This is a genomic window from Gottfriedia acidiceleris (genome assembly GCF_050457485.1).
Classification (GTDB): Bacteria; Bacillota; Bacilli; order Bacillales; family Bacillaceae_G; genus Gottfriedia; species Gottfriedia acidiceleris_D.
This window is the reverse complement of sequence record NZ_JBCMJM010000009.1, coordinates 57672-115342: the sequence shown is the minus strand read 5'-3', so window position 1 is coordinate 115342 and position 57671 is coordinate 57672. Positions and strand designations below refer to the sequence as shown.

The window sequence follows — 57671 nt, the reverse complement described above, 5'->3', positions numbered from 1 at the left end:
AAAGCGTTAAAAGCTTCACTTTGCAGTGCTAATCCTCAACATGTAATCATTTATGGACCGCCTGGTGTTGGAAAAACAGCAGCGGCTAGACTAGTATTAGAAGAAGCGAAAAAGAGCCCGAATACACCTTTTAAACAAGATGCAGTATTTATAGAATTAGACGCTACAACTGCTCGATTTGATGAAAGAGGAATTGCGGATCCTTTAATCGGTTCTGTTCACGATCCAATCTATCAAGGTGCAGGTGCGATGGGGCAAGCAGGTGTTCCTCAACCTAAAAAAGGGGCAGTAACTGATGCGCATGGAGGGATTTTATTTATTGATGAAATTGGCGAGCTTCATCCAATTCAAATGAATAAAATGCTAAAGGTACTTGAAGACCGTAAAGTTAAATTTGAGAGTGCTTATTACCAAGAAGAAAATCCTTCTATACCAGCACATATTCATGAAATTTTTAAACACGGTTTACCTGCAGATTTCAGATTAGTTGGTGCAACAACAAGATCACCAGAAGATATCCCACCGGCAATTCGTTCACGTTGTTTAGAAATATTTTTTAGAGAATTAGAACAGGATGAAATTCAAGCAGTAGCTAAACGATCTGCTGAAAAAATTGAATTAAGCCTGTCAGAAAAAGCCTTAGAATTAGTAGGTACATATGCAAAAAATGGTCGTGAAGCGATTAACTTAATTCAGTTAGCTGGCGGAATGGTTTTAACTTCTGGGCGAAAAGAATTAATTGAAGATGATATTGGGTGGGTTGTTTCTGTAAGTCGTTTATCACCAAGACTTGTTAACAAAATTCCAGAAGCTCCAACAGTAGGATTGGTGAACGGTTTAGCTGTTTATGGAGCAAATATTGGTGCGTTACTACCGATTGAAGTAAGTGCAATGAAGGCAAAAGAAATCGGTAAAGGTTCAATTACAATTACTGGAATTGTTGAGGAAGAAAGCTTAGGTAATCAAGCTAAATCCATTCGTAGAAAAAGTATGGCAAAAGGCTCTTTAGAAAATGTTACGACAATCTTACGGAAAATTGGTGTACCAATCGATGACTTTACGATTCACATTAATTTTCCAAGTGGCGCATTAATTGATGGCCCATCTGCAGGGATTGCAATGGTAGTTGGTATTTTTTCAGCTGTTAATAATGTTCCAGTATTAAATACAATCGCTTTGACTGGTGAAATGAGCATTCAAGGTGATGTAAAACCAGTTGGCGGTGTTCCAGAAAAAGTAAAGGCAGCCGTTAAAGCAGGAGCAACTAAAATTATTGTTCCAAAAGAGAACGATCAAGCTACATTACATCAATATAAAGATGTAGAAATATTAGCAGTAGATCGCATAGAAAAAGTTCTCCATGAAGTCTTTAAAGATAATTGGAAATTTGAACTACCAGCTGAAACAAAAACTGATTTCCAGCAATTAACTTTGTTTGAAGAGAATCAATCGCAATCTATGTAGATAAAAATAAGTGTTCGAATCATTTCATTTTGAATAAATAAAGAATACAAACTATTTTTGCATTCTATTTTTCAAAGAAGTGATCGAACACTTTTTATTTTGTAGAAATTCATTCTATATGATTTAATTTTATTACGAGTCTTACTTCGTATTTCTAGTTAAAACAAGATTATCGCTTAAAACATATATTTATGGTATGTTCAAGTCAGTTTTTGATTGATTGTGCTGCTTCTTTATTTCTTTTAATGCATATCATTGTAAATGATATATATGTTAAGGTAAAATAACTAAATAGAATGAAAAACATGGAGGTGTAACGTAATGAATGTTACAAAAGAAAAAGTTGTACCCCTCCTACCTTTAAGAGGAATTAGTGTATTTCCTGCCACTATTGCACATCTAGATGTAGGAAGAACGAAATCGATAAAAGCTATACAAGAAGCTGATGAATTAGATCATTTAATTTTTGTTGTTACTCAAATAGATGCAGATACTGAAAATCCAAAGATAGACGAATTGTACCAATTTGGAACTTTAGCTAAATTAACACAAAAAATTACACTTCCAAACGGCACTGTTCGTATTACTGTTGAAGGATTACACAGAGGAAAAATCAAATCAATTATTGATCAAAATGATTTCTTAACTGCAAAGGTAGAAGAATATCCAGATGTAGAAGACGAATCTAAAGAGCTTCGTGCTTTAATGAGAACTTTATTGCAGCATTTTAAACAATACAGTAAATTATCAAAGCGAATTTTGCCAGAGACAATTGCTTCAATTGTTAAGCAAGACCGCCCAGGTAAACTTGCAGATGCAATGATCGATTCAATTCCATTAAGGGAAGAAGAAAAACAAAAAATTTTAGCAACAATTGATGTTACTGATCGAATACATATTATCTTAAATTTCCTTCAAGATGAAAAAGAATTACTAAAGCTTGAGGAAAAGATTGGCCTACAAGTTAAGAAAAATATTGATAAAACTCAAAAAGAATATTTCTTAAGAGAGCAATTAAAAGTTATTCAACGCGAACTAGGTGATCGTGAAGGTAAAACAGAAGAAGTTGATAAGTTTTTAACAAAAATCGAAGAGGCAAATATGCCTGAAGAAACAAAGGAAGTAGTACTAAAAGAGTTAGCTAGATATGAGAAACTACCTCCTAATGCTGCAGAAGCAGGTGTAGTTCGTACATATTTAGATTGGATGGTAGCTCTACCATGGTCTAAGCAAACTGAAGACACATTGGATATTCATCGTTCCGAAAAGATACTGAATAATGAACATGAAGGTCTTGAAAAAGTAAAAGAAAGAATATTAGAATATCTAGCTGTTCAACAACTTACGAATTCATTACGTGGTCCAATTTTATGTTTAGCTGGCCCTCCTGGAGTTGGTAAAACATCTTTAGCGAAATCAATCGCAAACGCTTTGTCTAGAAACTTTGTACGCGTTTCTTTAGGTGGCGTAAGAGATGAATCAGAAATAAGAGGACATAGAAGAACATACATCGGAGCTATGCCAGGTCGAATTATCCAAGGTATGAAAAAAGCAGGAACAAATAACCCAGTATTCTTACTTGATGAAATTGATAAAATGTCGAGCGATTTTAGAGGGGATCCAGCATCAGCAATGTTAGAAGTTTTGGACCCAGAACAAAATCATACATTTAGTGATCATTACATTGAAGAGCCATTTGATTTATCACAAGTTTTATTTGTAGCAACTGCAAATGATTTATCAACTATTCCAGGTCCATTACGTGATCGAATGGAGATTATTACTTTATCTGGATATACTGAACTTGAAAAAGTTAATATAGCTAAAAAACATTTATTCCCTAAAAAATTAGCAGAGCATGGCTTAAATAAATCTACTGTGCAAATTCGTGAAAGTGCCTTGAGTGCAATTATTCGTCATTATACACGTGAAGCAGGAGTAAGATCATTAGAGCGAGTTCTAGCGACTCTATGTAGAAAAGCTGCTAAGTTGATCGTTTCAAACGAAAAACAAAAAATAATATTTACAGATAAAAATATTGAAGAATTTTTAGGTAAGAAAACATTCTCTTATGGTCAAATGGAAAGTGAAGACCAAATAGGTGTAGCTACAGGTTTAGCGTATACTGCATTTGGTGGAGACACACTTTCTATTGAAGTATCACTATATCCTGGAAAGGGTAAGCTAACTTTAACTGGTAAGCTAGGGGATGTAATGAAGGAGTCAGCACAGGCTGCGTTTAGTTATATTCGCTCAAAAGCAGAAGAGCTAAATATTGACCAAAATTTCCACGAGAAATATGATATTCATATTCATGTTCCAGAAGGTGCAGTTCCAAAAGATGGCCCTTCAGCAGGTATAACGATGGCAACAGCATTGATTTCGGCATTAACAAATAAACCAATCCGTAAAGAGGTTGGAATGACTGGTGAAATCACATTACGTGGTCGCGTATTACCAATTGGTGGATTAAAAGAAAAAATGCTTAGTGCGCATCGTGCAGGTTTAACGACTGTTATCATACCAAAAGAAAACGAAAAAGATTTAGAAGATGTACCACCAATGGTGAAAGAAGGTTTAACTGTTATACCTGTTTCCCATTTAGATGAAGTGCTTGCGCATGCAATAGTAGGAGTGAAAAAATGAAAGTAACAACAGCGGATATTGTCATTAGTGCAGTCCGACCAAATCAATATCCAGATACACAATTCCCTGAAATCGCTTTGGCAGGTCGTTCAAATGTTGGGAAATCTTCATTTATAAATAAAATGTTAAATCGTAAAGCATTAGCCCGAACATCATCAAAACCTGGAAAAACGCAAACATTAAATTTCTTTCTAATTAATGAACAGCTTTTCTATGTTGACGTGCCAGGTTATGGTTATGCTAAAGTTTCTAAAAAGGAACGAGAAGCTTGGGGTAAAATGATTGAAACATATATTACAACTCGTGAGCAATTAAGAGCTGTTATTTTATTAGTTGATCTACGTCATTCACCAACAGAAGATGATGTAATGATGTATGATTTCTTAAAGCATTACCAAATCCCAGTCATTATAGTAGCAACAAAAGCAGATAAAATCCCTAAAGGAAAATGGGATAAACATGCAAAAGTAGTTCGTGAAAAGTTACAGATTGAAGAAGGGGATGAATTAATTTTATTCTCATCTGAAACTGGTATGGGTAAAGAAAAAGCATGGTCAGTAATTGATCGTATGTGTAAATAAAAAATGCTGGTGGCTAAAAGGGCCACCAGCATTTTTTTGTTCAGGTCTCACCACAACTATTTATAAAGCTTTTTTAGTTATCTTTTTTAATAAATTCTCTTCGCAATAAATATACAAACGATCAGTAGAATTCAATTTACACTCTCTTAGTTTTGGAATATTTAACTGTTCATTTATCGCTAACAAAGTTGCTCCTTTTTCAAATAATTGTAGAAAGGCATCTTCATAAGTTTTCCATTCTTTATTAGGCTCGATTACATGTATATTGCTTCCATCAAACTTTGTATTTAAAAAATGCCTAAAAATTGTTGAAGTTCCAGGATGTAAAGTTGTTTTAGCGATTAGACGTGAAACAGATTCATATGATAAGACAAAATCATCTACATTTACGTGCTTAAAATTGACGATATGGCTTTCTTTTGATATTTCGACAATTGTATGAATAGGCATTTTTTTTGTAGATGATAGTGATTCGACGGCAGAAGCGATTAATAGCGTTTTTCCATCTTTTAAAACACTGTCTTCTATTGTAGAATCTGCAAATATACATACCCGTTTTGCCCCGAATATATTTGCATTTAGTAACGTGTTTTCGATTGAAGGGTCTCCTTGAATAAAATGAACTCGAGGATGCTCATAAGGTGATGTTTCTAGATTATCAATTAATACAATTTTTGCATTCGGTGAAGAATCGAAAAGTTCTTCAATCGCATCTCTTGTTTTTTTAGACCAACCAATATAAATAAAGTGATCATGATCCTTATACACAATTCTTCCCTCCAGCTTTAAACGATGATATTTAGAAAAGGAATCAACAGTTTTAGATACTAGTAAGCCTATAATACCGACCCCAAAAATAAATAAAAACATTCCTAAACATTTTCCTGCAACTGTTTTTGGAAAGAAATCTCCATAGCCTACTGTCGTCAAAGTAGTCATTGTCCACCACAAACCATCAAATAAAGTTGGAAAGGTTTGTGGTTCTAAAATATGTATAGTTATTGAACCAAAAGAAACAATTAGAAATGATAGAATTAAAATTGATACATAATTAAAAGAGACAAATTTTTTCCATAGTGCAAGGAAGTATAACAAAGATGTTCCTCCTTTTAAAAACTGCTAGTTATGTATAAAAAAGTATGTTTATTTTTTAGAAAATAGAAGATACAAACCGATAACAGCAATCAATATTGGCCAATAGTTCTGGAAAAACGAGACTTGTGATTGGAGCGAACTAAGCATTGTTGCAAGCTTTTCATTAAAAAGGAAAAATAAAGACATAATAAATAATAATAAACCAGGTAATAGCTCACCTTTTCCTTTTCGAGATTGTAGTAACATTCCGATTGAAATGATGAGAGTAAGAACGGACCAATGATTTGGCCAATTTTGAAAATGTTCGATGGCATAAAAATGAATTCCAAATCCAAGAACGACAAGTCCTGGGAATACATAATGAGTTTCTCTTCCTTTAATAGCTTGAACGAGAAGTGCAATACCAGTTATCAAGATCGGAGTCGTCCAAAATGTGAAAATATGTAAAGCTGGGACTTGCCATTTTGAAATAAGATAATAAATGCCAAAGCCAATTAATAGGATTCCAATAAATAATCGATTTTTTTTCATAGCAACTCCTGTTTAACATTATTTGTAATCACTTTTATTTTAAAATTATTGTATAATAAAATTTGTGTACATTTAATAGTATAAATCGGATTAATAATTCTACAAAATATTACATTTATGATAGCATATTGATGTAGAACATAGATATGAAATTTTGCTAAGCAAAGATAGATATAAAACAAAAGTTTGTACAAAGTTTTTTAGGGGGGCTTTAGGGCATGCACATCATTACAATAGGGATTAATTATAAAACTGCCCCAGTTGAAGTGCGAGAAAGGGTAGCGTTTGCTCCAAATGAACTACAGGACGCAATGAACTCATTAAAAAAAGAAAAAAGCATTTTAGAAAACATTATTGTTTCTACTTGTAATCGTACGGAGATTTATGCAGTTGTCGATCAAGTTCATACTGGTCAATATTATATGAAACGCTTTTTATTACAACGTTTTGACTTAAAAGATGAGGAATTATCACCATATTTAATCATTAAAACTGGAAATGATGCAATTAACCATTTATTCACTGTAGCAAGTGGTTTAGATTCAATGGTAATTGGTGAGACTCAAATTCTTGGACAAGTAAAAGATAGTTATTTACTTGCTCAAGAGAATCATGTAATTGGTACGATTTTTAATCAATTATTTAAGCAAGCAATTACATTTGCAAAAAAAGTTCACTCAGAAACTGGAATCGGTGAAAATGCTGTATCTGTAAGTTATGCTGCTGTAGAGCTATCAAAAAAGATTTTTAGCAATTTAAAAGGCTGCAATGTATTGATTGTTGGAGCAGGGAAAATGAGTAACTTAGCTTTACAAAACTTGTATTCTCAAGGAGTAGGAAAAGTTACAGTTATTAACCGAACTGTTGAAAATGCAGTTAGACTTGCAGACCAATTCAATGGGATCGGAAAAGGGCTAGAATCACTTGAAAATGCTTTGAAAGAAGCGGATATCGTTATTAGTTCAACTGGATCAAAAGAATACGTGATTACGGAAAAAATGATTCGTCGAATTGAAAAATCAAGAAAAGGTAACCCATTATTCTTAGTTGATATCGCTGTTCCTAGAGATATTGAACCATCAATTCATCATATTGATAGTGCATTCTTGTATGATATTGATGATCTTCAAGGAATTGTTGCAGAGAATTTAGCAGAACGTGAACGTGAGGCAGTAAAAATTAAGAAGGCAATAACTGAAGAAATTGATATTTTTCAATCTTGGTTATCAATGCTAGGTGTTGTTCCGGTAATCTCTGCATTACGTGATAAGGCGTTAGATATTCAAGCAGATACAATGAGTAGTCTAGAGAGAAAACTTCCTCATTTATCTGAAAGAGATTTAAAAATTATCCAAAAGCACACAAAAAGTATCGTAAATCAACTTTTACGAGACCCAATTATGAAAGCAAAAGAAATGGGTACATCAAAACACTCAGAAGCACAAATTGCCCTTTTTAAAGAAATATTTAGTCTAGATGAAATTTTACAAGAATCTAAAGATGAAAAACACATGCAAACTAATCAAGAAAAAGAGACTATTTCTTTAAAACAAAACTTAGGTTTTTTATGAGGTATAGTTAGTGGCGCTTTTGGAAAGTAGTTTTATCTATCACTTATTAATCTTATTGTTTGCATGGAGTATCGTTTTTTCTTTTATAGATTTTATAGATACAAATAGGATGGCAAGTCGGGTAGCATTTTATTTGCTAGCAATTGTTTGGGTGTTTTCTTCTGTTTTAATGATTTACACCATTAGCCAATACAGTTTATATTCCTTTATTACTTCCAGGGAAGGGCTATATATTTATGTATGGATTATCATATCACTATCACTGTTTATTAATTGGGTAGTAAAACTAGAGTACTTAGTTTTCTTTACAAATGTTGTTTCATTTTTAGTATTTTCATTATCAATTTTAATTCCGAAGGCGGGTAAAACAGCTACATTAGTCGATCAGTTAAAATCGGAGTTATTATATATCCATATTGGACTTGCTTTCTTAGCATACGGTGCATTTACCCTGTCCTTTATTTTTTCGGTTATGTACATTTTTCAATATGTTTTATTAAAAAAGAAGAAATGGTCTACACATTTAAAGAAGTTGGGGAGTTTAGGTAAGTTGGAAAAAATGTTTATTACATTTAACTTATTTGGAGTTCCGCTAATGCTAACTTCCCTTATTTTAGGTGTTATTTGGGCAAGTATTCGATTACACACATTTGTTTGGTATGACATGAAAGTAATAGGCTCATTTTTCGTTTTAATCATGTATAGTACATTTATGTATTTAAAGGTAAGCAACCGTTTCTATGGCAAATCTCTTTGCATATTTAACATCTGTTGCTTCTTAGTTTTGTTCGGAAATTATGTTGTTTCAAATCTATATTCAAAGTTTCATTTATGGAGTACGTAAGGAGATGTAACAATGCGTAAAATTATAGTTGGTACAAGAAGAAGTAAACTAGCATTAACACAAACGAAATGGTTTGTAGAGAAACTAAAAGAGGTAGCACCCGATTATGAATTTGAGTTAAAAGAAATCGTTACAAAAGGTGATGTAATACTTGATGTAACCCTTTCAAAGGTTGGAGGAAAAGGTTTATTCGTTAAAGAAATTGAACATGCAATGTTAACGAGTGAAATAGATTTAGCTGTACATAGTATGAAGGATATGCCAGCTATTTTACCTGAAGGTTTAATGATTGGATGTACTCCTAAACGCGTTGATCCTAGAGATGCCCTACTATCAAATAGTGGAAAAGGATTAATGGAACTTGAAGAAGGATCAGTTGTCGGTACAAGTAGTTTAAGAAGAAGTGCTCAAATTAAAGCAGTTCGTCCTGATCTACAAATCAAATGGATTCGTGGAAATATCGATACACGTATTCAAAAGCTAAAGGATAATGAATACGATGCGATTATTCTTGCAGCAGCTGGTTTAACAAGAATGGGTTGGGCTGAAGAAAGTATAACTGAATACATTGACGAAACAATCTGTGTACCAGCGGTAGGCCAAGGTTCACTTGCTATCGAATGTCGTGAAAATGATACAGAAATCCGTGAATTACTAAATAGACTCAATGATGAATTAACATATACAACAGTAGAAGCTGAACGTGTATTTCTTCATAAAATGGAAGGTGGTTGCCAAGTTCCTATTGCTGGATTTGCAACGATCGATGACAAAGATGAAATCTCGTTAACTGCACTAGTAGCTAAACCAGATGGAACAATCATCTTAAAAGAAACTGTTAAAGGTACTGATCCAACTGAAATTGGAGAAAAAGCTGCAAATCTATTAATTGAACGTGGAGCAAAGGATATTATTGATTCTGTAAAAGAGGCTGCGGATGAATAATTCCTTAAATGGAATGAAAATATTAGTGACAAGGGCAGAGCAACAAGCTGATGAATTCAATCAATTAATTCATCAGTTTGGTGGATGTCCTATTAATCTTCCACTTCAAAAAATAGTTAAAAGTGATATTACAATTAATGAATTGGAAAAATTAGTTCTTGATACAGAATGGATTTTATTCACAAGTGTTAATTCAGTAAATTACTTTGTGCAAAATATTACAAAGGAGCTTAAACAAAAAATTCTTCAAAAAAAAATTGGTGCTGTCGGAGAAAAAACAAAGAACCGATTAGTTGAAGAAGGATTTGAAGTAGCTTTCCTTCCAAGTCAATTTACTGGTAAAACATTTGCTTCTGAGTTAAGTTACATAGTAGAAAAAGGAACAAAATTTTTATTTTTACGTGGCTCTTTAGCGAGTGATAACGTACCAAAAATACTAGGAGAAAATGGTCATATAGTTAATTTATTAACTGTTTATGAGACCATTGCAAATCTAGGAATTAAAAATGAACTGTTAAATTTATTAATAAATAAAAAACTGGATGTGATTACATTTTTGAATCCATTTAGTGTAGAACAGTTTTGTTTTTTGATTGGAAATAAAATTAGTATGGAAGATTTAAAAAACATTCAAATTGCTTGTATCGGTGAAGTAACCGCACAAAAAGCTAGAGAAAAAGGTTTGAATAATATTATTGTTCCTAGTAAATTTACAACAGAGGCTTTAATTAAAAAAATAGTAGATGATATTGATTAATCAGATCGTCTTTAAAAAAGAAGGAGAAAAAAATGACTTATTCTATTCCGTTTGATCGTCACCGTCGTTTAAGAAGTACACAAGCATTACGCTCTATGGTTAGAGAGACTCATTTACATAAAGAAGATTTTATTTATCCTCTTTTTGTTGTTGAAGGACAAGGGGTTAAAAACCCTATTAGTTCAATGCCAGGTGTATTTCAATTTTCGTTAGATGAATTAAAAAAAGAAATGGATGAAATTGTATCATTAGGTATAAAATCTGTCATATTCTTTGGTATTCCTGATGTAAAAGACGCAGTAGGTTCTGAAGCGTACTGTGCAACTGGAATCGTTCAACGTGCGATTTCACAAACGAAAGAACAATATCCTGAAATGATTGTTATTGCAGATACATGTTTATGTGAGTATACAGATCATGGCCATTGTGGAGTTTTAGAAGATGGGTATGTTAATAATGATGAATCGTTAATACTATTAGCAAAAACAGCAGTTAGTCAAGCACAGGCTGGCGCAGATATTATTGCTCCTTCAAATATGATGGATGGATTCGTAGCAACAATTCGCCATGCTTTAGATGAGGCTGGATTTGATAATATTCCAATTATGTCATATGCAGTAAAATATGCTTCAGCATTTTATGGACCATTCCGTGAGGCAGCTCAAAGCGCTCCAGGACAAGGTGATCGTAAGGCATATCAAATGGACCCTGCAAATCGTTTAGAAGCGTTCCGTGAAGCAGAATCAGATACAGTTGAAGGTGCGGATTTCTTAATCATTAAACCAGCTCTTTCATATTTAGATATCATTCGTGATATCAGAAATAACTATCACCAACCAATCGTTGCTTATAATGTTAGTGGAGAATATGCAATGGTTAAAGCTGCTGCATTGAATGGTTGGATTGAAGAAGAGAAAGTTGTAATGGAAAAATTAATTAGTATGAAACGTGCTGGTGCAGATATGATTATGACTTATCATGCTAAAGATGCTTGCAGATGGTTATCAGAAGGGAAGTAATAATAAATGAGATCATATAACAAGTCAATTGAAGCTTTTGAAGAGGCAAAACAAGTACTTCCTGGAGGAGTAAATAGTCCGGTACGTGCATTTAAAAGTGTTAATATGTCACCAATTTTTATGAGTCATGGAAAAGGTTCTAAAATATATGATATAGACGGAAATGAGTATATTGATTATGTATTATCATGGGGACCTCTGATTTTAGGTCACTCAAATGAGCGTGTAGTTGAAGGCTTAAAGCGAACAGCAGAAACTGGTACTAGCTTTGGGGCACCAACATTAAAGGAAACAGAATTAGCTAAACTTGTTATCGAAAGAGTGCCTTCGATTGAAGTTGTGCGAATGGTTAACTCAGGAACAGAAGCGACAATGAGTGCTTTACGTCTTGCTCGCGGATTTACTGGTCGAAACAAAATCTTAAAATTTGAAGGATGCTACCACGGACATGGTGATTCTTTATTAATTAAAGCAGGTTCTGGTGTAGCTACACTTGGATTACCAGATAGTCCTGGTGTACCTGAAGGTGTTGCATCAAATACAATCACTGTTCCTTATAATGATTTAGAAAGTATACGATATGCTTTTGAACAATATGGAGATGACCTAGCAGCGGTTATTGTTGAGCCAGTTGCAGGTAATATGGGGGTTGTTCCACCAGTTGAAGGTTTCTTAGAAGGCTTAAGAGAAATTACGACTCAATATGGTACATTATTGATTTTTGATGAAGTTATGACTGGCTTCCGTGTAGGATATAATTGTGCTCAAGGTCATTTTGGTGTAACACCTGATATCACTTGCTTAGGAAAAGTTATCGGTGGAGGTTTACCAGTAGGTGCATATGGTGGAAAAGCTGAAATCATGAATCAAATTGCTCCAAGTGGCCCAATTTATCAAGCTGGAACTCTTTCAGGAAATCCTTTAGCGATGACTGCTGGTTACGAAACATTAAGTCAGCTATCAAAAGAAGATTATGTAGAATTTAACCGTAAAGCTGATTTGCTAGAAGCAGGTTATAAAGCTGCAGCTGAAAAATACAATATTCCACATTGTATTAATCGAGCAGGTTCAATGGTTGGATTCTTCTTCACAAACGAAAAAGTTGAAAATTACGAAACAGCAAAAACTTCTAATTTAGAAATGTTTGCTAAATACTATCAACTAATGGCTGAACAAGGAGTTTTCTTACCACCATCACAATTTGAAGGTCTATTCCTATCAACTTCACATACAGACGAAGATATTCAAAAAACGATTGCAGCTGCTGAATACGCATTTTCGCAATTAGTTTAATTTAAGGTGGTGTCCTATTTTTAGGGCACCATTTTTTGTTAAAGAAAATAGAGTTGGTAAAGCTTCAGTAGAACGACTGTAGAGAAAAATAGAGAAGTTCAAGCTGCAAATAGATATATAGGAGAATTACAAATAAGATGCCGATCTATGTAAAAATAGATGAGGAGAAACTAAAAAAGCAAACTGCAGTTAAAATCCCAAGAATAGCAATTAACATGTAAAATTACCCATACCATTATAAATATGATCGAGTAAATGAAAAACACCCTTTATTTACCCATCTACTAATTGGTAAATAATTTCAATAACATTGTTGCCCATTTCTTTCTTCAGTTTTTACTGATACTATTCGTCCAGTGCTTCGTAAATGCCGCTTTTAATTTTTCTTTTTCCTATTATCTTTTCACTGTTTTTCTTTAATCCTGCGATTTTTAAACCTTTCTTAATATAAAATAACAATCTTTTCTTCATAAATTTTTCGTTTCTTTCATAAAAATGTAATGTCATAGACCAAATTGGACGATGAGAGGAGGACATTAAGGTGTCTTCAGAAAATCAAACAAATATTCGCTTTTCATTGAAAGAAACTGTCTGGTTCCAAAAAGGACAGGAAGTTAAAGAGGTAAGGTCACTCTCGTTAAATCCAGACATTACTATACAGCAATTTGAAGAATATGTTCAAGTGAAGGGTGTCTTAACCTTAGAAGGTAATTACACACCTGATTTATCAAATCAAGGTGATTATTACTCATTAAGAGAATTAGCACCTTCAAGAATGATTGAAAATGTAATCGCTCTTGAAGATGGAAGTTGTGAAATGATTCATCAGTTCCCTGTAGATATTTCAATACCATTAACTAGGATTACTGATCTAGAAAATCTATGTGTTTCAGTAGAGACATTTGATTATCAAATAGCTGAAAAAGGTAGTATTCAAATTGCTGCTGATTTATGTATTTCTGGTCTACATGACCATAATAGAGCAGTAGAAACTTATCAAGAACAAAGAGGGTATGAGCAATATAATAACTACGCATACGAAAACGAATATCGCTCAAGTAATGAAGGAAATGAAGGATATGAGTATCAGGAAGAAAGAGAACAAGAGGAACAATTCCAATTCTTCCATCAACCAACTTCAGAACAGGAATCAAGTGAACAAGATAATCTTTACGGCAGTGATTGGATTCAATCCCTTGAAGAGAATGATGAGCAAGAAGAACAAGACACATATCCTGGGCAACCTACTTACTTAGAGGTTTTTCAGCCTGAAGAAGTAGTTGAAGATCGAGTCGAAGCAGTTGAAAATGAAGTGGAACATTATTATGAGTTAGAAGAAAGCGAAGAACAAAGTTATGAAGAGGAACAACAAGTAGAAGAACAATCTAATATTGAAATTATGGTCCAGTCAGAGCAGTCAGAGGAATTAGTGCAGTCAGAGCAGTTAGAAGAGCAATCAGAAGCTCAAGAGGAAGAATACGAAGAAGTATTTAGAGGCTTTAATATATCAGCAGAAGCAATGGAACCACAAGCAATGGAACCACAAGCAATGGAACCACAAGCAATGGAACCACAAGCAATGGAACCACAAGCAATGGAATCACAAGCAATGGAACCACAAGCAGTGGATACAACCCCGAGCTTCTTAATGAATAATAATGATGTAGAAGCTAGTCAAAGTGAAAATACAGCACAGGCAACTAACAATCCGTATAATGAGCGACCTAGTTTCTTGAATAATGATTTTAATGTACACAGTTATTTAAACAATTCATTAAATAGTAGACCTAGCTTCTTAGATAATGATTTCAGCACTTTGCAAAATGTTAATAATGAAAACAATGCTCAAAAAGAAATAGAAAAATATGAAGAGCTATATAATCGAACTTTAGAGCAAAACTATCAACCATATGTTAACCAACAATTTCAGCAAGCTCCATTTGCATATAATCAAAATCAGGAACAATTCTATCAAAATCAGGAGCAATTCTATCAAAATCCATTCCCTCAAGTAAATCAAGAAAATAATTTCGCGAATCCAAATGATGTTCGTCAAACACCACCATATTATGCAGATTATTATCAAGCTCAAGTGGAGCAACAAGAAGCACCACCACCTGAATTACCAAAAGTAGAAATAAAAGCTGATCCAGTTGGTAAAAAGGAAGTAAAAGAAGAAGTAAGCGAAGCAAGAAGCATTAAAAGTGACAATCTACTATCAAGTTTGTTTACTGGCGAAGGAAGAGAAGATTCTTATACTAAATTAAAACTATATTTAGCTCAAAATGGAGATACAATTGAATCTGTCGCTAAAAAATATAACTTACAAACTCAGCAGTTGAATCGGGTTAATAACTTGAATGATGAATTTTTATCAGAAGGGCAAATCATTTATATTCCTGTAACTGCTATAAAACAATAACAATATGGTAAGAGCTTTGTATTAGTTAAGACACTTGTCTACTAATACAAGGCTTTTACGCATTTAGAAAGTGAGAGTGACGCATCTTGTATAGAAAACCTAAAGATGAAATAAGCGTCATTTTAGCACAGTATCATATTGTACCAAATTATTTTGAAACTGTTGGTAAGGTAGTTAAGATCTATACGAATCAAGGTGTATTTGCGCTAAAAGAGGCAAATGTGAATCGAGTTTATAGAAATAATTTGATTGAAAATGTTCGTTCTTTACAAGATAAAGGCTTTCGAAATGTTGTACCAATATATCATACCCAGAGTGGAGATTATATTGTTGAATTTAATACGAAGCATTACTATTTAATGCCGTGGATTGAAAGTGTTGATGAAAAGTCAGATGAGAATTTGCATTTTCAACGAATGTTTACATCACTAGGTAAGATGCACAACAGTACACAAAAAGAGAAAAAGGTAGATAAAGATCAATTACAAATCCACTATGATACGTTAACAAAAAGGTGGAGTAAAGATAAAGAAGTATTGGAAAATTTCATTGAAGTTGCAGAAGGTAATTGGTATATGTCACCTTATGAACTAAGCTATTGTACGTATTTTCATAAAATATTAAGTGCACATCAATTTGCTAAGGGACAGTTAGATGAATGGTTTAAAAAAATGAAAGAAACTGAAAATACGAGAGTTGTCATGAACCATGGAAATTTATCTATTTCCCATTTTCTTGTAAATAAAAGAGGTGAAGGTGTCTTTATCAATCTAGAAAATGCACAAGAAACTACACCAATTCAAGATTTATCGAACTATTATAAGAATTCTTTTAAAACATATCCTATTCAGCAACCTGATCGTAATAATTGGCTTAAAATGTATGAAAAGAATTTTTCATTAAGAGAAGAGGAAAGAATGTTATTTTTAAGCTATATGGCATATCCAACTCAGTTTTCTTCCAAAATTTCTAATTATTTAAAGCGATCCGGGGTTAATAATGAAAAAGACAATGTAAGAGATTTATTAAATGCATACTGGCATATGATTAATATTGAATTTTTTGTTTCTAAAATACAAGAGGATATTGAAGCAGAGAAATCTATAGATGGTTTATGAGTTCAAACTGCATAATTAAGAGAGAAAATAAAAACATCTATCCAATCACCGCATTAATGTTAGCAACATGGATAGATGTTTTTTATGTTTATTATTTTACATGACGTTTAATAGCGTTTACTACACTTTTACGTACAAAATCCTTGTCCGTAATATGATCCTTTGAAAAAGAGATTCGAACATTATTTTCATCTGTACCAAAGAATTTAGAAAACTTACCTGTTGTTTCTTTTTGTTTTTGATTAAGTTGAAGGATTAAGTCGACTGTTTTGTCAAAGCTTAAATAGTTAACTTCAACCTCCTCTAATTTTCCACGGAATTCGCCATTCATTGGGTAAAATTCAAATTCTTGAATAATTTTTCCATATTTCTTTTTGTTTTCACTATCTCTTAATACAAATCCTTCTTCTTGAAGTGCCTGGATTACCGTTTTTAAGCCTACTGAAGGAACTACTTGTACGCCATCAGCATCATATTGGTCAACAGCTTTTTCTATTTCTAAATGAGTTTTAATCCAAATATGGGATTTGTGAAGTGATACTGGTGTATTTTCAGATAAGGTGAAAAAGAAAGGAATAACAACTTCTTCATTTGCATTTATTATACGATCAACTGATACGATAAATTTTTGTAAAGTACCATTCTTATTAACAATCTTATCATTTGATTCAACTTGATATTCAGTCATTACATGTAAAAAGACGGAATCTAGTTCTTGTTTAACTCGACCACCTTTTATATATAATTCACCTTTTACTCGTTCACCAGCTTGATATTCTGTTTTTTCAAGCTTTGTATCGATTCTCGTTCCACCGATTCCGAGAACACGAGCTAATGTATTTTTAAATAAACCCATGAATATCCCCCTAAAAATTATATCTACATACTATATAATTATCGCATAATTAAATAAGTACTAGTATACCAGAATGTTAAATAATCATTACAATTATTTGTCGTATTTTTTTTATGTATTAAAAAATGTGGTACTATATTGACACATATTGAATAATCTAGAAAGAAATTAGAAATAATGTTGACTAAGCTTAAGTAAATTTTGTAGACTATTACATATATTCATAATGAAATGCAATGATAGGGAAGAGTACAACGAACTAGTTCTTCAGAGAGGAAACCATTTGGTGGGAGGTTTCTAGAAAATAGAGTTGGAATGTCGCCCTTGAGCAGTGACTTCGAAAGCTTTTAGTGATTAGAAGTTACCGGATGATCCGTTATCTTTTTTAAGTGTGTCAGTTAAACAAAAGTTTTTTCTGACAAAAAAAGGTGGTACCGCGAATTCAACTCCATTCGTCCTTTTCAAGGATGAGTGGAGTTTTTTTATTTTTCAATAATTATTAGAGGAGATGAATCCGAATGGAAACTACAAAAAAATCATTACCAACAAAATATGATCCGAATTTAGTTGAAAAAGATCGTTACCAATTTTGGTTAGATGGGAAATTCTTTGAAGCACAAGTGGAATCAGAAAAGCCGAAATATACAATCGTAATTCCTCCACCTAACGTAACTGGAAAATTACACTTAGGTCATGCTTGGGATACAACATTACAAGATATCTTAACTCGTACTAAACGAATGCAAGGTTATGACGTACTTTATTTACCTGGTATGGACCATGCTGGTATTGCTACACAAGCAAAAGTTGAAGCGAAATTACGAGAAGAAGGCTTATCAAGATATGATTTAGGACGTGAAAAATTCCTAGAAAAAGCTTGGGAGTGGAAAGAAGAATATGCTTCACACATTCGTTCTCAATGGGAAAAAATCGGTTTAGGTTTAGATTACTCTCGTGAACGTTTCACATTAGATGAGGGGCTATCTGATGCAGTAAAAGAAGTATTCGTTAAGCTATACAAAAAAGGTTTAATCTATCGTGGTGAATATATCATCAACTGGGATCCAGCAACAAAAACAGCTTTATCAGATATCGAAGTTATTTATAAGGATGTTCAAGGTGCATTCTACCATATGCAATATCCATTAACAGACGGAACTGGAAAAATTCAAATTGCAACTACTCGTCCTGAAACAATGCTTGGCGATACTGCTATTGCGGTTCATCCAGAAGACGAAAGATATAAATCAATGGTTGGTAAAACAGTTACACTTCCAATCGTTAATCGTGAAATTCCAATTATTGCTGACGATTATGTTGATATGGAATTTGGTACTGGAGTTGTAAAAATTACTCCTGCCCATGACCCTAATGATTTTGAAGTTGGAAACCGTCATGACTTACCTCGCATTCTTGTAATGAATGAAGATGGTACGATGAATGAAAAAGCAGGAAAGTACAATGGTATGGATCGCTTTGAATGCCGTAAACAAATCGTTAAAGATTTACAAGAGATGGGTGTTCTTGTTGAAATCGAAGAACATATGCATTCTGTAGGTCATAGTGAACGTAGCGGAGCGGTTGTTGAGCCATATTTATCAACTCAATGGTTTGTTAAAATGCAACCACTAGCTAATGCTGCAGTAGCATTACAAAATTCTGATGATAGCGTAAAATTTGTACCGGATCGTTTTGAAAAAACGTATCTACGTTGGATGGAAAATATACGTGACTGGTGTATTTCACGCCAATTATGGTGGGGACATCGTATTCCGGCTTGGTACCATAAAGAAACTGGTGAGATTTATGTAAATCAAGAGCCACCAGCTGATATTGAAAATTGGAATCAAGATAACGATGTTTTAGATACTTGGTTCAGTTCAGCATTATGGCCATTCTCAACTTTAGGTTGGCCAAATGAAGAAAGTAAGGATTTCCAAGCTTACTTCCCAACAAATGTATTAGTAACTGGTTATGATATTATTTTCTTCTGGGTATCACGAATGATTTTCCAAGGAATTGAATTTACTGGTAAACGTCCATTTAACGATGTTTTAATTCATGGCTTAGTACGTGACGAGCAAGGACGTAAAATGAGTAAATCGCTTGGTAATGGTGTTGACCCAATGGATGTTATTGAGAAATATGGAGCAGATTCATTACGTTACTTCTTAACAACAGGAAGTTCACCAGGCCAAGATTTACGTTTCAGTATTGAGAAAGTTGAAGCTACTTGGAACTTTGTAAACAAAATTTGGAATGCTTCTCGTTTTGCTTTAATGAATATGGAAGGCTTCACATATGAAAATATCGATTTAACGAAAGAAAAATCTGTTGCTGATGAATGGATATTAACTCGTTTAAATGAAACAATTGAAAGTGTAACAACTTTAATCGATCGTTATGAATTTGGTGAAGTTGGCCGTGTACTTTATAACTTCATTTGGGACGATGTTTGTGACTGGTATATTGAAATGGCAAAGATTCCTTTATACGGTGACAATGAAGATGCAAAAAACATGACTCGTTCAGTTCTTGCACACGTATTAGAAAGTACAATGAAGCTTTTACATCCATTTATGCCTTTCGTTACTGAAGAAATTTGGCAATCTCTACCACACCAAGGGGAGTCTATTACAGTTTCTGCTTGGCCGACAGTTAGAGAGGAATTAACAAATAAAGAAGCTTCTGAAACGATGAAAATATTAGTTGAGTTAATTCGTTCAGTTCGTAATATTCGTGCAGAAGTAAACACGCCAATGAGCAAAAAAGTTCAACTAATGATCTCTGCAAAGGATGAAACGATTGCAGCTGCATTAGAAGAAAATCGTTCATATATTGAACGCTTTTGTAATCCAGAAGAATTAACAATTTCTACTAACTTAACTGCACCAGAAAAATCGATGTCAGCAGTAATTAGTGGGGCTGAGCTTTATCTTCCGCTAGAAGGATTAATTAATCTTGAAGAAGAGAAAAAACGTTTAGAGAAAGAATTAGAAAAATGGACTAGTGAAGTTGAACGAGTTCAAAAGAAATTAAGTAACCAAGGTTTTGTAGCGAAAGCTCCTGCAGCAGTTATTGAAGAAGAGCGTCGTAAAGAAAAAGATTATCTTGAAAAACAAGAATCTGTAAGAGCTCGAATTGCAGAACTAAGTAAATAAGTAGTTTAAGCAGGCAATCTAATTGACTGCAATAAAAGTTAGTCAAATAAAAACGACGAATTGAGTTAATGATTCGTCGTTTTTACTATAAAGGTAGGGTTAAGATGGTTAATACATATGAGGAAGCATTGAAATGGATGTATAACAGAACAAAATTTGGCATTGTACCTGGACTAAAAAGAATGGAAGAAATGCTAGTTAGACTAGGAAATCCTCAGCTAAATGTCAAAGCAATTCATGTCGCAGGAACGAATGGAAAAGGCTCTACAATTACTTTCCTTCAAAGTATTTTATTAGATGCAGGGTATACTGTCGGAACTTTTACATCACCATATATATTAGATTATCGTGAACAAATCATGTTCTGCGGTGAAATGATTAGTGAACAAGAATTTATTCAACTAGTAAACTGTATGATTCCAGTTGTTGAAGAAGTTGAACAGTTACCTTGTGGTGCTCCAACTGAATTTGAAATCATTACAACAATGGCTTTTTACTTTTTCGGTAAAATAAAAGAACATGACATATTTTTAGTAGAAGCTGGTTTAGGTGGGTTAGAGGATTGCACAAATGTAATGACACCTTTAATTAGTATTATTACGAGTATTGGCCATGATCATCAACAAATTCTTGGTGAAACAATAGAAGAAATCACTAAGCATAAGGCAGGAATTATTAAAAAGCGAATTCCAATTGTTACAGCAGAATTGAAAGAAAACGCTTTAACGATTATTCAAAATGCTGCAATCAAAAATGAAGCTGATTATTTTGAATATGGAAAGCATTTTTTTGCTTCTCCTTTGAAAGATTCACTTTATGAAAAGTTTAATTACAAAGGTAATGACAGGCTAATTGATCATATTGAGTTATCAATGCTTGGAAACCATCAAATTAGGAATGCTTCTTGCGCAATCTGTGTTGTTCAATTATTACAAAATAAATATGGAATGAAGTTTAGTGAAGATAATATCAAAAGAGGATTAAAAATAGCTCAAAAAGCAGGTAGATTAGAACGAATAGCTTCTAATCCTGTCATTTATATTGATGGTGCACATAATGTTGAAGGAATTAAAAGTTTAGTGGAGACGATGAATAACCGTTTTCTTGATAAGGAAATAAGGATTGTGTTCTCTGCCTTGAAAGATAAAAATGCCCGAGAGATGTTAAAAGAATTACGAGAAATAACAAATAATATTGTAATGACAACTTTTGATTTTCCTAGAGCGATGAATAAAGACGAATTAATTTCGAATGCTAATACACTTAATATAAAATATGAAAGTGATTTATCTATTGCAATCGATAAGAATATAAAGGATATACAGGAAAACGAGATATTGTTAATAACCGGTTCTTTATATTTTATCTCAGTAGTGAGAAGATATTTGCTAAAAAAATTCGCTTAGAATTGTAAAGGAGGGCCCATAGTCTTGATTAGTAAGCATAGTAATAGGTTGATTTGGATTGCATGGATTGTACTAATGCCTATCATATTTTATTATGCTAATATGGTTAGCCCTCTTAGACATATAGATCGTTCAAATTTTTTAATTATAATCGCATTATTTCTAATTGTAGCCAATATGCCGATTAAAATTAATGATGCTACATTTTCTTTTATTTTTGGAATATCAATTTTGGTTTTTTTATCTTATGGTTTAGTTGCAGAACTTTTAATAAGTCAATTAGCCTATTCGATTCTGTATATAAGATTGAGTATTACGAAAAAAACCCTCTACCGAATGCCGCTTAATTCGTTAATGTTTGCATTATGTTCTATTGGAAGTGCACTTCTTTATTATTTAGTTGGGGGAAAGATTGAACCTACTGGGACTAAAGAAATATTGAACAGCTTAATTCCAATCCTCATTTACACACTTGCATCTTTTTGGATTAATCAAATCGTTATTTATTTTATTACGATTCACTTGTATAAAAGAGAAATGAAATTAATTAATAGAGAATTTAAGTGGGATTTGTTTATCTATCTATTAATGTATCCAATCGGAATAAGTCTATATTTAATGTTAGAGACAAAAGGATATATTACGATAATTTACATAACTATTTACTATATTATCTTAATGATTATTTTAAACTCTTTATCCTCTGCTTTAAATATGAACAAATATTTAAAGCAAACGATGAAAATAAGTCAAAAACTGTCTCAAAGAATGGAAGAAGAGGAAGTAATCGATGAGTTTTTTGAACAATTAACTACTTTAATTCCAGTTTCATATGGAAATTTATGTATAGTTGAAGATAAATCGCTTAAATTAAAAAGATATTTTCAAAATAAATGTGATGAAAAAATATTTAGTTGTCCTTACTTTGATACGCTTGATGGCTCAATATCTAAAAAAGTATTTTTTGAAAAAAGAAGATATAATTTTAACAGACGATCACAATGGTACACAAATGATCATTTGAAATTTTTAGAAGCAGAAAGTTTATTATCAATCCCTGTTATAAAAAATCAAGAAGTAGTTGGTGTACTCACAATTGCATCAGAACAAAAAAATGCTTTTAAAAAATACCAAGTAGTTCTAATCGAAATACTTGCATTATATCTCGCAATTGCGGTTGAAAATGCAAGGTTTTACTTACAAACAAAAATCAGAAGTGAAACCGATTCTTTAACCGGCTTATATAATTTTGAATATCTCGAATCTAAAATTAAAGATGAATTTGACCGGTTGAAAGCATTCAAGATAAAGTCAATTTCATTACTTCTAATTGATTTAGATTATTTTAAAAGAGTGAATGACCGATACGGTCATCAAGCAGGTAATGAAGTATTATTTGAAGTTGCAAGACGGATTAAACTGGTAGTGAATCAATGTGGTTTAGTTGCTCGTTTTGGTGGAGAAGAATTTTCAGTACTGCTCGTAAATCATAGTGAAAAAGAAACATATGATTTAGCAGAAGAAATTAGAAAATCTCTTGAAATTATTCCATTTTACATTACAAATCATATGACTAACGAAGATCAACAAATTAAATTAACAGTAACAGCAAGTATAGGTGCAGCTGTTGCACCATTTGTGGCGACAGAACCGTCAGACTTAATTCGATGTGCAGACAGAGCTATGTATTCAAAAGCAAAAAATGCTGGAAGAAATAAAGTGGCAATGTATAGCAAATAACCACCGGGAAATCCTACGGTGGTTATTTATTTATGTAGATAAAAAATGAGCAAGTTTTTGTAATTTTTTGTTGCACGATACCTGTTTGCCCTCGACAAATGTCGGCGTGTTTTTCTGGAATTATATGTTAGTATTTTTTTACGTTTTAAAATAAAGTAGTAGGAGGATTCATATGGACAAGTCCTCAAAGATATCAATTAAAATTAATGGCGAGGAAAAAGCGTTTGAAGAAGGTGCCGTGACTTCCCAGGATCAGGTAGAGGAGAAGAACGGGGAATTTGGATGGGTTTTACCAACTCCTGATGGGTTAGGGAAAAAAGTAATCGTTTTAGATGATGTTAAAAAGAAGAAAAAGATTAAGCCAGAGCAAAAGGTGAAGGAGAAAAAGAAGATTTCTTTTTTCACAAAGAAGTCACCTTCGAAAAGTATTATTATTTCTATTATAGGTGCAAGTTTAATAGGACTATGTTTTGGGTTTGTATTTTTAGGTATATTTAAACAATCAAAGCCAGATGCACTTACCCCAACTAAAAATAGTGTATCGGTTTCTGGTACTGCAACGAATCAAGTACAAATGAAGATTCCAGCAGTGAAGTTTGATCTGGCACAAGTTGGAATGTATAAAAGTATGGAATCAGCGAAGAAAAATGAAAAAGAAGTATCTACAAATGGCTTTACCCCTGTCATTTATGAAAAAAATAATAATTTTTTCGTCGTTATTGCTTTGAGCGGGAAAGATAGCACGTTTTTAGCAGATGAAGTGAAGAGAAAGTTAAAAAGTACTTATTTAAAAGAAGAAACAGTTGGTGGGCAAGTATATAAAGGCCCAAAACAATCAGTAGATATGTATAAAGCTGAAGTGGAAACATTTAATTTTATGTTATCGTACTTAACAGATCAAAACTTTAATAATGAAAAACAACTTGAACAAATAAGCTCAACGATGTTAATTTTGAGTAAGCAAAAAGATTATATTAAAAATAAGCAATTACTAAGCGGACTTAAGCATTTACAAAACATTGAAAAAGTAATGTCCTCAAACAGTAAGCAAAATCTAAATAAAGTAACCCAATCAGTCCAATATGACATGTTATCCTTATTTAAAATATTAAAAGAACAAAAAAATACACTGACAAATTAAATTTTGTTAGTGTATTTTTAGTTTGTTGAAATATAAAACGGTCAATATAGTAAACGTACTCTATGTGAACATTTATTCATGATTAAATTATCATTTTTTGATGATTTATTCTTGATTTTAAATTTTAATATGTTTGAGCAATTTATTTATTTCAACAACACTAGTAATTTTTTTTTTGAAGTTAAAAATATTATGAGCTAATTAAAAAAACAAATTCGATTTATTAGATTATAAATTAATGTTAGTTATTATTTGACTACAAACAGTTTATTAAACAACTGTTATGTTACTCTAATTAAAGGCTATTTGATTAGGTTTTATTGCAGACTTATTTTGATGAATAAGTTGATTGNNCTACTCCTTTACGAAAATTTGATAATAAATTTGAAGATTATTTTTTAGCAGCGTGAATGCACTGACAAATAATTTTTGTTATTGTATTTTTTATTACAAATAAAATGAAAGAAATTAATATTTATCATTAAAAACTTCTTATTGTAATTTATATCTATTCAAATTTTAAGCAAATTTTATTCCGAAAAGACTGGGTTTGGACATAAAATATTTAAAAATGAAATTTTATTATTAGAGTATTTTAATACTTAACAAAACTTTCATTTTTATTACATTTTAATAACGAATAGGCAACGAAAAGTGTTTTTTACTAATTTGTGTTATAGTGATTATCTGGGTAGGATAGTCATGTATCCTTCCTTTTAAAAAAAATAATAGGTGAATAAAATGAAAAAACTTATATTAGCCTCTGCATCTCCTCGAAGAAAAGAACTTCTTAGCATGTTAAATATCCCTTTTATCATTGAAACTAGTGATGTTGAAGAAGTAATGGAGCAGAACTTACAGTCTTCTGAGATAGTAATGAAATTGGCGGAAGAAAAAGCTATAGATGTATCCAATAAATTTCCAAATGCAGTAGTAATCGGTGCTGATACGATCGTTACTTATAATGATAAAAAACTAGGTAAGCCAACCTCAAAAGAAGATGCATTTGCCATGTTAAAAATGCTATCTGGAAAAACACACGAGGTTTTTACTGGAGTTTCAATTATTAATGAAGGTAAAAGTAGTAGCTTTTATCAATGTACAAAAATTACCTTTAGTGAACTAAGTGATCAAGAAATAATTGATTATATCGATACTAATGAACCGATGGATAAAGCTGGTTCTTACGGCATACAAGGATATGGCGGAACATTTGTAGAGAAAATTGACGGCGACTATTATTCTGTTGTTGGACTTCCGATCAATAAAGTTAAGAAAAAACTAAGAGAACTAAATTTCTAACTTTTGATTTGAGGTGATACTTTGTCAAATTCGCTTCTCATTAAAGATTTTCCGAAAGATGAAAGGCCAAGAGAGCGATTGTTAAAATTTGGTCCTGGTAGTTTGTCTAACCAGGATTTACTTGCGATTTTATTAAGGACTGGGACAAAAAATGAATCGGTTTTAAAAGTTTCAAACGAACTTTTATTGAAATTTGATGGACTAAGATTATTAATGAATGCGTCTGTTGAAGAAATATCAAATATTAAAGGGATCGGTGAAGCGAAAGCTATACAGTTAATTGCTGCCTTTGAATTAGGAAAAAGGATTAACCGTCTTCAATATGACGAAAGATTTATGATTAAAAGTCCAGATGATTGTGCTAAATTTATGATGGATGAAATGCGATTTCTTGAACAAGAGCATTTTGTATGTTTATACTTAAATACGAAAAATCAAGTTATTGCCCGTGAAACTATTTTTAAAGGTAGTTTAAATGCTTCAATCGTCCATCCTCGTGAAGTTTTTAAAGAAGCTTTTCGTAGATCTGCAAGCTCGATTATTTGTTTACACAATCATCCAAGTGGGGATCCAACTCCAAGTCGAGAAGATATCGAAGTAACAAAACGATTAGTTGAATGTGGAAAAATAATTGGAATTGAATTACTAGACCATATCATAATTGGTGAACATAAGTATGTCAGTTTAAAAGAAAAAGGTTACGTTTAAGGGTGTTCATTAGTAGCTAATTGTTTTATAATGTAAGTTATGGATAAAAACCTGTTATTTACTAACGATAAGAGAATATAGTATAGATACTTTAAATATGAATTTAAGTTGTACGTTTTAGAAAGGAAGATACATATGTTTGGATTAGGTGGATTTACTCGTGATTTAGGAATAGACTTAGGTACTGCGAATACTTTAGTCTTTGTAAAAGGAAAAGGAATAGTAGTTAGAGAACCTTCTGTTGTTGCTTTAAGGACGGATACGAAACAAATTGTTGCTGTAGGTAATTCAGCAAAACTAATGATTGGTCGTACTCCAGGAAATGTTGTTGCAACTAGACCAATGAAAGATGGTGTAATTGCTGATTTTGAAACAACAGCAACAATGATGAAACACTATATTGATCAAGCTCAAAAAAGTAACGGATTTTTCTCACGTAAACCTTACGTAATGGTATGTGTACCATCAGGTATTACTGCTGTTGAAAAAAGAGCCGTTATCGATGCAACAAGACAAGCGGGTGCACGTGATGCATTCTTAATTGAAGAACCTTTTGCAGCAGCAATTGGTGCTAATTTACCGGTTATGGAACCAACTGGAAGTATGGTTGTTGATATTGGTGGAGGAACAACTGAAGTTGCAATTATCTCATTAGGTGGTATCGTTACAAGTCAATCGATTCGTACTGCCGGTGATGATATGGACGAAGCGATCATTCAATATATTAAAAAGAACTATAACTTATCAATTGGTGAACGAACTGCCGAACAGTTAAAGCTTGAAATTGGTTCAGCTATCAAAACTGAATCAGATGAACAAATGGATATTCGTGGTCGTGATTTAATTTCAGGTTTACCTAAAACTATTACAATCCATGGTGAAGAAATTGCAACAGCATTAAGTGATACAGTTGCGGCAATTGTTGAATCTGTAAAAAACACCTTAGAGAAAACGCCACCTGAATTAGCAGCAGACATTATTGATCGTGGAATCGTACTTACAGGCGGTGGAGCACTTCTTCGTAATATTGATAAAGTAATTGCTCAAGAAACAAATATGCCTGTAATAGTTGCAGAAGACCCTCTTGACTGTGTTGCAATGGGTACAGGTAAAGCGTTAGATAATATCGATATTTTCAAAAAGAATTTTGGTGCAAATTCAAATCAATATCGATAAAATTGAATGGAAAATGTTTTAAAAAATAAGCTAGTTTTCTAAAAAAGTGAACTTCTATATAAGTTCTTTAATAAGAAGATTAGTTAAAATTTGTAATCCTCACTACAATTAGTGAGGATTACATTCATGAAATCGTTAGAACAAAAAGTTGAATTGTTATAAGAGGGTGTAAGAATGCCACAATTTTTTCAAAATAAACGTTTAATGATTGTCTTAGCTGCTATTATCTTACTAGTGGCACTTCTAGGTTATTCTTTAAGAAGTAATAGAAACCTTTCAATTCCTGAGCAGTTTATTAAAGATACAGTAAGTTTGACTGAAAAAGTATTTAATAAGCCCGCACAACTTATTGCGGGTTTATTTAATAATATGGCGGACTTAAAAGATACATATGATGAAAATCAAGTTTTGAAAAGTAAGCTCGATAAATATGTTGAATTATCTGTACGTGAGAAAGCATTAGAAAAAGAAAATAAAGAATTAAAAGACATGATTGGAATCAAAAAAAGCTTAAGTGATTATGATACATTTCAAGCTACAGTAACAATAAGAGATCCGGATAAATGGCAACAAATCATTACCATAGATAAAGGATCAATAAGTGGAATTGAAAAAGAAATGGCAGTTATCACTTCTAAAGGCTTAATTGGTAAAGTTAAAAATGTTTCTAAATTTTCATCAACTGTACAATTATTAAGTTCTTCAGATCGTACAAATAGAATTTCTGCTAAAATTCAGCAAAAAGATACGGTTTTTGGTTTGATAGAAGGTTATGATGTTGAGAAACAAGCTTTATTATTCAAACGAATTCCTTCAAATGCAAAAGTAAAAAAAGGACAAATAGTTGTGACTTCAGGTCTTGGTGGTGTTTTCCCAGCTAATCTACCAATAGGTAAAGTTGAGGAAGTTGTGCCTGATGAACATGGGCTAACTCAAACAGCCTATATTAAACCGCAAGCAGATTTTAATGACATAAATCATGTACTAGCTGTTAAGCGTTCAATTGATCAGTTACAGAAAGGAGAGTAATTAGTAAATGAGTAAGTATGGTTTACCTCTCCTTTTAACATTTCTGTTTATTTTAGAAAATATTTATGTATCAACTGTATCGCCTAACATTCTTGGTCATAATGCGATAATTGTTCCACATTTTTTATTTTTTGGTTTATTATTTATTACATTATATTACAATCCGAAGAAGGCACTTATTTATGGTGTTATCTTTGGATTCATTTATGATATTGTTTATACAGAGATTATAGGTATATATTTAGCTGCTTTTCCGTTATTTATCTTTTTAATAAGTCAAGCAATTAAAATACTTTACGCGAATTTATTCGTTCGAAGTATTCTTGTTATAATATGGACAGCAGCCTTAGAATATTTAGTATACGGATTAAATGCGTTGTTCGGATTTACTAATATGAATAATACATACTTCTTGAATCATCGATTATTTCCGACATTATTACTGAATGCACTATTTATATTAATTTTTGCATATCCTTTCTCATCATTATTAAGAACGATTAGTGAAAATAATGAGGAAAAATAAAGGATTTTTCGGGTGCATGTCGAATTATACAATCGGGGTGAACACTTATCATGGAACAGAGGCAACAATATGTTACAATAAAAGGAACGAAAGATGGTCTAACACTGCACCTCGATGATACATGTTCTTTTCAAATTTTAGTAGATGAAATTGAAGAAAGACTGTCTACCCACTTGTTTGAGAGCAATGATCGTCCCTTACTTGCAGTTCGTTTAAAAATAGGAAATCGTTTTCTATCTCCCGAACAAGATGAAATTATTCGTTCAATTGTTCGTAAAAAGAATAATCTTGTGGTTGAAACAATCGAAAGTAATGTGATTTCGAAGCAAGAAGCTATTGAATGGATGAAAAGGGAGGAAATTGTACCTATTTGTAGAATGGTAAGATCCGGTCAGATTCTCCAAGTGAAAGGTGATTTACTGTTAATCGGTGATGTTAACCCAGGTGGAACTGTTATTGCGGGTGGAAATATCTTTATTATGGGTGCACTAAGAGGTACTGCTCATGCCGGCTTTAATGGTAATAAGGAGGCAGTTATTGCGGCATCAATAATGAGACCAATGCAGTTGAGAATTTGCAGCATAATGAACAGAGCACCGGATCATTATGGTGATGAAGGCAATGAGATGGAATGCGCGTATATAAACGAAGACAGCCAAATCATTGTCGATCGCATTCAATTTCTGACTCATCTTAGACCTAGTTTGACAAGGTTAGAAAGGGGCATGATGTAACTGTGGGAGAGGCTATAGTAATTACATCTGGTAAAGGTGGAGTTGGTAAAACAACTACATCAGCAAATTTAGGAACAGCATTAGCGATGTTTGGAAAAAAAGTGTGCTTAATTGACACTGATATCGGCCTACGTAACTTAGACGTTGTCATGGGATTAGAAAACCGCATCGTCTATGATTTAGTGGACGTTGTTGAAGGTCGCTGTAAAACGCATCAGGCATTAATAAAGGATAAGCGTTTTGAATGCTTATATTTATTACCTGCTGCACAAACAAGCGATAAAACTGCTGTTTCTCCTGAACAAATGAGAGAGCTTGTTGATGAATTAAAAAAAGACTATGATTATATATTAATAGACTGCCCTGCTGGTATTGAGCAAGGATATAAAAATGCAGTAGCAGGTGCAGATAAAGCGATCGTTGTCACAACTCCTGAAGTTTCTTCAATTCGTGATGCAGATCGTATTATTGGATTATTAGATCAAGAGGATATTGAGCCTCCTAAACTAGTAATCAATCGTATTAGAAGTCATATGATGGAAAATAGAGATAGCTTAGATGTTGATGAAATTACTTCAATGTTAGCTGTAGATTTAATTGGTATTGTCCAAGATGATGAAAACGTTATTAAGGCAACTAATAGTGGTGAACCTGTAGCGATGAATCCAAATTCAAAAGCTTCTATTGCATATAGAAATATTGCAAGAAGAGTGCTAGGGGAATCTGTACCATTACAATCATTAGAAACTGAAAAGAGTATTTTCTTTAAAGTGAAAAAATTATTTGGTATCCGATAACACTTCGTAAAAAGCGAAGTGTTTTTCTTTTTTCTATTTTTCAAATTTCCTCTTTAATCACCTCCAAAATCCTGTCTAATACCTTTGTCCACTTTTCAAATTATCTACTCATAAGTTGTCCTATAGATTCATATAAATTAAATAACTAGGTTGCGAGGAGAGGTGACACTTTGAGTAAGCGCGTAGATGATATAAGAAAGCGGATTGCTAAACGGCGTGAACAAGAAGAAAAATGGGGAAATCCGAATCAATTGATGAGCAAATTTCCGGTAAAAGAAGTGCAAAATACTGAGGGCGGATACACTTATACTTATGATGATTTGGTAGAAGAGCAAGGTAAGAAAATAATGAATAACTCTAACTTTATGTTTAGAAGTTTATTATGCGCGATTATTGTACTAGCTTTAGCCATCATCTTAAAAAGTAACTCACCTATGGCATCTCAAGTTCGGCATGGTCTTTCACAAGTTTATGAAAGTGAATTTCAGTTTGCTTCATTACAGAAATGGTATGAAGATCGGTTTGGTAGTCCTATTGCTTTTTTACCGCAATTAAATGATCAAAAAGAGAATGTTGGAAATGATAATTATGCTGTTCCTGCAAGTGGTAAAGTACTGCAAAGTTTTAAAACGGACGGCCAAGGGATATTGATTCAAACTGAAGCTAACCAAAAAGTAGAGTCAATCAAAAAAGGTCGAGTACTTTTTGTAGGAAAGAAAGATAATTTAGGGAATACGGTCATTATTCAACACGCCGATGGTTCAGAATCTTGGTACGGAAAATTAGGAACAACTAATGTAAAAGTTTATGACGAAGTGGATAGTAAAAAGGTTATCGGAACGGTATCATCCAATGATGAAGGGAATCTAGGTACTTATTATTTCGCAATTAAAATGGGGGAAAAATTTATAGATCCGAAACAGGTGATTCCATTTGAATAAATGGCTAACTCTTCCTTCCAAAATTTCAGTTCATCCACTGTATTTATTAATTGCATGTATTGGTATTATGACAGCTAATTTTTGGTCAGTATTGTTTGTATCAATTATAATTTTCTGCCACGAATTAGGTCACGCCATTGCTGCTACTTCATTTAATTGGAGAATAAATAAAATTACGCTACTTCCGTTTGGGGGAGTTGTAGATCTTGATGAACATGGAAATCGACCGACTTACGAGGAGTTTATTGTTACAATTTCTGGCCCCATTCAACATTTAACTTTATATATAATCGCTAACTTCCTATTTCAAATGAATTTAATGCCTGAAAACCTCTATACACTTTTTATCAATTACAATCTTAGTATTCTTTGTTTTAATTTATTACCAATATGGCCATTAGACGGAGGGAAATTAATCTATCAGTTATTTTCATTGATCTTTCCTTTCGTTAGAGCTCATATATATAGCTTGTACTCATCTTTTGTATTTTTATTGTTATCCTCATTACTTACAATCATAATTCAGCCTATGAATATTACAATTTGGATTTGTCTATTATTTTTAATCGTTTCCTTATGGGGTGAGTGGAAAAATAGGCATTTTGTTGTTATACGTTTTTTAATGGAACGGTTTTATGGAAACGAACAATATATCCAAAAAATCAAATCGATCTCCTTGAATAAAGAAACAAAATTATTTCAAGTTTTTTCTAACTTTCAAAAAGGATATAAATACAACGTCGTCTTTACTCTTGATAAAAAAAATCAACAAATGTTAGATGAAAATGAATTATTACATGCTTACTTTACTGAGAAGAAAGCAACCTACTCGCTTGAAGAATTAATTAGTTAGATTTCATTTATTTTATACACTTCTATAAACTGAGATGGCTTGATATGAAGCCATCTTTATAGTGTTGAAAATTAAATGAGTCAGTCCAATAGCAAACAAAAAAAGATGGTCTCTAGGTGAGGCCATTTTTTAATTAAATATATTTAATTCTTACTATACATACCACGAGGAGTCTTTTGGAATATAGTCATAGTAATACAATATAGAAGGGATCCTTTTCTGAATGATTATATCGTTTGAAACTCGTCTGCCCCATTCATCGTCTTCTCCAAAACTGATATTAAGAAATTTATGTGCCGAAGCAATCTTTTTTGAATAGCACATTAAATGATTTGGTTTTCGATAATAATAATTTCCATCTTCCCCATGTGCAAACTCTTTCCCATATTTACAAACTTTAGAAAATTGGTTATTAAAATTTACTAAAACGTCAAATACAATACAGTCAACATTTGGCGTTTCGTTGATTGCTAAGCACAATAATTCGATATAATTTGGTTCTATCCGATCATCGTCATCTATAAAAACTACATAATCTCCTTTTGCTTACTCAATTAGAACATTTCTTTTTTCACCAATGCTTCTTTTTTTATTTTCTAAAAGTACTAATATTTCAACTGGATATGTTTTACTTTGTTTATCTAATTCATTAATAATTTTATTTAAATACCCCATTCTTTCGGGGACGGTTGGAATAAGAATTGATAGAATTATATCCATATAATCGCTCCTATCTAAATCGAGATTAAGTAAAAGAAAGGGTAAAATAACGTTTCTTTAAAGAAGAAAGTAAGAGAAATCTTAATATAATATTCAATTAATATTCATGTGAGTAGACTAACTAATCAAATTGTATTAACTAGCTTTTTTCTATTTAAATGAATAAAATGTGATAGATACTATACATAGTTAGGAAGATGAATTTGAAGAAAGTTATTATGAATGTAAAACATTCAGAGAAAAGAATTGCTGTAACTGAAAATGACCAGCTAGTTGAATGGTTTTCTTCTGCAGACCAAAATACATATGTAGGAAATATATATGTAGGACAAATCCAAGAAGTAATGCCGAAATTAAATGCAATTTTTGTAAATATTGGTTTAAATAAAAATGGTTTTATGAGATTCGAAGATACAATCGAGGGTAAAGAATCTGAAATCAATAAAGACGAATTAATAAGAAAAAAGTTCCAAAAAGGACAATATATTTTGGTACAAGTAATAAAAGATGCGTTTGATGAGAAAGGTCCTAAGCTTACAAATAATCTTGAGTTCTCTGGTGATTACGTTGTATATTTCCCTCTTACAAAACAAGTTGCTGTTTCAAATAAAATAAAAAAAGAATCGAAACGAAATAAATTATACTCATTAGGCCGAGATTACACTAGTGAGAATGAGGGGCTAATTTTCAGATCTTCATGTGAAAATGCTGAATCAGATGTGATTTTAAATGAGTTAAAAGGCTTTCAAACATTTTATGATTCATTAAAAAATCAAAGCTTTAAAAAAATCACATGTGTATGGGAAGCGAATTCCTTGTTTACTAAGTTTTTTAAATTACATCCTAAAGATACAATCAGTGAATTAATCATTGATGATTTAGCTGCTTATAAAAATTATTTGCCTGAAGATCTTCAAATAATTAGTTATAGAGGAAATGAAAATATTTTTGTGGCATTTAAAATTGAAGAACAAATAGAGAAATCTTTTAAACAAATTGTATGGTTAAAAAATGGTTCATTTCTACTAATCGAGCAAACTGAAGCTATGACAGTGATCGATGTAAATACAGGTAAATTTAGCGGGAAAAATAATCGTGAAGAAACTGTTTATCATACAAATCAATTAGCTGCAATTGAGATTGTTCGCCAATTAAGGCTTCGTGATATTGGTGGAATGATTATTATTGATTTTATAAATATGAAGTCCGTTGAACAGCAAAAAAATATAGGCGATCAATTAAAGGAAGCCTTTAAAAATGATCGAGCATATACAAAGCTATTTGGATTTTCTGATCTTGGTTTATTTGAACTAACACGTAAAAGAACTGCTCATTCACATATCGAAGCAACACATCAAAAGTGCCCTGAGTGTAATGGGAGTGGGCTTGTAAAAAACACAGTTCAGACTGTTTTTGAGTTAGAAAGAGCGCTTTGGGAGCTCTCAACAAGTCGTGATATTGAGGCTTTACTTGTTGAATGTAGTGAGGATGTCGCAAAAGCGTTAAATGGAGATCAGAATAATCATGTACAAAGATTAGAAAAAGCAATGTTTATAAAAATCTGTTTAAAAATTATATCTTCAAAAACACCATTTTATAATATAGTTAGAACTGGTACGACCAAGGAAATAACAAGCTATTTAGAAACAGTCATTAACTGAAGTAGTTGTTGACATTCGACATGCCCCGTGGTAACATCATAATGTTATTGTTTGTAGCGCACCCGTGCTACAACCGCGCATAATAGGTATTAAATTGCTATTTTTAGCATGCCTATTGGTGGCGAGTCTTAGACTATTGAGGAGGTGCAATTATGTACGCAATTATTGAAACTGGTGGTAAACAAATCAAAGTTGAAGAAGGTCAAGCAATCTACATCGAAAAACTTGATACTAACGCAGGTGAAACTGTAACATTCGACAAAGTTTTATTCGTAGGTGGCGAAAACATCAAAGTTGGTAGCCCAACTGTTGAAGGAGCTACTGTAACTGCAAAAGTTGAAAAGAACGGTAAAGCTAAAAAGATTCTTGTATTCAAATACAAATCTAAAAAGAACTACCGTCGTAAGCAAGGTCATCGTCAACCTTACACTAAAGTTGTTATCGAAAAAATCAACGCTTAATTTTAAGTAATGACTAAAATAACAATTGAACGTTTAAAAGATGGACGTATAGGTTCCTTTAAAATAAGTGGACATGCATTTTTTTCTGATGCTGGGACTGACATTGTTTGTGCCGGTATATCAGCAGTTTCAGTAGGAACTGTAAATGCTTTGGAAGCAATTTGTCGTATAGATTCCGAATTAAATACAGTAATTGATGATAAGAAAGGTTTCTTGAAGTATCAATTACCGATTGATTTAAATGAAGATAATATGCAAAAAGCGCAACTTATCCTTGAAGCGATGATCGTATCTTTACAAACTATCGCTGCAAGTTACGGTGACTATGTCACTATAAACGAGTAAAACAGGAGGTGTAACCATGTTAAAATTAAATCTTCAGTTATTTGCTTCTAAAAAGGGAGTAGGTTCTACAAAAAACGGTCGTGACTCAATGTCAAAACGTCTTGGCGCTAAACGTGCTGATGGACAATTCGTAACTGGTGGTTCAATTCTTTACCGTCAACGCGGCACTAAGATTTATCCAGGTGTAAACGTTGGTCGTGGTGGAGATGACACATTATTTGCGAAGGTTGATGGCGTAGTTAAATTCGAACGTTTAGGCCGTGACCGCAAACAAGTAAGTGTATACCCTGTAGCTCAAGAAGCTTAAGAAACTAACTTAGAAACTCTAACCTTTTAGGTTAGAGTTTTTCTGTACTTAAGACATTTTTATTTATAATAAATTACTATTCAACATAAAAAAGTGTTGTTATAGCAACCTCTCAAACAATATGCTCCAAGGACTCGGCATTTTACAAGCTACACACTAGTTTGAGACTTTCAAAATGATCTATCAAATTGCCGAGTCTAACTTTTTTTATTACCTTCATAAATACCAAAAATGTAAACCTATAGGAGAATACAATGCAGGAGAAATGGGACGTTCTAGAGGTATTGAGACATTCACGTCATGATTGGTTAAATCGAATTCAATTAATAAAAGGATATATGGCCACAGGTCAATCTGACCAGCTAGAAGAAACGATTACGAAAATTGTTGCTGATTCTTTGAATGAAGCTAAAATTTGTTCGTTACAAATTCCAGAGTTTGCAGAATTTATCATTACCTATAACTGGAAGCCTCGTACAATTGTACTAGATTATGAAATTTTAGGAGAACCATGTTCGCTTAAAAATTTAGACGAAGTGATGACAGTATGGATTCAAAATTTTTTAGAAAAACTAGAATCTTGGGTACATATTTATGAGGAAAATTTTGTTAGTTTAACAATTGAAATAAATGATAAAACAGTTAGTTTCTTTTTTGACTTCAGAGGTAAACTAACAAAGAAAGAAGATATGTTGAAGTGGATTGTTTCATCATCAAATGACAGCTCAAAAATTAGAATGATGTCATATTTTTGTGAGACAGAAGAGTGCAGTATCGAATTTAAATTGGAAAAATAAAAGAGTGGTGGATTTATGTTTATTGATCAAGTCAAGATATATGTAAAAGGTGGAGACGGTGGAAACGGTATGGTAGCCTTCCGTCGTGAAAAATATGTTCCAAAAGGTGGCCCTGCTGGTGGAGACGGTGGTAGAGGAGCTAATGTTGTATTTAAAGTAGATGAAGGCTTAAGAACATTAATGGATTTCCGTTATAAACGTCATTTTAAAGCTGATCGTGGTCAACATGGTATGTCTAAAAATCAACATGGTAAAAATGCAGAAGATATGATTGTAAAAGTACCACCTGGGACGATCGTAACAGATGCTGATTCAGGTGAATTAATAGCTGACCTTACAATGGATGGTCAAACAGCTATTATTGCAAGAGGAGGCCGTGGAGGCCGTGGAAATAGTCGATTTGCAACGCCTGCAAATCCGGCACCAGAAATAGCTGAAAATGGTGAGCCAGGTAAGGAAAGAGACATTAAATTAGAACTTAAAGTTTTAGCTGATGTTGGATTAGTTGGTTTCCCAAGTGTTGGTAAATCAACATTGCTTTCTGTTGTGAGTTCTGCTAGACCAAAAATCGCTGAATATCATTTTACAACAATTGTGCCTAATTTAGGTGTTGTAGAAACTGAAGATAATCGTAGTTTTGTAATGGCCGATTTACCAGGGTTAATTGAAGGAGCGCATCAAGGTGTTGGACTTGGGCATCAATTCCTACGTCATATTGAAAGAACACGTGTAATTGTTCATGTAATTGATATGTCTGGTCTTGAAGGCAGAGACCCATATGATGATTACTTAACAATTAATCAAGAGCTAAAAGAATATAATTTACGTTTAACTGAACGACCTCAAGTAGTCGTTGCAAATAAAATGGATATTCCAGAAGCTGAAGAAAACTTAATTAAGTTTAAAGAACAAGTTGGAGATGAAGTTCAAATTTTCCCAATTTCTGCGGTAACACGTCAAGGTTTACGTGATTTATTATTTACAGTTGCAGATTTAGTTGAAACAACTCCAGAATTCCCACTTCATGACGAAGAGGAAGATAAACCATTACGAGTTCTATATAAATATCAAAAAGAAGAACCTACTTTTGAGATTACTCGTGAAAGTGATGGAACGTTCGTCGTTAAAGGTGAAGAGCTTGAAAAACTATTCAAAATGACTAACTTTGAACGTGAAGAGTCAATTCGTCGATTTGCACGTCAAATGCGTGGAATGGGGATTGATGAAGCACTACGTCAACGTGGCGCGAAAAATGGAGATATCGTTAAAATTTCTGAATACGAATTCGAATTTATCGATTAATAAATTTCTATATAAAAAGAGGGTGCCCAGCACCCTCTTTTTTTTTATGAATAAATAAATGGCTGCAAATAAGAAGTCTATCTCCGCAAATAAAATTGACACAATCACAATTAAAATTTGAGAATCACAAATAAACTTAGCAAAACAGCAAATAAATTTCCAAGAATCGCAAATAAGATAAAGTTACTAATAAAGGTATTTTGACTTCACATTGTACAAAAATAGGACCCTTTAAAAGATAAAGGAGTAATTTTACTCTAATTATTCCTATTTCGACTAAAAAATTGATTAAAGCTTGCTGGAATGATCAACAACAAGATCGAAAACATCAACTACAATTTAAAGTCTGACTGAGATACCCCTGCTCTACAATAAAAAAAGGATGCCCATATGTCCCCTACTCTGACACATGAGGCAACCCCTTTATAGTTTGAATTAGAGAAATCTACCAATACCTTTTCAATCCACTTAAACCTACAATTATGGCATGTCTACCAAAAAACCTTCATTTTTTAATTGCAAGATCGCACTTTCAAGTTGCTGTTCACTATCTGCTTCTATCGTATGAAGATGTGTTCCATTCGTTAAATTAGAAAGTGGGACAGAGCTAGTTTCTCCCATTTTTTGAAGGAATAAGCTTATATCATATCGGTTCGCAATTTGTAATTGAGCTGTGATATATCCATAGACGGGATGTTCCACCATTACATCCTTAACTGTAACACCGTGATCGACTAATATTACTAGTTCTTTTTGAGTTTCTTCAGCTGTATGGTGACAAATAATTACTTTTCTAATTTTGTCTGTTTCCTTATTAGGATGTATATAAATATAACCTTGTGCAGTTGCTAGTATAGGCTCATTTTTCGCTTTTAAAAGTGTAATATCACCTACAACAACTTGTCGACTAACATTTGCTCTTTTAGCTAAGGAACTGCCTGATAAGGGCGACTCAGACTCCTTTAACCATTGTAAAACTTTCTTTCTTCTTTCTTCCCCTAAAAGTTTTTTATTCATTTTAATTTCCTCGATTAAAAATTTTGATTAATGATTAATTTTAACACAGACGAAAATTTGACTAAGTCTTCTTCTGTTGTCTGTTTCCCGATTGAAACTCTGAAGAATTGTTTTGCTTCATGAGGGTCTCTTCCGATTGCTAACATCGTTTCTGAAGGTTTCTGCATACCAATTGCACAAGCACTTCCCGTTGAAATGGCAAATTGATGTCGATTACATTCAAGCATGACAAACTGACCTTCAAGTCCAATGATCCTCATTCCAATTATATTTGGAATACACTCTCCATCAGAACCTTCAAATTTTACAAGATGTTGAACATCTTGTAATTGTGATTTTAAAACATTTTTTAAATAGTGACATCTCTTTTGCTCTTCGTCTTGATTTTTTATTATATGACCAGCTGCTGTTACGAATGATGCAATTGCTGGGACATTAACAGTACCAGGACGAATCCCACTTTCATGGGATGTACCGGGATAGATAGGTTGACAAGTTAATTTAGGATTTAAATAGAGGGCTCCGATCCCTTTTGGTCCATATAATTTATGACCTGAAATACTAAGACTAGAAATTTCATATTCTGAGACATCTATTGCTATTTTTCCAAATGATTGTACACAATCACAATGTAGTAAAATATTTGATGAATTAAATAAATTTGCAATCTCGGTAATTGGTTGAATTGCTCCAATTTCAGAATTTACATGTTGAAAAATGCCCAATACAGTATCTTCACGAATTGCATTTTCAATCACTTCTAATGAGATAATACCGCTATTTGTAACTGGCAAATAAGAAACTTCATATCCTTGTTCTTCCAGTACTTTTAAATAATTACTAATTGAAGAATGCTCTAATGTTGTGGTTAATATGTGTTTTCCGACTTTTTTTGTACTCTTCAAGAGGGTTTGAATAGCAATTAAATTTGATTCAGTTCCTCCACTTGTAAAGTAAATTGAAGCGGGGCTAGCATTTATAAATCCTGCTAATTGCGTGCGGCATGCTTCAAGTAATAGTGATGCCTTTGAGCCAATATCATGTAAACTTCGCTCATTTCCAAAGTAATTTTTAGAGGCAGTGACAAATGTCTCAATGGCTTCTTCACTCATTGGAGTTGTAGCAGCATAGTCTAAATAAATCAAATTAAAGTCTCCTTTTTTACGCATTAAAAAAAAATTTCTTGTCATTAGTTTAAATATATGTAAATATAGGTGTCAAGACAGCTTTTTTATCTATAAGATAAAATTTAAATAGATGTACTGTAAATGGAGGGGGCAACTATGCGAACTGCAGATGTTGTCATTATTGGCAGTGGAATTGCTGCTTTAATGGCTGCTGAGAAAATTTGTCAGTCTAAAAATGTGATTCTATTCACAAAGAAGAAAATTTGGGACAGCAATTCGATGCTTGCACAAGGTGGAATTGCAGCTGTAATGTCTGATGATGATTCTTGGGAACTTCATAAACAAGATACGCTCGAAGCGGGTTGTAATGTAAATAATATAGAAGCAGTAGAAGAACTAGTAAAGAACGGAACAACGTCTATGAAGGATCTTGTTTCTATTGGCATGGAGTTTGATAAAGATGAATTAGGTCAGTTTCATCTTGGTAGAGAAGGAGCCCATCGGAAAAATAGAATTTTACATTCTGGCGGAGATGCTACTGGAAAGCATTTAGTTGAAACTGTTTATGCTCGGATAAAAGATAAAATAACGATTATTGAACATGAAATGGTTATTGATTTAATCATACAAGATGGAAAATGTAAGGGTGTTTATATACTTAATGAAAATGGTGAATTAGAATCTTGTTTTGCAAACACAACACTTCTGGCAACTGGCGGGATTGGAGCAATGTATCAATTTAGTTCTAATAATAAGGCCATAACCGGAGATGGAATTGCTATGGCATATCGAGCGGGTTGTGAGATGGCTGATTTGGAATTTATTCAATTCCATCCTACCATGCTTTACATTAATGGGGCATGTAAAGGTCTAGTATCAGAAGCTGTTAGAGGTGAAGGAGCTTTTTTAATAACGAAAACTGGTCGTCGCATTATGAAAGGTATTCATCCTTTTGAAGATTTAGCACCAAGAGATGTTGTTAGTAGGGCGATTTTTAATGAAATGCAAAACGGGGAAGAAATCTATTTATCGATCGTAATGATTGATGGATTTGAACAACGTTTCCCAACAATTACTGCCAATCTTCTTAATAATGGAATTGATCTACAAAAAGGATTGATTCCAGTTGTTCCAGGCGCACACTTCCACATGGGTGGGGTAAAGACATCTGCAAATGGAGAAACAACAATTCCAGGATTGTATGCAGCAGGAGAGGTTGCTTGTACAGGTGTGCATGGTGCAAACCGACTTGCTAGTAATTCTTTATTGGAAGGGATTGTGTTTGGTAAAAAGGTTGCGAAATTTATTGCTGACCTTCCTTTAACTAAAATAAATGAGAATCCACCAAAATACATGATACCAAGATTTAGAACGTTACCAACAAAAGATGAAATTAAAGAAATAATGATGGAGTATATCGGTATTGTAAGAAATGAAGACGATTTAAATAAAGCAATCACCTATTTTTCTTACTTCTTAGAGTCTAAAACAGATGATTCACGTCCAATGAACAAAGAGGAAATTGAAAGATACAATATGTTAATTACTGGGAAACTAGTTGCAGAAGCTGCAATAAGAAGAAAAGAAAGCATCGGCTCACATTTTATAGAAAATATAGATCAACCAGCTAATATTTGAGGAGAGAAATTCATGAATACATTAAAAGCTAAAAAAATGATTGAGCAATTTTTACTTGAGGATATTGGAGAAGGGGATCTATCTTCAATTCATATTTTTCCAATGCATGAAAGAACAACTGGAAAAGTACTTGCAAAAGCAGATGGAGTAATTGCGGGTACTGATTTAATCGAAATAACTTATAAATTACTTCATGAAGATATAAAAGTAACATTACACGTTAAAGATGGTGAATCTGTTCAGGCAGGGCAGTTACTTGCAGAAATAGAAGGACCAGTTCAAGTGTTATTATCAGGTGAAAGAGTTATGCTTAATCTTTTACAACGAATGAGTGGGATTGCAACGCTTACTTCAAAAGCAGTTGAAACATTAAACGACGAGAAAATCAAACTTGTCGATACAAGAAAAACGATGCCAGGTTTACGTTTGTTTGATAAGTATGCTGTTACTTGTGGTGGAGGAGCGAACCATCGTTTCGGTTTATATGATGCAGTGATGCTTAAAGATAATCATATTGCTTACGCAGGTTCAATTAAAAATGCTGTTGATTCATTACGAAATAAATTAGGTCATATGGTCAAAATTGAAGTTGAGACTGAAAACAAAGATCAAGTTCTTCAAGCTATTGAAGCTGGTGCAGATGTCATTATGTTTGATAATCGTACGCCAGATGAAATAAAAGACTTCGTTAAGCTTGTTCCAGAAACGATTGTAACGGAAGCTTCTGGTGGAATTACTTTAGATAATTTAGCAAGTTTTCAAAACTGTGGTGTAAATGTTATTTCTTTAGGCTGTTTAACACATTCGGCAAAAGCATTAGATATTAGCTTCTACTTGTAATAAAGTAGGGATTGGAGTGGGGATAATGAACGTTTTAGATATGATACAAAAAAATGAAGGATATCAAATTCCTGATGAGTACTATACATTATCAACTGAGGAAATGGAAAAAAGAGTAAAAGATATAAAAGAGAGATTAGGTGATGCTCTTTTCATTCCAGGTCATCATTATCAAAAGGAAGAAGTTGTAGTTTTCTCAGATTCGACTGGAGATTCACTACAACTTGCTCAAGTTGCTGCTAATAATAAAAAAGCGAAATATATTGTATTCTGTGGTGTACATTTTATGGCAGAGACGGCAGATATTTTAACGGAAGATGAACAGATTGTTATTTTACCTGATATGAGAGCAGGCTGTTCAATGGCAGATATGGCAGATCACCATCAAACTGATCGTGCATGGGTAGAGTTACAGAAGCTATTCGGAGACACAATTTTACCGTTAACATATGTTAATTCAACAGCTGCTATTAAAGCGTTTGTCGGTAGAAATGATGGTGCAACCGTAACATCATCTAATGCTAAAAAGGTTGTTTCGTGGGCTTTCACACAAAAAGAACGTATATTGTTCCTACCTGATCAACATTTAGGTAGAAACACAGCATTTGAATTAGGTGTACCATTAGAGCATATGGCAATTTGGAATCCAATAACGGACACTTTAGAATATGAGGGCGATCTAAATAACATCAAAGTAATACTTTGGAAAGGTCACTGCTCTGTTCATGAGAATTTTACAGTGAAAAATATTGAGAATGTACGAAAAAATCATCCAGATATGAGAATTATTGTGCATCCAGAGTGTTCTAGAGAAGTTGTAGCAGCAAGTGATGACAATGGATCTACTAAATATATTATTGACCAAATTGAAGCTGCTCCTGCAGGAAGTAAATGGGCAATTGGAACTGAGATGAATCTAGTTCAAAGAATTATTAAAAATCATCCTGATAAGGAGATCATTTCATTAAATCCATTTATGTGCCCTTGTTTAACGATGAATCGTATCGATTTACCACATTTATTATGGTCGTTGGAAAATATCGAAAAAGGTAACATCCAAAATATTATTACAGTTGATAAACAAACTGCAAAAGATGCAATTAAGGCATTAGATAAAATGCTTGAGCTTGCTTAAAAATAAAATATCATCAAAAATTTACAATCATTTAGTTCAATCTGGGCTAAATGATTTTTTTATAGAAAAAACAAGAATAAAGTAAATACTTATACAAGCTTACTCGTCATAAATTAAAATACCTTCTATCATAAATACAAATATTCAGACATACATTGTTGTGAGGTACTAATGTACAATCCAACGTAGAGGCAATTGGTCAGGAGGGGAAAAGGTGAGAATTCACATAGTAATAAAGGGCGATACCCTTAAGAGCATTGCTCAAAAATATAACATCGACTATGAAGAGATAGTTAAATTAAATGCCCAACTAAGTAATCCAGATATGATCTATCCTGGCATGAAAATAAAAGTGCCAGAAAGGAGCGAAAAACCAGCTCCATTAGGTTCTAAAAAGGAGGTACAGCTGCCAAAGCCAAGTGTTGCTTTGGAGGTAGAAGAAGGACCAGTTCAACCTGTAGCAGAGACACAACCTGCTGTCATGCCGAATACAAAGCCAATTGATAATAATTTAAATATTAATGTAGAGGTAACACCGACAGTAAAACCTGTAATTCAGGTACCTATTCCACCTGCAAAACCGACTGTATCACCTGCGACGAATAATGCGAATCAACAAGTATCTCCTGTTCAAACTGGAAAACCAAATGCGAACATACCGCAAGTTGTTTCGCCAGTGGCAGTTAAAATTCCGATAAATGATAATAAATTAAATGTGAACACCAAGGGAGGACAAAGCATGTCAGAGAAAAAGAACTACTTCCCAGGATCATTGGTATCTCCGTCAACACCAAGTCCGCAAGTATCTCCTGTGGAAACAGGAAAACCAAATCAACAAGTATCGCCAGTATCAACAGGGAAACCAAATCAACAAGTATCACCAGTAGCAACAGGAAAACCAAATGTGCAAGTATCACCAATAGCAACAGGAAAACCGAATGTGCAAGTATCGCCAGTATCAACAGGAAAACCAAATGCACAAGTATTACCTGTAGCAACAGGGAAACCGAACGCACAAGTATCACCAGTATCAACAGGAAAACCAAATATGCAAGTATCACCAGCAGCAACAGGAAAGCCGAATATGCAAGTATCACCAGCAGCAACAGGGAAACCAAATATGCAAGTATCACCAGTATCAACAGGGAAACCAAATATGCAAGTATCGCCAGCTGCAACAGGAAAACCAAATATGCAAGTATCACCAGCGGCAACAGGAAAACCAAATGCGCAAGTATCACCAGTTGCTACTAATAAAGCCCAAACATTACCAGCATATATGGGGCCAAATAATGCACCACAAACATTGCCAGCATATATGGGGCCGAATGCACCACAAACACTTCCAGCATACGCAGGACCGAATGTACCGCAAACATTACCAGCGTATATGGGACCAAATCCAAATGCAGCTCAAACACTACCAGCATATGTAGGACCAAATCCAAATGCAGCCCAAACATTACCAGCATATATGGGACCAAATCCAAATGCGGCGCAAACATTACCAGCCTATATGGGACCGAATGCACCGCAAACATTACCAGCCTATATGGGACCGAATGCACCGCAAACATTACCAGCATATATGGGACCAAATGAAAACTTCCCACAAACGCTACCAGCATATATGGGGCCAAATGCACCACAAACATTACCAGCATACATGGGACCAAATGCACCACAAACATTACCAGCATACATGGGACCAAATGCACCACAAACATTACCAGCATATATGGGACCAAATGCACCGCAAACACTACCAGCGTATATGGGACCAAACGCTAACTACCCATTTTATCCTCGAGGAGAAGGAGGAGCATTACCAACATTACCGAGTTTTGGAGCTATGCCGATGCTGACAGGAGTAACTGGAGAAGCACCAGGAGCAACTGGAGGAGTGCCGGTAGCGCCAGTAGCGCCAGTAGCGCCAGTGGCACCAGTGGCACCAGTAGCACCAGTAGCACCGCTTCCGCCAACTGCGATGCCTATGCCATTACCAGCACCAGTTCCTACACCATTACCAGCACCAATGCCAGTAAATAATGCGCAAACACTACCTGCATATATGGGACCGAATCCAAATGCAGCTCAAACATTACCGGCATACATGGGGCCGAACGCAAACTTCCCACAAACATTACCAGCATATATGGGACCAAATGAAAACTTCCCAGCAACAATGCCGGCATATATGGGACCAAATGAAAACTTCCCAGCAACACTACCAGCATATATGGGACCGAACGCAAACTTCCCAGCAACAATGCCGGCATATATGGGACCAAATGAAAACTTCCCAGCAACACTACCAGCATATATGGGACCAAACGCAAACTTCCCAGCAACAATGCCGGCATATATGGGACCAAATGAAAACTTCCCAGCAACAATGCCAGCATATATGGGACCAAACGCAAACTTCCCACAAACAATGCCGGCATATATGGGACCAAACGCAAACTTCCCACAAACATTGCCTGCGTATATGGGACCAAATGAAAACTTCCCACAAACATTGCCAGCTATGGACTATCCAAAGTTCCAAGGCGGACCAGTTGTTTCACCGTATGCTGCTGGACCGACACCAATGTATCGTGATGCATCAGAACCTTATTTTGATCCAAATTCGCAATTATTTACTCCTTATGCACAAAATCAATCTTCATACGGAGTGCCATATTTCGAGGAAGATGAACAATAAAGAATTTTATTTTAAAAGGCGATTAATTTCTAGTCGTCTTTTTTTTATTTTAACTATTTCTATACAGGGATTAATTGGAGTCGAAATTAATTTCTAATGTAACAGCCTTTTAAGCCGTTTTTTACTTAAAATGAGTTTCAAACCATCAATTAACAATTTAAAATCCACCTAAAAAGGTAAACCTAACTTTGTAATACAACTTTAGTATTACAATTGGGTGTAATTAAAGGGAGGGTTTTATATTGAATAAAAAAGGACTTATCGTTGCTACAGGTACGGTGCTAACAGCTTTAACATTATCTGCTTGTGGAACAAACAATAATGCCATGAATGACCATAAAAGAAATGTTGGTTATGAAAAAGTAAACTTCAATAGACCGACAAACCCTTATGCTGTTAATTATCGTTATGAAAACGTAAACTATCCTAATAACCAAGATTATTTCACAAAGAAAAATAATCACTACGGAAATGATCGTATAAATGAAGGTTTAAGTAGTGAGTATTCTAATGATGGCGTAATCCATGATGGAACATATGGAAGAAATGTCAACAATATGAATAGAAACTACACGATGGATCAAGTTCGTTATAATAATGATTTAAACACAGCTCCTCTTGTCCCTTATACAAATATTAGTACAAATACTAATATGAATGCAGGTGAACGAAAGTTTGCGGACCAAATTTCTAAACGAGTAGAACAAATGTCAAATGTAGACAAAGCAAACACGGTAGCTGTTGGTGATCAGGTTCTTGTTGCAGTAGATCTAGTAAATAAGAATGTTGATGAAAGTGCATTTAGATCTAAAATCAAAGACGCTTTATCACCATACACAAGTGGTAAAAAAGTATATGTAACATTCGATGGAACAATTAGAAATAATTTAAATAACATTACAAATAATGTTCCAAATGCCACTAAAAATGTATTATACGATACAAAAGAGAATGTTAAACATATGTATCGAAATGTAAAAAATGATGTTAAGGATGCAACTAATCCAAACCGATAAAAATCAATTTTTTACATTGAAAAGGAAGAAGCTCTTGCTTCTTCCTTTTTTAAAGTGTTCAGTTTTAGGGGGGCGTATTTCACCAGGCTTTGTTACTTTTAGTTCTTAGAATAGTTAAATAATTCGTTTGATGAGGGTTAAACAATATGGTAAAGTGATTTTTATATTGACCAAAAGTTCGAAGTGGTCAATTGGTTATTAAGAGAATTTGAGGTGAGTTTTTTGAAAAAGCAAAATATTTTACAAGCTGCCACAAAGTCATTTACCATCTTTGGCTATAAAGCAACTACAATGAGTCAAATCGCAAAACAGGCAAATGTTGGTAAGGGAACGATCTATACTTTCTTTAAAAATAAAGAAGAATTGTTTGATGAAATTATCAATAATTTGATTACTGAAATGAAATTTTTAGCAGAACAATCCATTCGTGATGAAGACTCATTCATCGAAAAAGCACATAAAGGGATTGAAGTTTTTATTGCCTTTCATAATGAACATGAATTAACAATAAAGTTACTTCAGGAACAAAAAGAAATTGGAACGACTATAGTACATGATGCTTTAAAACGATTGAATCATTCAATCATTCTATACATACAGAAAAAAATTGAAGAGGCAATCGCAAAGAAAGAAATTGTTGAATGTGATCCCGAAATAACTGCTTTAGTAATGTTTCGACTTTATACAACACTTAAAATCGAATGGGAGAAAGAGCATGAAGCACTAAGTCCTAAAAAAATTACAGAGTTATTTAACTTTTATATCTTAAATGGTTTATCAATAGGGCAGGATTAAGTGTCAGGGGATTAGGAGGAAAAAAATTTTGATTTTTAAATTAGACAATAAAGATAAAAAAATGGCAACCTCAATTTTAAATGTACAGTTACCTGCATATAAGGTAGAGGCAAAGTTAATCAATTTTGAAGGAATACCACAATTAAAGGACAATGTCGAAAGTATTAGAGATTCCAAAGAAATCTTTATCGGTTATGTGATTGAACATGATTTAAAAGGATTTTTGGCCTATTCAGAAGGCGATAATGAATATCAAATATGTAGATTGGTTGTACATCCTAGTTGCTTTAAGCAGGGAATTGCAAGAAAATTAGTTAATTATTTTTTAAATGAAATTGCCAAAAAGAAAAAGGTAATTGTTTCAACAGGATCAGATAACCTACCAGCCATTAACTTATACAAAACTTCTGGTTTTAAATTCCATAAGAAAATTGAAGTGGCACCTAATTTTTTTATATCGCTATTTGAAAATACATCTGATCATTAAAGATAATATTAAAAAGTAAAAAAGAAGAGATTCTTTTTAATTAGAAAAGATGAGGATCATTAGCTTTCATCCCCCTTTCTTAAAAAGACAACTCTTTAGGTTTTTTTGTTTAAAAGACTAATGGCCACATATAAAAATTTCAAACATCTTGGATAAAGATAAAAGGAATGGTCAAACTAAAAAAGCTTGTATGAATTTGTCTAAAGGAGTGGATGTTTGTGAAAAAGATCATTTTAATATTTGTTTGTTTACTAGCTTTATTAATACCGGCACAAACTGAAACATTGGCAGCTCATAATGATATTCATGATAGTTCTAACAAAAAGGGGATTACAATCATTTTACATAAAGTATATATAAACGGTGAAGTGATTGAGGAAATTTATATTAATCAACACAAAACCCTGGGGCAAGTAAAAAAAGAATTTAAGGGTTGGAAAGTCATAGAAGAAAATGATGATCAAATCGTATTAATGAAAAAAATAAATGATCTTTCACCTACTTTAAAGTCCAAAGGTTATTTAGGAATAAATTCAAATGGATTTTTGAATTTATATATTGGAGCGCCAAGTGGTAATAATATTATTGAATCTTTTTTTCAAATAGATACGAATAAATTAGAAGTAAATAAACAAAAGCAGCTTGAGAAAGGGATTAAAATTTCGACCAAAGATCATTACGATTATCTATTACATTACTTAAAAGAGTATGAAAGAATCGTAAATTGAATATCGGAATTCGACTGTGGTCAATCGGTAATGACTATCTAAATATAAAAAATAATCCACAAAGGTGATTTATTTTCCTTGTGGATTTTTTGTATTTTTATGGTTCAAGTTATTTTTTCTATTTCTATCTTCCTTTTCCGGGGTCCTTTCCCATTCACTTCGCAAAATTGAATAAACATAAGTATCATGCGCTGTACTTCCTTGTATTAAATACTCGCGTAGTAGACCCTCATTCGTAAATCCTATTTTTTCAAGAAGTTTTTGGGAAGGGAGATTTTCTGGATAAACGATTGCTCCAATTCGATTTAGTTGGAGAACATCAAAACCATATGATAATAATGCTTTTAGAGCCTCTGTCGCAAAACCTTTTCTCCAATAGTCTGGATGTAGCTCATAACCAACTTCGGCCCTTTTGTTTCGTTCTTGGTAAGCAGTAAATCCACATGTTCCGATTAATTTGTTTGTTTTATTATCAATCATTCCCCAACGGATGCCATTGCGCGTTTCATACATTTCTCTAAAATAATGAATTACGTCCAATACTTCACTACTATTTTTTAGCGCATCGAGTCCATAATATTTGGTGACATCTTCTCTTGATAAAATATTGAACATACGATTAAGATCAGTGACTTTAATTTCTCTTAAATAAAGTCTCTCTGTAGTTAGAATTGGAAACATGTCCAAATCGAATAGCCTCCCTTTGGATTTTCTTAAGTATCGAGCTTTTAAAATTTTGCTATATTTATTAGTCATTTTTATATAAACTTTTTAGTTAAATCATATGTATAAAATTTTTATTTTCGACAGCCGACTATTTTTTTCCTTCTTCTATCTATGGTACAATGGAATACATGTAAAAAGGGGAGAAAACCATGTACGAATACATAATTGGAAAGATAGAATGGGTTGGACCAGAATATATTGTAATTGATCATAATGGAATTGGCTATCAATTATTTACACCTAATCCATATGTTTTTAGACCTTCAAATGAAATCTTAAAAGTTTATACTCATCATTATGTAAGAGAAGATGTTATGATGTTATATGGTTTTAAAACACTAGATGAACGTACTTTATTTCAAAAATTGTTAAGTGTGTCAGGAATCGGTCCTAAAGGTGCCTTGGCAATTGTTGCGACTGGAGAGCCAAATCAAATTGTTCATGCGATAGAAGAAGAGGACGAAGTATTTTTAACAAAATTTCCTGGTGTAGGTAAAAAGACAGCAAGACAAATGATCCTCGATTTAAAAGGTAAACTTGAAAAAGTCTTTGGAGCAGTTCAAGTCGATTTATTTACTGACCTAGATGCTATTGAAGAGAAAGAAAGTGCGGCATCTTCATTAGATGATGCAATTGAAGCTTTAAAAGCATTAGGCTATGCGGAAAAAGAAGTTAAAAAGATCGTACCGTTATTAAAGAATGAAAAACTTTCAACTGATGAATATATTAAAAAAGCACTTCAATTACTATTGCAAGCTAAGAGGTGATGAAAAATGGATGACCGAATTTTATCAAGTGAAAGTAGTGGCGAGGAATTTGATCAAGAGCTTTCACTAAGGCCTCAATCTTTAAGGGAATATATAGGGCAAGATAAAGTTAAAAAGAATTTGCAAGTTTTTATTGAAGCGGCAAAAATGCGAAATGAGTCTTTAGATCATGTTCTATTATACGGTCCTCCTGGATTAGGTAAAACCACTTTAGCAGCAATTATTGCGAATGAACTAGGTGTTGGATTCAAAACGACTTCAGGACCAGCGATTGAACGTCCTGGAGATTTAGCAGCTATTTTGACTTCACTTCAACCAGGTGATGTATTATTTATTGATGAAATTCACCGACTGCCTCGAACAGTAGAAGAAGTACTTTACCCAGCAATGGAAGACTTTTTCTTTGATATCGTAATTGGAAAAGATGCAACTGCTAGGTCGGTAAGAATTGATTTGCCACCATTTACGTTAATAGGTGCAACAACTAGAGCAGGTCTTCTTTCTTCACCACTTAGAGATCGTTTTGGAGTATTAAATCGGTTAGAATTTTATACAGTTGAACAGCTAGCATTGATCGTAAAAAGAACAGCGGAGTTATTTGGAATGGAAATTGAAAATGACGCTGCTTTAGAGGTAGCTAGAAGGTCTCGAGGTACACCTCGAATTGCAAACCGTTTATTACGAAGGGTTAGAGATTTTGCTCAGGTTCAAGGGAGTGGAATCATTACCTTTGAAATAGCAAAAGACTCTTTAATTCAAATGCAGGTTGATGAAGCGGGTCTAGACCATATCGATCATAAATTGTTACTAGCTATTATTGAGCGATTTAAAGGCGGTCCTGTTGGGGTTGATACAATTGCAGCTTCGATTGGTGAAGAGTCACAAACGATTGAAGATGTATATGAGCCATATTTACTACAAATTGGATTTCTTCAGCGGACTCCTAGGGGACGAATTGTTACTGATTTAACATACAAACATTTCGGGTTGCAGGTGCCGGAGCAATGATTGATTTGTCAAAAATTTTAATTACGTTAGGAATTATCTTATTAGTTGTTGGATTGTTTATTCGATTTGTAGGGAAACTTCCGGGCGATATTTTTATAAAAAAAGGAAATGTATCGTTTTACTTTCCGATTGTAACATGTATTATCATAAGTATTTTACTTTCACTTATTTTTTCACTATTTGGGAGAAAATAAATGAGTAGGAATAAATAGAGTTTGGAAAAGGGAATTGTAGATAACCTCCCTTTGTCCTTACTCCTGAATTTTATGAGGTGTATAGAAATGGATGTAAATTTATTTGATTTTGATTTACCTGAAGAATTGATTGCTCAGACTCCTTTGTTGGACCGAGAAGCATCGAGACTGATGGTATTACATAAAGAGTCTGGAAATGTAGAGCATAAACAGTTTCCAGATGTGTTAGATTATTTACAAGAGGGCGACTGTTTAGTTTTAAATGAAACAAAAGTCATGCCTGCTAGATTATTTGGTGTGAAAGAAGATACAGGTGCTCAAATTGAAGTATTATTACTTCAACAAGAAGAGCAGGATGTATGGGAAACATTAGTTAAGCCAGCTAAAAGAGTAAAAGAAGGTACAATCATTTTATTTGGAGATGGAAGATTAAAGGCAGAATGTGTAGGTTCTAGTGATCAAGGTGGAAGAAAATTAAAATTCCAATACGATGGGATTTTTTATGAGATCTTAGACCAACTAGGTGAAATGCCACTTCCTCCATATATTAAAGAAAAATTAGAAGATAAAGATCGTTATCAAACTGTATTCGCAAAAGAAATTGGTTCAGCGGCGGCACCTACGGCAGGTTTACATTTTACAAAAGAACTCTTAGCTAAAGTTCAAGAAAAAGGTGTAAAGTTAGCATTTATTACGTTGCATGTAGGTTTAGGTACATTTAGACCGGTAAGTGTAGAATCTATTGAAGAACATGATATGCACTCGGAATACTACTATATGTCTGATGAAACGGCTAAACTGTTAAATGAAACGAAAGCAAACGGTGGTAGAATTATTACTGTTGGAACAACTTCTACTCGCACAGTTGAAACAATTGCTACAGCTAATAAAGGTAAGTTTGAAGGGGCTAGTGGTTGGACGTCTATCTTCATTTTCCCAGGATATAGATTTATGGGAATTGACGGGATGATTACGAACTTCCATTTACCAAAATCAACATTAATTATGCTAATTAGTGCTTTAGCTGGAAGAGAACCAGTTTTATCTGCTTATAAAGAAGCAGTAGAGCAAAAATATCGCTTTTTTAGCTTTGGCGATGCAATGTTAATACTTTAAGAACTGAAAGGAATCGAAAAATGACAGCAATTCGTTATGAACATATCAAAACTTGTAAGCAAACAGGTGCGAGATTAGGAATTGTCCATACTCCACATGGTTCATTTGAAACTCCAGCATTTATGCCTGTTGGAACTTTAGCCACTGTTAAAACAATGTCTCCTGAAGATTTAAAAGCAATGGGATCAGGTATTATTTTAAGTAATACTTACCATTTATGGTTAAGACCTGGACATGAGATTATTAAAAAAGCTGGTGGCTTACATAAATTTATGAACTGGGATCGTGCAATCTTAACAGATTCAGGAGGATTCCAAGTATTTAGCTTAAGTCAATTCCGAAAAATTGAAGAAGAAGGCGTACATTTCAGAAATCACTTAAATGGTGATAAATTATTCCTTTCACCAGAAAAGGCGATGGAAATTCAAAATGCATTAGGTTCTGATATTATGATGGCGTTTGATGAGTGTCCACCATACCCTGCTGAGTATGATTACATGAAACGCTCAGTTGAGAGAACTAGCAGATGGGCAGAGCGTTGTTTAAATTCTCACCAAAGACCAGAGGATCAAGGATTATTTGGTATTGTACAAGGTGGAGAATACGAAGAACTTCGTAAACAATCCGCAAGAGACTTAGTTTCTTTAGATTTCCCAGGCTATGCAATTGGCGGATTATCTGTTGGTGAGCCAAAGGATGTAATGAATAGAGTTTTAGAATTTACAACTCCTTTACTACCAACGGATAAACCAAGATATTTAATGGGTGTAGGTTCTCCTGACTCATTAATTGATGGCGCAATTCGAGGAGTGGATATGTTTGACTGCGTACTTCCAACTCGTATCGCTCGAAATGGTACATGTATGACTAGTGAAGGTCGATTAGTAATTAAGAATGCAAAATATGCAGAGGACTATACTCCACTTGATCCTAATTGTGATTGTTATGCATGCAAAAACTATACACGAGCATATATCCGTCATTTAATCCGATGCGAAGAGACGTTTGGAATGCGTTTGACTACTTACCATAACTTACATTTTCTGTTACAATTAATGGAACAAGTTCGCCAAGCAATCCGCGAAGACCGTTTAGGTGATTTCCGAGAAGAATTTTTTGAACAATACGGTTTTAATAAGCCGAACGCTAGGAACTTCTAAAATTTACATATTGAAAGGAAGATTAAGATGGGTAATGGTTTAATGGGGATTTTACCTCTAATATTAATGTTCATAGTTTTCTACTTCTTACTAATCCGTCCACAACAAAAACGTCAAAAGCAAACAGCTGCTATGCAAGCTGGAATTAGCAAAGGCGATATGGTTGTAACAATCGGTGGATTACATGGTTTAGTTGATGCTGTTAACGAAGAAAATAATACAATTACTTTAAAAACTGCTGATGGATCACGTATGGTATTTGAAAAAAACGCAATTCGTGAAACAAGAACACAAGCTTAATTTTTGATTAATTGTATCGTAAGAAACGCTAGTTCCATTATGGAAACTAGCGTTTTGTTTATTTTGAAAGAAATTTAAATTAAGTCATTTATTATAAGATTTATTACTTGCTGCATTCACTCCAAAAATTGACCCTAACATACAAACACCTAAGAAGATCCCATGATACATTATTTGTTCCTGTGAAAAAGTTCGATCATAGCCAAGAAACTGTACAAAAAATACAAAAATAGAATACGCTCCACTCGTTAATAATCCAAGAATCCAACCTTTTTCTTTCCCTTTAGCACCTGTAACAAAACCACCAATTAACATAACGATAAATGATAGGATAAGAGTTGTTGTTGTAACACTTGCTTCTGTAAGTGAAGTTAGTTTAAGTAATAATGATAAAATCAAACTAATTGACAATACTAATAATAGAATAGTTAAAAAGCCAAAAGAGACAGCTACAGCTGTTTTTTTCATTCATATTCCCCCTTGTACACTCTTTTAATACAAGCATATTCATGAGATGAATTTTTAGAATACTTATAGAGCAATTAGAAATAGTAAAATTATGAACAAAATTCTACTATTATTTTCTTTATGGAAAATTAGTTGTATTTGGACTCATATTTTAGGTGTTAAGCGCTAGCAGAAGAATATTTTTTTTAAAATCAACAAGTTTTGGATGTGAGGGTAAGTAAAATGGAATTAGGTTCTATGACGATTCGTACCATTTTAATTTATTTAATTATTGCATTTTTCTTTCGGTTAATGGGAAAAAGAGAAATTGGAGAGTTAAGCTTATTAGATTTAGTTGTTTATATTCTGTTAACTGAAATAGCAGCTATCGGCATTGAAACCCACAATGAACCGATTATAAAAGTGATTTATCCAATGTTTTTAATTGTGGTTATACAAATAATTTTTTCACTAATCTCGTTGAAAAGTGTTATGTTCAGAAAAATATTGGATGGACACCCAGTATTGATAATTAGTAAGGGAAAAGTACTAGAGAAAGAAATGAAAAAACAGAGATATACATTTGATGATTTATTACTACAACTTAGAGAGAAGGACATTGGAGATGTAAGAGATGTCGATTATGCAATACTAGAGCCTACAGGGAAATTGTCAATATTTAAAAAGGAAATAAACGGTGATATAAATTATAGTTCACTTACATTTCCACTAATATTAGACGGTGTCGTACAAGAAGATAATTTAAATCAGTACCATAAAGATAAAAAATGGTTATTAGAGCAGTTGAAAATCCATGGTTATGATGATTTTAAACAAGTATCTTATTGTAGCTTACGAGGCGGAGAAATATTTTTTGATAAGAAAGACGTATAACGAAGGATTTTAGAGATAACTGTATCCAGAAGTGGAAAGAACAGTAAATATTGCGGTCATAGTGTTGAAATACTTTAGAGTCAATATGAAAAGTATGAACACTATGTTTAACATGGTACATAAAGTTTCTGATTCTCATTGATTAAGTAGTTTTTTTACATTTTTAATTGAATTAATGTTATTTCGCTGAAAAAATTATTTAAACCTTTTTTCTACTAAAATAGTCTATATAGGGCATTTCTTATATTAATGATTTTTCTTATGATTTAAAGTGTAATTTTTATATTTGAAGAGTTGATTGGAACGAAGGGATGCTCGACTCCTATGGGAGATGCAGGAAGGGTGAGACCCCGCAGGAACGAGGAGGCTCAGTTCATGCCCCATGGAAAGCGAGCATCCCGTAGTGGAAATTAACAGGACATTTAAATTTAATTGACAAGGTTGTTTTTCAACAACGTGAAACCACAAAGTACATTAATTACTTTGTGGTTTTGTTATGGTCTATTCTATTGTCAATTATCTTGTAATTAGCTTTTTAAAGAATGGGATTCGGATGATCTCATCTTTCTTAACTAAGTTAAATAATAGTATTAATAAGATATACATTAATGTAACTACAGAAATACTTGCTAAGGTTTGTGCTAATAATGAAGATGAAAAAACTACATATTCTTTGATGAATTTTCCGACATAAATACAAATTCCTAAAATGATTAGACAATAAACATAATCCTTAACAAAAATTGAAAAGTTGATGGCCTTTAATACAGTGAAATAGTGAAGAACTGTTATCGTTACAATACTAATATTCATAGCTAAGGCAACACCGTTAATACCGAACTTTGGATTTGTAGCCAGTAATAAAATACTAGCGATTTTAACGACTGAACCGACAAAGCTATTAATCATAGCTGAATTTGCAAGATTAAGTGCCTGCAAAACAGCTTGTAGTGGTCCTTGGAAATAGTAAAAAATAAAGCAAGGTGCTAAAAGTAATATAAAATTCGTAGCTTGGTCACTTTTGTACATTAGTGTTAAAATCGGTGAAGCAAATACGTATAAAATGACAACGGACCAACCACCAGCGATCATTGAGTAGCGTAGTGCTTGCTGCAATCTTCTTTCAACAGTTACACGATCTTTTTTGGCCATTGCTTCACTAATCGCTGGCACAAGTGAAGTAGATAGTGCATAAGTAATAAACGCTGGTAAAAGTAATAGAGGTAAAGCGTATCCCGCAAGTAATCCATATTGTTTAGTTGCAACAGCTGCGGTTACCCCTGCAATCGCTAAACTTTGTGAGACAACGATTGGTTCTAA

At 33.3% G+C, this 57671-nt stretch carries 54 protein-coding genes, 1 pseudogene and 2 other annotated features (2 of these 57 cut by a window edge); of the genes and pseudogenes, 45 read left to right on the top strand and 10 right to left on the bottom strand.

Features of this window, described 5'->3' with window-relative positions; all coding sequences use genetic code 11:
- The 3 genes from lonB to yihA all read left to right on the top strand — a co-directional run.
- Window positions 1-1464, top strand: partial view of an ATP-dependent protease LonB gene (gene lonB, locus ABEY15_RS11260; protein ID WP_429890173.1) — the 3' portion only. Its footprint begins 234 nt before the window's first position; only the last 1464 of its 1698 coding nucleotides appear in the window; its start codon lies off the left edge, out of view; it ends in the stop codon at window positions 1462-1464.
- Between the two features lie 321 nt (window positions 1465-1785).
- The gene (lon, locus tag ABEY15_RS11255; protein WP_429890172.1) at window positions 1786-4110 is read left to right on the top strand and encodes an endopeptidase La; all 2325 of its coding nucleotides are present in this window, start codon (window positions 1786-1788) and stop codon (window positions 4108-4110) included.
- A complete protein-coding gene (gene yihA, locus ABEY15_RS11250; RefSeq protein WP_069035199.1) occupies window positions 4107-4691 on the top strand; it encodes a ribosome biogenesis GTP-binding protein YihA/YsxC in 585 nt (194 codons plus the stop codon). Before lon ends, yihA begins: the two co-directional genes overlap by 4 nt.
- A gap of 60 nt (window positions 4692-4751) precedes the next feature.
- On the opposite strand, the gene ABEY15_RS11245 is transcribed toward yihA, so the two are convergent.
- Both ABEY15_RS11245 and ABEY15_RS11240 read right to left on the bottom strand, forming a co-directional pair.
- On the bottom strand, window positions 4752-5786 hold the full coding sequence (locus ABEY15_RS11245; protein ID WP_429890171.1) for an ion channel: 1035 nt from the start codon (window positions 5784-5786) through the stop codon (window positions 4752-4754).
- A gap of 48 nt (window positions 5787-5834) precedes the next feature.
- Entirely contained in the window at window positions 5835-6317 is a 483-nt protein-coding gene (locus tag ABEY15_RS11240) for a hypothetical protein (protein ID WP_429890170.1), read from the bottom strand.
- Window positions 6318-6535: 218 nt separating this feature from the next.
- On the opposite strand from ABEY15_RS11240, the gene hemA reads away from it, so the two are divergent.
- The 8 genes from hemA to ysxE all read left to right on the top strand — a co-directional run bounded on the left by hemA (window position 6536) and on the right by ysxE (window position 16286).
- Complete coding sequence (gene hemA / locus ABEY15_RS11235) at window positions 6536-7888, top strand: glutamyl-tRNA reductase (RefSeq protein ID WP_429890169.1); 1353 nt, start codon at window positions 6536-6538, stop codon at window positions 7886-7888.
- A gap of 10 nt (window positions 7889-7898) precedes the next feature.
- Window positions 7899-8732, top strand: coding sequence for a cytochrome c biogenesis protein CcsA (gene ccsA / locus ABEY15_RS11230; protein ID WP_069035196.1), 834 nt, complete (start codon window positions 7899-7901; stop codon window positions 8730-8732).
- Between the two features lie 12 nt (window positions 8733-8744).
- The gene (gene hemC / locus ABEY15_RS11225) at window positions 8745-9677 is read left to right on the top strand and encodes a hydroxymethylbilane synthase (protein ID WP_429890168.1); all 933 of its coding nucleotides are present in this window, start codon (window positions 8745-8747) and stop codon (window positions 9675-9677) included.
- Window positions 9670-10434: a uroporphyrinogen-III synthase gene (locus tag ABEY15_RS11220; protein WP_429890167.1), complete on the top strand. Its 765-nt coding sequence runs from the start codon at window positions 9670-9672 to the stop codon at window positions 10432-10434. Before hemC ends, ABEY15_RS11220 begins: the two co-directional genes overlap by 8 nt.
- A 32-nt stretch (window positions 10435-10466) precedes the next feature.
- Complete coding sequence (hemB, locus tag ABEY15_RS11215; RefSeq protein ID WP_097978417.1) at window positions 10467-11453, top strand: porphobilinogen synthase; 987 nt, start codon at window positions 10467-10469, stop codon at window positions 11451-11453.
- A 6-nt stretch (window positions 11454-11459) separates the two neighbouring features.
- A complete protein-coding gene (gene hemL, locus ABEY15_RS11210) occupies window positions 11460-12746 on the top strand; it encodes a glutamate-1-semialdehyde 2,1-aminomutase (RefSeq protein ID WP_429890166.1) in 1287 nt (428 codons plus the stop codon).
- A 541-nt stretch (window positions 12747-13287) separates the two neighbouring features.
- Window positions 13288-15168 carry a LysM peptidoglycan-binding domain-containing protein gene (locus ABEY15_RS11205; RefSeq protein WP_429890165.1) on the top strand — a complete coding sequence of 627 codons (1881 nt, stop codon included), beginning with the start codon at window positions 13288-13290 and terminating at the stop codon, window positions 15166-15168.
- An 86-nt stretch (window positions 15169-15254) separates the two neighbouring features.
- Window positions 15255-16286 (top strand): spore coat protein YsxE, encoded by a 1032-nt coding sequence (gene ysxE, locus ABEY15_RS11200; protein WP_429890164.1) that lies wholly within the window; start codon window positions 15255-15257, stop codon window positions 16284-16286.
- A gap of 91 nt (window positions 16287-16377) precedes the next feature.
- Here the strand turns inward: ysxE and ABEY15_RS11195 are convergent, their stop codons facing one another.
- Window positions 16378-17142, bottom strand: a complete 765-nt coding sequence (locus tag ABEY15_RS11195; protein ID WP_429890162.1) for a sporulation protein — start codon at window positions 17140-17142, stop codon at window positions 16378-16380.
- 227 nt (window positions 17143-17369) lie between these two features.
- Window positions 17370-17605, top strand: a binding site (T-box leader).
- A gap of 55 nt (window positions 17606-17660) precedes the next feature.
- Here ABEY15_RS11195 and ABEY15_RS11190 point away from each other — a divergent pair.
- The 13 genes from ABEY15_RS11190 to ABEY15_RS11130 all read left to right on the top strand — a co-directional run bounded on the left by ABEY15_RS11190 (window position 17661) and on the right by ABEY15_RS11130 (window position 32656).
- On the top strand, window positions 17661-20303 hold the full coding sequence (locus ABEY15_RS11190) for a valine--tRNA ligase (RefSeq protein WP_429890161.1): 2643 nt from the start codon (window positions 17661-17663) through the stop codon (window positions 20301-20303).
- Window positions 20304-20407: 104 nt separating this feature from the next.
- Window positions 20408-21709, top strand: a complete 1302-nt coding sequence (locus ABEY15_RS11185; RefSeq protein ID WP_429890160.1) for a bifunctional folylpolyglutamate synthase/dihydrofolate synthase — start codon at window positions 20408-20410, stop codon at window positions 21707-21709.
- A gap of 24 nt (window positions 21710-21733) precedes the next feature.
- On the top strand, window positions 21734-23449 hold the full coding sequence (locus tag ABEY15_RS11180; RefSeq protein ID WP_429890159.1) for a sensor domain-containing diguanylate cyclase: 1716 nt from the start codon (window positions 21734-21736) through the stop codon (window positions 23447-23449).
- A gap of 172 nt (window positions 23450-23621) precedes the next feature.
- On the top strand, window positions 23622-24590 hold the full coding sequence (locus ABEY15_RS11175) for a hypothetical protein (RefSeq protein ID WP_429890158.1): 969 nt from the start codon (window positions 23622-23624) through the stop codon (window positions 24588-24590).
- Window positions 24591-25331: 741 nt separating this feature from the next.
- Entirely contained in the window at window positions 25332-25892 is a 561-nt protein-coding gene (locus ABEY15_RS11170) for a Maf family protein (RefSeq protein WP_429890156.1), read from the top strand.
- 21 nt (window positions 25893-25913) lie between these two features.
- Entirely contained in the window at window positions 25914-26600 is a 687-nt protein-coding gene (radC, locus tag ABEY15_RS11165; RefSeq protein ID WP_429890154.1) for a RadC family protein, read from the top strand.
- Window positions 26601-26735: 135 nt separating this feature from the next.
- Window positions 26736-27776, top strand: coding sequence for a rod shape-determining protein (locus ABEY15_RS11160; protein ID WP_331220757.1), 1041 nt, complete (start codon window positions 26736-26738; stop codon window positions 27774-27776).
- 174 nt (window positions 27777-27950) lie between these two features.
- Window positions 27951-28805 carry a rod shape-determining protein MreC gene (gene mreC, locus ABEY15_RS11155; RefSeq protein ID WP_429890153.1) on the top strand — a complete coding sequence of 285 codons (855 nt, stop codon included), beginning with the start codon at window positions 27951-27953 and terminating at the stop codon, window positions 28803-28805.
- 7 nt (window positions 28806-28812) lie between these two features.
- Window positions 28813-29331 (top strand): rod shape-determining protein MreD, encoded by a 519-nt coding sequence (gene mreD, locus ABEY15_RS11150; protein WP_429890152.1) that lies wholly within the window; start codon window positions 28813-28815, stop codon window positions 29329-29331.
- Window positions 29332-29378: 47 nt separating this feature from the next.
- Window positions 29379-30065: a septum site-determining protein MinC gene (gene minC / locus ABEY15_RS11145; RefSeq protein WP_088014420.1), complete on the top strand. Its 687-nt coding sequence runs from the start codon at window positions 29379-29381 to the stop codon at window positions 30063-30065.
- Between the two features lie 2 nt (window positions 30066-30067).
- Entirely contained in the window at window positions 30068-30862 is a 795-nt protein-coding gene (gene minD, locus ABEY15_RS11140) for a septum site-determining protein MinD (protein WP_056472557.1), read from the top strand.
- Window positions 30863-31032: 170 nt separating this feature from the next.
- Window positions 31033-31803 (top strand): M23 family metallopeptidase, encoded by a 771-nt coding sequence (locus tag ABEY15_RS11135; RefSeq protein WP_335484101.1) that lies wholly within the window; start codon window positions 31033-31035, stop codon window positions 31801-31803.
- Complete coding sequence (locus tag ABEY15_RS11130) at window positions 31796-32656, top strand: site-2 protease family protein (protein ID WP_429890151.1); 861 nt, start codon at window positions 31796-31798, stop codon at window positions 32654-32656. The genes ABEY15_RS11135 and ABEY15_RS11130 overlap by 8 nt, the downstream gene beginning before the upstream one ends.
- Window positions 32657-32809: 153 nt before the next feature.
- Here the strand turns inward: ABEY15_RS11130 and ABEY15_RS11125 are convergent.
- Together ABEY15_RS11125 and ABEY15_RS11120 are read right to left on the bottom strand one after the other, a co-directional pair.
- Window positions 32810-33190 (bottom strand): annotated as a pseudogene (locus ABEY15_RS11125) (glycosyltransferase family A protein); the annotation flags it as partial.
- Between the two features lie 12 nt (window positions 33191-33202).
- Window positions 33203-33376: a hypothetical protein gene (locus tag ABEY15_RS11120; protein ID WP_429890150.1), complete on the bottom strand. Its 174-nt coding sequence runs from the start codon at window positions 33374-33376 to the stop codon at window positions 33203-33205.
- A 203-nt stretch (window positions 33377-33579) separates the two neighbouring features.
- Here ABEY15_RS11120 and ABEY15_RS11115 point away from each other — a divergent pair, with 203 nt between their 5' ends.
- The 6 genes from ABEY15_RS11115 (at window position 33580) to obgE (ending at window position 38249) form a co-directional block, all read left to right on the top strand.
- Complete coding sequence (locus tag ABEY15_RS11115; protein WP_429890149.1) at window positions 33580-35037, top strand: Rne/Rng family ribonuclease; 1458 nt, start codon at window positions 33580-33582, stop codon at window positions 35035-35037.
- Window positions 35038-35098: 61 nt separating this feature from the next.
- Window positions 35099-35176, top strand: a sequence feature (ribosomal protein L21 leader region).
- 13 nt (window positions 35177-35189) lie between these two features.
- A complete protein-coding gene (rplU, locus tag ABEY15_RS11110; protein ID WP_025672164.1) occupies window positions 35190-35498 on the top strand; it encodes a 50S ribosomal protein L21 in 309 nt (102 codons plus the stop codon).
- Window positions 35499-35507: 9 nt separating this feature from the next.
- A complete protein-coding gene (locus tag ABEY15_RS11105) occupies window positions 35508-35843 on the top strand; it encodes a ribosomal-processing cysteine protease Prp (protein ID WP_429890148.1) in 336 nt (111 codons plus the stop codon).
- A 16-nt stretch (window positions 35844-35859) separates the two neighbouring features.
- Complete coding sequence (gene rpmA / locus ABEY15_RS11100) at window positions 35860-36150, top strand: 50S ribosomal protein L27 (RefSeq protein WP_025672162.1); 291 nt, start codon at window positions 35860-35862, stop codon at window positions 36148-36150.
- Between the two features lie 254 nt (window positions 36151-36404).
- On the top strand, window positions 36405-36947 hold the full coding sequence (locus ABEY15_RS11095) for a Spo0B C-terminal domain-containing protein (RefSeq protein ID WP_056472579.1): 543 nt from the start codon (window positions 36405-36407) through the stop codon (window positions 36945-36947).
- Between the two features lie 15 nt (window positions 36948-36962).
- Entirely contained in the window at window positions 36963-38249 is a 1287-nt protein-coding gene (gene obgE, locus ABEY15_RS11090) for a GTPase ObgE (protein WP_429890147.1), read from the top strand.
- 480 nt (window positions 38250-38729) lie between these two features.
- On the opposite strand, the gene ABEY15_RS11085 is transcribed toward obgE, so the two are convergent.
- A complete protein-coding gene (locus ABEY15_RS11085; RefSeq protein WP_429890220.1) occupies window positions 38730-39272 on the bottom strand; it encodes a transcription repressor NadR in 543 nt (180 codons plus the stop codon).
- 8 nt (window positions 39273-39280) lie between these two features.
- Window positions 39281-40411: an IscS subfamily cysteine desulfurase gene (locus ABEY15_RS11080; RefSeq protein WP_429890146.1), complete on the bottom strand. Its 1131-nt coding sequence runs from the start codon at window positions 40409-40411 to the stop codon at window positions 39281-39283.
- Between the two features lie 138 nt (window positions 40412-40549).
- Here ABEY15_RS11080 and nadB point away from each other — a divergent pair, with 138 nt between their 5' ends.
- The 8 genes from nadB to ABEY15_RS11040 all read left to right on the top strand — a co-directional run bounded on the left by nadB (window position 40550) and on the right by ABEY15_RS11040 (window position 49739).
- Window positions 40550-42031: an L-aspartate oxidase gene (nadB, locus tag ABEY15_RS11075; protein WP_429890145.1), complete on the top strand. Its 1482-nt coding sequence runs from the start codon at window positions 40550-40552 to the stop codon at window positions 42029-42031.
- Between the two features lie 12 nt (window positions 42032-42043).
- Window positions 42044-42871, top strand: coding sequence for a carboxylating nicotinate-nucleotide diphosphorylase (gene nadC / locus ABEY15_RS11070; protein ID WP_429890144.1), 828 nt, complete (start codon window positions 42044-42046; stop codon window positions 42869-42871).
- Between the two features lie 25 nt (window positions 42872-42896).
- Entirely contained in the window at window positions 42897-44006 is a 1110-nt protein-coding gene (gene nadA, locus ABEY15_RS11065) for a quinolinate synthase NadA (RefSeq protein ID WP_025569222.1), read from the top strand.
- 214 nt (window positions 44007-44220) lie between these two features.
- A complete protein-coding gene (locus ABEY15_RS11060) occupies window positions 44221-46713 on the top strand; it encodes a LysM peptidoglycan-binding domain-containing protein (protein WP_429890143.1) in 2493 nt (830 codons plus the stop codon).
- Between the two features lie 242 nt (window positions 46714-46955).
- Window positions 46956-47729 (top strand): YhcN/YlaJ family sporulation lipoprotein, encoded by a 774-nt coding sequence (locus tag ABEY15_RS11055; RefSeq protein ID WP_429890142.1) that lies wholly within the window; start codon window positions 46956-46958, stop codon window positions 47727-47729.
- Between the two features lie 213 nt (window positions 47730-47942).
- Complete coding sequence (locus tag ABEY15_RS11050; RefSeq protein WP_429890141.1) at window positions 47943-48524, top strand: TetR/AcrR family transcriptional regulator; 582 nt, start codon at window positions 47943-47945, stop codon at window positions 48522-48524.
- A 28-nt stretch (window positions 48525-48552) separates the two neighbouring features.
- Window positions 48553-49011 carry a GNAT family N-acetyltransferase gene (locus tag ABEY15_RS11045; protein WP_429890140.1) on the top strand — a complete coding sequence of 153 codons (459 nt, stop codon included), beginning with the start codon at window positions 48553-48555 and terminating at the stop codon, window positions 49009-49011.
- A gap of 218 nt (window positions 49012-49229) precedes the next feature.
- Entirely contained in the window at window positions 49230-49739 is a 510-nt protein-coding gene (locus tag ABEY15_RS11040) for a BofC C-terminal domain-containing protein (protein WP_429890139.1), read from the top strand.
- Between the two features lie 69 nt (window positions 49740-49808).
- Here the strand turns inward: ABEY15_RS11040 and ABEY15_RS11035 are convergent, their stop codons facing one another.
- A complete protein-coding gene (locus tag ABEY15_RS11035; protein WP_429890219.1) occupies window positions 49809-50420 on the bottom strand; it encodes a GNAT family N-acetyltransferase in 612 nt (203 codons plus the stop codon).
- A gap of 194 nt (window positions 50421-50614) precedes the next feature.
- Between ABEY15_RS11035 and ruvA the strand changes: the two genes are divergently transcribed.
- The 6 genes from ruvA (at window position 50615) to yajC (ending at window position 55010) form a co-directional block, all read left to right on the top strand.
- Window positions 50615-51232 (top strand): Holliday junction branch migration protein RuvA, encoded by a 618-nt coding sequence (ruvA, locus tag ABEY15_RS11030; RefSeq protein ID WP_098426861.1) that lies wholly within the window; start codon window positions 50615-50617, stop codon window positions 51230-51232.
- 6 nt (window positions 51233-51238) lie between these two features.
- Window positions 51239-52240, top strand: coding sequence for a Holliday junction branch migration DNA helicase RuvB (gene ruvB / locus ABEY15_RS11025; RefSeq protein WP_069035164.1), 1002 nt, complete (start codon window positions 51239-51241; stop codon window positions 52238-52240).
- Window positions 52237-52434, top strand: coding sequence for a DUF2905 domain-containing protein (locus tag ABEY15_RS11020; protein WP_056472616.1), 198 nt, complete (start codon window positions 52237-52239; stop codon window positions 52432-52434). Before ruvB ends, ABEY15_RS11020 begins: the two co-directional genes overlap by 4 nt.
- Window positions 52435-52521: 87 nt before the next feature.
- Complete coding sequence (queA, locus tag ABEY15_RS11015; RefSeq protein WP_429890137.1) at window positions 52522-53550, top strand: tRNA preQ1(34) S-adenosylmethionine ribosyltransferase-isomerase QueA; 1029 nt, start codon at window positions 52522-52524, stop codon at window positions 53548-53550.
- 20 nt (window positions 53551-53570) lie between these two features.
- Window positions 53571-54710 (top strand): tRNA guanosine(34) transglycosylase Tgt, encoded by a 1140-nt coding sequence (gene tgt, locus ABEY15_RS11010; RefSeq protein WP_429890135.1) that lies wholly within the window; start codon window positions 53571-53573, stop codon window positions 54708-54710.
- A 27-nt stretch (window positions 54711-54737) separates the two neighbouring features.
- Window positions 54738-55010 (top strand): preprotein translocase subunit YajC, encoded by a 273-nt coding sequence (gene yajC, locus ABEY15_RS11005; RefSeq protein WP_254664636.1) that lies wholly within the window; start codon window positions 54738-54740, stop codon window positions 55008-55010.
- A gap of 84 nt (window positions 55011-55094) precedes the next feature.
- Here yajC and ABEY15_RS11000 read toward each other — a convergent pair whose 3' ends face one another.
- Window positions 55095-55478, bottom strand: coding sequence for a TIGR04086 family membrane protein (locus tag ABEY15_RS11000; protein WP_069035161.1), 384 nt, complete (start codon window positions 55476-55478; stop codon window positions 55095-55097).
- A gap of 222 nt (window positions 55479-55700) precedes the next feature.
- Between ABEY15_RS11000 and ABEY15_RS10995 the strand changes: the two genes are divergently transcribed.
- Window positions 55701-56351 carry a DUF421 domain-containing protein gene (locus tag ABEY15_RS10995; protein ID WP_429890133.1) on the top strand — a complete coding sequence of 217 codons (651 nt, stop codon included), beginning with the start codon at window positions 55701-55703 and terminating at the stop codon, window positions 56349-56351.
- Window positions 56352-56867: 516 nt separating this feature from the next.
- Here the strand turns inward: ABEY15_RS10995 and spoVB are convergent.
- Window positions 56868-57671, bottom strand: partial view of a stage V sporulation protein B gene (gene spoVB / locus ABEY15_RS10990; protein ID WP_429890132.1) — the 3' portion only. 753 nt of this gene lie beyond the right edge of the window; only the last 804 of its 1557 coding nucleotides appear in the window; the start codon falls outside the window, past its right edge; its stop codon occupies window positions 56868-56870.

Coding starts and splice junctions, on each gene's coding strand:
- lon (WP_429890172.1), top strand. CDS start 1,786: ATGAATGTTACAAAAGAAAAAGTTGTACCCCTCCTACCTTTAAGAGGA.
- yihA (WP_069035199.1), top strand. CDS start 4,107: ATGAAAGTAACAACAGCGGATATTGTCATTAGTGCAGTCCGACCAAAT.
- ABEY15_RS11240 (WP_429890170.1), bottom strand. CDS start 6,317: ATGAAAAAAAATCGATTATTTATTGGAATCCTATTAATTGGCTTTGGC.
- hemA (WP_429890169.1), top strand. CDS start 6,536: ATGCACATCATTACAATAGGGATTAATTATAAAACTGCCCCAGTTGAA.
- hemC (WP_429890168.1), top strand. CDS start 8,745: ATGCGTAAAATTATAGTTGGTACAAGAAGAAGTAAACTAGCATTAACA.
- ABEY15_RS11220 (WP_429890167.1), top strand. CDS start 9,670: ATGAATAATTCCTTAAATGGAATGAAAATATTAGTGACAAGGGCAGAG.
- hemB (WP_097978417.1), top strand. CDS start 10,467: ATGACTTATTCTATTCCGTTTGATCGTCACCGTCGTTTAAGAAGTACA.
- hemL (WP_429890166.1), top strand. CDS start 11,460: ATGAGATCATATAACAAGTCAATTGAAGCTTTTGAAGAGGCAAAACAA.
- ABEY15_RS11195 (WP_429890162.1), bottom strand. CDS start 17,142: ATGGGTTTATTTAAAAATACATTAGCTCGTGTTCTCGGAATCGGTGGA.
- ABEY15_RS11190 (WP_429890161.1), top strand. CDS start 17,661: ATGGAAACTACAAAAAAATCATTACCAACAAAATATGATCCGAATTTA.
- ABEY15_RS11185 (WP_429890160.1), top strand. CDS start 20,408: ATGGTTAATACATATGAGGAAGCATTGAAATGGATGTATAACAGAACA.
- ABEY15_RS11175 (WP_429890158.1), top strand. CDS start 23,622: ATGGACAAGTCCTCAAAGATATCAATTAAAATTAATGGCGAGGAAAAA.
- ABEY15_RS11170 (WP_429890156.1), top strand. CDS start 25,332: ATGAAAAAACTTATATTAGCCTCTGCATCTCCTCGAAGAAAAGAACTT.
- ABEY15_RS11160 (WP_331220757.1), top strand. CDS start 26,736: ATGTTTGGATTAGGTGGATTTACTCGTGATTTAGGAATAGACTTAGGT.
- mreC (WP_429890153.1), top strand. CDS start 27,951: ATGCCACAATTTTTTCAAAATAAACGTTTAATGATTGTCTTAGCTGCT.
- mreD (WP_429890152.1), top strand. CDS start 28,813: ATGAGTAAGTATGGTTTACCTCTCCTTTTAACATTTCTGTTTATTTTA.
- ABEY15_RS11120 (WP_429890150.1), bottom strand. CDS start 33,376: ATGGATATAATTCTATCAATTCTTATTCCAACCGTCCCCGAAAGAATG.
- rplU (WP_025672164.1), top strand. CDS start 35,190: ATGTACGCAATTATTGAAACTGGTGGTAAACAAATCAAAGTTGAAGAA.
- ABEY15_RS11105 (WP_429890148.1), top strand. CDS start 35,508: ATGACTAAAATAACAATTGAACGTTTAAAAGATGGACGTATAGGTTCC.
- rpmA (WP_025672162.1), top strand. CDS start 35,860: ATGTTAAAATTAAATCTTCAGTTATTTGCTTCTAAAAAGGGAGTAGGT.
- ABEY15_RS11095 (WP_056472579.1), top strand. CDS start 36,405: ATGCAGGAGAAATGGGACGTTCTAGAGGTATTGAGACATTCACGTCAT.
- obgE (WP_429890147.1), top strand. CDS start 36,963: ATGTTTATTGATCAAGTCAAGATATATGTAAAAGGTGGAGACGGTGGA.
- nadB (WP_429890145.1), top strand. CDS start 40,550: ATGCGAACTGCAGATGTTGTCATTATTGGCAGTGGAATTGCTGCTTTA.
- nadC (WP_429890144.1), top strand. CDS start 42,044: ATGAATACATTAAAAGCTAAAAAAATGATTGAGCAATTTTTACTTGAG.
- nadA (WP_025569222.1), top strand. CDS start 42,897: ATGAACGTTTTAGATATGATACAAAAAAATGAAGGATATCAAATTCCT.
- ABEY15_RS11035 (WP_429890219.1), bottom strand. CDS start 50,420: ATGTTTCCAATTCTAACTACAGAGAGACTTTATTTAAGAGAAATTAAA.
- ruvA (WP_098426861.1), top strand. CDS start 50,615: ATGTACGAATACATAATTGGAAAGATAGAATGGGTTGGACCAGAATAT.
- ruvB (WP_069035164.1), top strand. CDS start 51,239: ATGGATGACCGAATTTTATCAAGTGAAAGTAGTGGCGAGGAATTTGAT.
- ABEY15_RS11020 (WP_056472616.1), top strand. CDS start 52,237: ATGATTGATTTGTCAAAAATTTTAATTACGTTAGGAATTATCTTATTA.
- queA (WP_429890137.1), top strand. CDS start 52,522: ATGGATGTAAATTTATTTGATTTTGATTTACCTGAAGAATTGATTGCT.
- tgt (WP_429890135.1), top strand. CDS start 53,571: ATGACAGCAATTCGTTATGAACATATCAAAACTTGTAAGCAAACAGGT.
- yajC (WP_254664636.1), top strand. CDS start 54,738: ATGGGTAATGGTTTAATGGGGATTTTACCTCTAATATTAATGTTCATA.
- ABEY15_RS11000 (WP_069035161.1), bottom strand. CDS start 55,478: ATGAAAAAAACAGCTGTAGCTGTCTCTTTTGGCTTTTTAACTATTCTA.
- ABEY15_RS10995 (WP_429890133.1), top strand. CDS start 55,701: ATGGAATTAGGTTCTATGACGATTCGTACCATTTTAATTTATTTAATT.